This window comes from Erythrobacter sp. K21-9 (genome assembly GCF_055808355.1).
On the sequence record NZ_CM147866.1, the window covers coordinates 1,717,210 to 1,773,268 of the forward strand.

Sequence of the window (56,059 nt, forward strand, 5' to 3'; positions counted from 1 at the left end):
GACCGACATTGGGCTCGATCGTGCAGAACGGATAGTTCGCTGCCTGTGCGGCCTGCGTTTCGGTAAGTGCATTGAAAAGGGTGGACTTGCCCACATTGGGAAGGCCCACGATCCCGCAACGGAAACCCATGAGTGTTCTCTTACAGCAATGGAAAGCGCCGCCCTTAGCGCCGCTGATGCGTGAAGGCTAGAGCTTCAGCGTGAATGCACTGCATTGATGAGCGGGCCATAGCCGCTTTGCCCGAGCCAGTCGGTCTGGACCTTGGCGGTCAGCTCGTTGATCGGGATTTGCGGCTTGTTGCCGGGATGGACGGCAAGGCGCAGCGGGCGGGTGCCGGATGGCGCAGCGATCAGTTTGGCCATTGCGCGCGGCACATCCATCGGATCGGCGCTGCGGCCAGACCCATCCTCGCTGCCCATGCGAGCGACCGCGCGGGGGTATCCGGCCTTGTGGATTTCGGCAGCGCGCTCCTTTAGCTCGGCCGAGTAGGCGTTGCGGTTCACCCACACCTTGGTCGGGTAACCGCCCGGTTCGATGATCGTGACATCTATATTGTGCGGGACCAGTTCGTAGGCGAGCTGCTCGCCCATTGCTTCCAGCGCGAACTTGGTCGCCGAATAATGCCCCGAATATGGCACGATCACGCGGCCTAGCTGCGAGGAAATCTGGAAGATCTGCCCCGATCCCTTTGCGCGCATTCCCGGTAGCACCGCGCGCGCCATGCGGTGCGGGCCGAACACGTTGGTTCCGAAAATCAGCTCGGTCGCAGCCATGTCCTGCACTTCGACCGGAGACGTGATGCCGATCCCGGCATTGTTTACCAGCACATCGATGCCCCCGCCGACCTGGGCTTCTGCGTAGGAGACGGCGTCGTCGATCTCGTTCTGCTGGAGCACGTCGAGGCGCAGCACCTCGATATCGAGATCATCCCGCTGCGCCAATGCCGTCAGTTCCTCAGCCTCTGGCCGGGGCGTACCGCGCATGGTCGCAAACACCTTCGCTCCTGCTCGCGCAAAATGCTCCGCTGAAAGGCGTCCGAAACCGCTCGAGCACCCGGTGATTAGCACGCTCTTGCCGCTGAGGTCGGGGGTCGCGGTGAGCATGTCCTGCGCCGAAATCGTGGCGGTTGCAGCAAGCGCGCCGGTCGCGGCGGCTCCGGCAAGCAGGGTACGGCGGTTCATCTGGGTCATGCTTGAGGCTCCTGTTTGAGCGATCCTATCATGTGCGGCGATTAATCACAGTCTTCGAAATTCTCCGGTCCGGCGTAGCGCAGCGCACCGTCGCCGCCGATCTGTGCGCTTGTGAACACGCCTTCGCGCAGTCCGGTGAAGCGAAAATCGAGATCGCTGCCGTCTGTATTGAGCGCGTCCATTGGCATTGCCTCGCTCCATCCGCTGGCCGTACGGCAGGCAAGATACAGGTCTCCGGAAGGGGCGCGATTGTCAGCTCTTCCTGATGCTTCGAACACCATGATCTGAGCGTCGGGAGAAAGGGCGAGGTTCCATTCGCCTGTTGCGCTGTTGATTGCCGGACCGAGCATCGTGACGCGCCAGGCGCCGCCTTCGAGCCTGGCCCTGTAAATGTCGCCTTGCCCCGCACCGTCTGCTCGAACCGACGCAAAATAGAGATTGCCGCCCGTATCGAAGTGCGGGCTGGCTTCGTAATCCGGGGTGTTGACGGGGTAGGGCAGGCGCTCGGCTTTGACCCATTCAGAACCGGACCATTGCGCGCACCAGATATCGGCGTCTCGCACGAAACATCCATGTCCCGAGCGCCCGTCCCAAGAAAAGTCACGGCCTGCGTTCGTGCTCGTGCCGAATGTCGCCGGTTCCGGTGGACCGTCTTCCAAGGGATAGCGCCAGAGCGTCGAGCCCGCATTCGTTCCGAAAGGGCCGTCCATTCGGGAAAGATACCAAGCGTCCGGTCCTTTGGTCAGGCCGAAATCGGGGAGGGGACTTTGAAATCGGTCGAGATCAATCCGGTCGTGCGAGGCAATCGTCACACACGAAGCGAGCAGCAAGCAAGAAATCGCTGCGAGCCGCTTCGTCATTCCTGCAGCCTCAACGCCACTTCGCTCATGAAACGCGGGTTATCGCCCTGCGCCAGCCATTGCGCTTCCGATCCGATCGCCCCGAGCATTTGCACAAGGTCGTCCTGTTCGTCCTTGGCGTAATTGCCGAGCACATATCCGGTCACGCGGTCCTTGTGGCCCGGATGGCCGATGCCGATCCGCACCCGGCGAAAATCCGCGCCGAGATGCTGGTCGATCGAGCGCAGGCCGTTGTGACCGGCATGGCCGCCGCCTTCCTTCACCTTGACCTTGAACGGGGCAAGGTCGAGTTCGTCGTGGAACACGGTGAGCGCATCGGTGTCGAGTTTGTAGAACCGCAAAGCCTCACCGACGCTTCGCCCGCTTTCATTCATGAAAGTCGCAGGTTTCAAAAGCAGGATTTTCTCACTGCCGATGCGGCCTTCCTGCACCCAGCCGGAAAACTTCTTCTGCACTGGCCCAAAGCTGTGCATTTCAGCGATGACGTCGCACGCCATGAAGCCGATATTGTGCCGGTGCATCGCATAGCGCGGTCCGGGATTTCCAAGGCCAGTCCAGATTTGCATCGTCTTCCATTAGCAGGCTTTGCTTGCCCCTCAAGCGCCGGGCACAGCGCATCCACGCCGCTTGGCTTCGCGGCATAAGCCGCGGCGCGCGGTCGCATGCTGGCTCACCTTCGGCTCGCATCAATTCAAGGCCGCTGGCATAGTCTCGGAGCAAGGCCCGCAAGGCGTGCGGACAAAAGCAAAACGCCGGACTGGTTTCCCAGCCCGGCGCCTTGGTGATTTCGCGTACTGGAAATCGGAAGATTACTCGCCGTCGGGCGCCTTGTCTTCCTGTTCCTCGGCAGCATCCGCATCCGGACCCTGTTCGGTGGCTGCAACGCCATCTGCCGGGACTTCCTCGTCCTCGGTGCCTTCTTCTTCTTCCTTCTTGAGAGCCGAAGGAGCAACGAGCGTGGCAATGGTGTAATCGCGGTCGGTGATCGCGCTTTCCGCACCGTCGGGCAGGCTCACTTCACTGATGTGAATGGAATCGCCGACTTCCTTGCCCTCGACCGAGATTTCGATCTGGTCGGGAATCTTGTCCGAAGCGCAGATAAGGTCGAGATCGTGGCGGACCACGTTCAGAACGCCGCCCTTTTCCAGACCGGGCGAGAGTTTCTCGTCGATGAAGACAACCGGAATCTGGACTTCGATCTTCGCGTCCTTCGAAAGGCGCAGAAAATCGACGTGGGTCTGCCGATCCGAGACCGGATGCAGAGCGACATCCTTGGGAATGGTGCGAACCTTTTTCCCGCCGACTTCGACTTGGACGATCGAATTCATGAAATGACCGGTGTTAAGGAGCCGGACCAGTTCTTTCGCTTCGAGATGAATGGGAGTGGGTTCTTCCTTGCCGCCGTAGATGACAGCGGGGACCCGACCTTCGCGGCGAAGTGCACGGGAGGCTCCCTTGCCTGCCCGTTCGCGCGCTTCGGCCGGCAGTGTAAGAGCGTCGCTCATGATACAAGCCTTTCGAATGCTTTGTTAGATTTGTGTTATCGGTGGCCGCCTCCAGGGATGACCAAGACACCGAAGAGCGCGCCCCTACCGGCAGGACCGGCAATTGGCAAGGAATTACTCGCCCGGCATTATCGGTCGATCATCGCTGACCCAGCCGCCTGACGCGGTATCCGCGTTCTTCGAGCAGTTCCACAAGGCTGTCTTTGCCGACGAGATGCCCGGTGCCGACCGCGACGAGCGGGCGGGGCGCCGCATCCAGATCACGCAAGAGCATGTCGACCCACTTGCGGTTGCGCTTCACGATCAGCGCATCGTGCAGCTCGGGATCGGCCATGATCCCGGTGCGGGTGGCTTCCTCCAGGATTTCGGTATCCCCGGTAAGCCACGCGGTGCGCAGCCGATCGGGGCGTTCGCGCAGCTCATCTGCTTCGATCAGCACCCCTTCGAGCAGATCGCGCTGGTCCTTTTCGGACAGGCCATCGAAAATGCCAAGCTGTGTCATCGCGCCTTCGAATTCGCGCACTTCGCGCCCGGTGAAGTCGCGGATCACCGCGCGGTCCACTCCGTTTGCAGGATCGCCGGTCGCCACCACTCGCGCAAGCATAAGCGCCGCTGCCCAGGTCTCGGTCGATCGGAAGTCATCGCTTGAGAAACTCGAGCGCTCGATCAAGTCGGTGAGCGCCGGGCGCAGGTCGGGCTCGATCCTCGAGGGAAGGTCGGCCTGTCCTGGAGTTGTTGCGAGATGCCGAAATGTGCGAGCGATAGCGTCGCCATCTTCCAGCCCGGCGATCTCGACTATGAGATAGTCCGCTTCGCCTATGACGCCCTCGATAATGGGCGTGCGCCACTGCGTATCATCGGGAAGGGCGTGGATCGTGCCCAGCATCCACCCCTCGACCGTGCCGTCAGCGTTCGCGATTTCATAGAAGAGAGGGTTCGCATCGCCCTGCAATTCCTGCGGCGCTTCTGAGCAACCGGCTATCGCCAGCGTGAAGAGCAACGCCGCAAGGAAAGCAGGACGAGTGCGTATCATTGCACCCGGTCGACAGTGATCCAGCGGGTCGCAAGGTAATCCTGAACGCTGCGCTCGCCCGCCAGGTGACCCGCGCCGACAGCGATGAAGACCGTGCCCGGATCGTCCATGCGGGTGTCGATCCATTCCGCCCAGTTCTCATTGCGCTCGTAAAGCAGCTTCTCGGCGAGGTTCGGATGCGCGAGGAAGCCCTCGTTCATCAGTTCACCCAGCGATTCCACGTCGCCTTCTGCCCATTCGGTGATCAGCTGGTTCAGCGTCTCAATCCCTGCCATCGGGTCCTCGGCCCCTTCAAGCAGGAAGAGAATCTGCTGATCCACCGGCAATTCGTCGAAGATCGAGATCTGGAACTCGATCGTCTCCAGCGCCAGCCGTTCGGTTCCCTCGGCGATGGTGGATTCGAGCACCTTCTCGACGCCCTTATCTTCGCTGAAGCCCGATGCCTGCGTCACGATCTGGAGCATGGCGATGGAGGCTAGCCACGGCTCCATCCCGTCGAAGGCGGCGGCGGGAATGTTGATCTTCGCAAGACCCGCTTCGTAGGTTGCGCGCTGTTCGTCGGTCATCAGGCCGCGCAGCGTCTGTCCGTCGGTCAGCATACCTTTCTGAGCCACAAACTGCCCCATGCTCGCAGCGAGTTCGGGGTTCATGTCGATCTCGGTCACGAGCGAGCCGGAGCTCGAAAGCGCGTCTTTTACAGGGCCGGTGTACCATTGAACATCGTCAGGCAGCATGTGCACCGTGCCGAACAGGTAGATCGTAGTATCCTCGTCGGAAACTTCCCACAGTGCGGGGGCACCGGGCTGTGCTTCGGTAGCTTTGGCCCCTTCAATCTGGCCGGCCGCAGCGGCGTCCGCTTCCTGTGCGATTGCAGGAGCCCGCGCGAACAGGGCGAACGCGCAAACGGTTGAACAGAGCAGTGCATTGAATTTCATGGAAATGTCCTTTCGTTTGAGACGGATATAGTTCGGTGGCCCTTGTAAGTCGACGGGATTTACAGTCGCCATCTGGCGTAGAGGAAAGCGGCGAGCATCGAGACAACCGCAATGGCGAATATTCCGAAAGCGTGGGGCGGCGGCACGAAACCGCCCGCATAGAGGACAGCCCAGATGGGAAAGCCTGCGACAACCGCCATGCAGCCGCCGGCAAATCCAATCAGGTTTTGTTCGCGTTTGTAGTCGTCGATTTGTCCAAAAGCCCAGAGCGGGAGGGCCAGCAGTGCCAGCGCGAGCGCAAGCGCGAGCCCAATAGCAATGCCGGGCGGCAGTGACAATTGTTCCCAATCGCCGCTAAACAGGTTGCCCCCGCCTTGGTCGAAGAAGGATACGAAGAAACCGATAAGTCCGCCGATCAGGCCCGAGACAACGAGAAAAGTCACTTGGCGGCGCTGGCGAGCCTTCGTGCGGGCCTCGCCCGGGTTGAGTTCCTGGTTCACGATTTTTCTCCGTCGTCGAAGATCTCTTCAATGGGCATGTCGAATAAGCGAGAAATGCGGAACGCGAGCGGCAAGGACGGGTCATGCTTGCCGGTCTCGATCGCATTGACCGCCTGCCGCGATACATCGAGGCGCCCTGCGAGTTCGGCCTGGCTCCAGTCGCGTTCGGCACGCAGGACTTTGAGGCGGTTCTTCACTCGCCAACGCCTCTGAAGCGATAGGTGAAATAGCCGACCGCCCAGCTACCAAGTATGAGGGCTTGAATTTGGCTCAGGCTTGGTTCGCCCAACCATCGACCAAGCAGCAAATCGTTGGACCACGCGAAAGAAACAATGAGCGTTGTCATGACGGACACAACCGCCGCGTTGGCGAGAAGCTGAAAAGTGTACTCCTCCGAGCGCTTTCGATCGAGGCTGGCAATCTTCGTAAGTATCAGGCCAACGCCAAGCATCAGTGCAACGGCCCCGATGCCGGTCAACCATGGCTCAGGAGCGGAAGCGGGAGTTGGAGTGGGGTCGAATGAGTCGACGATAAGCCCAAACGTGCTGACGATGCCCATCAGGGCAAAACTGACGTCCGCTACAAGCATTTGCCGATCGCGGCTTGCACTCCAGAACATCACAGCACCGCCCGAATGATCGTTACGACAAGGCTGCCAACTCCATATCCGGCGAACAGGAACGTTGCGCTGGCCAGCGCTCTAACCAGCAAGCCTGATTGATTGTAGGTCATTGCAATTACTCCTTTTGGCTGTGCTGAATTGGCGGTGATTCAGGGTCTAGGTGTGGCTCGAAATCGGTTTGTGCATGACAGCTGCGGAGGCAGGGGGCAGCGCGAGAACCGCCATCAGGCTATCCCGACACGATGTCAGGTTACCCTTACTTTATGTCGCGTTTCGCTGACTATGTCAATACAACCTGACATTTGGTAATGTTGGCATGACAAAAGCTGCAGTTTTCCGGGAGTTTCAGGTGTGCAATTCCAGCTGTTGCTGCGCTGCGGCATTGACGCTGATGGGGCCATCCGCCAAAGCCTCGGGCCATGGAATCCGAGGTAAAAACCGCTACGCGCGACTCGTCCGCGATGACGCGCGATCCGACCCGTTCGTTTCAGGACATGATCCTGACCCTGCACGATTTCTGGTCCGCTGCGGGCTGTGTGATCCTGCAACCTTATGACATGCGCATGGGAGCGGGCACGTTCCACACTGCGACCACCTTGCGCGCGCTCGGTCCGGAGCCCTGGAACGCCGCATTTGTGCAGCCCTGCCGCCGCCCGACCGACGGGCGCTATGGCGAAAACCCGAACCGGCTGCAGCATTACTACCAGTACCAGGTCATCCTGAAGCCATCGCCAGCCGACATACAGGAGCGGTATCTCGACAGCTTGATAGCAATCGGGATCGATCCGCTCAAACACGATATCCGCTTCGTCGAGGACGATTGGGAATCGCCGACACTTGGCGCATGGGGGCTGGGCTGGGAGGTCTGGTGCGACGGGATGGAAGTTACTCAGTTCACCTATTTTCAGCAGATGGGCGGTTTCGACTGCAAGCCGGTTGCGGGCGAGCTGACCTACGGGCTGGAACGGCTCGCCATGTATATCCAGGGCGTCGACGACGTGTTCGATCTCGATTTCAATGGACGCGGCGTTTCGTATGGCGAGGTTTTCCTCGAAAACGAGAAGCAGATGTCGAAATGGAACTTCGAGGTCGCGGACACCGATGCGCTGTTCGACCTGTTCGCCAAGGCAGAGGCGGAGTGCCGCAACGCGCTTGCCAATGACGTGCCGATTGCGGCCTATGAGCAGGCGGTCGAGGCAAGCCATATCTTCAACTTGTTGCAGGCCCGCGGCGTGATCAGCGTGCAGGAACGGGCGAGCTATATGGGCCGGGTCCGCGATCTGGCGCGCTCATCCTGCGAGACATATGCCAAGCAGATGGCCCCGACATGGGAAGCGAAGTTTCCGGGATGGAGCCTCGTCTGATGGCCGATTTCCTGCTTGAACTGCGCTCCGAAGAAATCCCAGCGCGAATGCAAAAAGGCGCGCGCGCCGAGCTTGAAAAGCTGTTCTGCCGTGAGATGGACGCCTCTGGCGTTGCCGTGGGAGACCTTACCGTATGGTCGACCCCGCGCAGGCTTGCCCTGATCGCGAAGGACCTACCGACCGAAACCGAGGCTGTGCGCGAGGAGGCCAAGGGGCCTCCGGTAAGCGCGCCCGATGAGGCAGTGGACGGGTTCTGCCGCAAGAACGGCGTGACGCGCGGACAGCTCGAGACGCGCGAAGTGAAGGGGCGCGCGACGTATTTTGCGGTGATCGAGCGACCCGGACAGGCGGTTGCCGACCTGCTCGCCAACGCCATCACCAACATCATCCGTGACTTCTCCTGGCCCAAATCGATGCGCTGGGGCGAGGCCTCACTTTCGAGCGAGAGCCTTCGTTGGGTGCGCCCGCTTTCGGGCATCGTTGCGCTGCTCGATGGCGAGGTCGTGCCGTGCATCATGGACGGCCTTGCGACCGGGCGCGAAACACTCGGCCACCGCTTCCACTCCGACGGCGCGATTATTGTCGATAGCGCGGATGACTACGCCGCCAAGCTGCGCGCAGCATCGGTTATTGTCGATCACGAAGAGCGTGAGACGATGATCCGCGACGGCGCAAAGGCAGCCGCCGAAGCAGCGGGCCTCGTGCTGGTTGAGGATGAGGGGCTGGTGATCGAGAATGCTGGCCTGACCGAATGGCCCGTGCCGCTGCTCGGACGCTTCGATGAGGACTACCTCGACGTTCCGCCCGAAGTGATCCAGCTGACGGCGCGAGTGAACCAGAAGTATTTCGTGTGCGAGGACGCTGCGAATGACGGCCAGAACCGCCTCGCCAACGCCTTCGTGTGCACCGCCAACATCGCCGCGACCCATCCCGAAGTGGTGGTCGACGGCAACCGCAAGGTCCTCGCCGCGCGCCTGAGCGATGCGCGGTTCTTCTGGGAACTCGACCAGAAAACGCCGCTAGCCGAGAATGCCAAGAAGCTTGAGCGTATCACTTTCCACGAGAAGCTTGGCACCGTCGCCGACAAGGTGGACCGGGTGGCGAAGCTGGCGCGCTGGCTGTGCGAAGAAGGCATCGTCAGCGCCGACCCGGACCTAGCCGAACAGGCCGCAAGGCTCGCCAAGGCCGATCTCGTTACCGAGATGGTCGGGGAATTTCCCGAATTGCAGGGCCTGATGGGCGGGTACTACGCCGAGAAGGAAGGCCTGCCGCAAGAGGTTTCCGACGCGATCCGCGATCACTACAAGCCGGTGGGGCAGGGCGATGAAGTGCCGACCGCGCCGGTTAGTGTGGCGGTGTCGCTGGCGGATAAGCTGGATACGCTGGTCGGGTTCTTCGGAATTCGTCAGCCACCGACGGGGTCGAGTGATCCCTTTGCGCTTCGTCGAGCAGCACTTGGTGTTATTCGCATCGTGTCAAAAAATAATATCCGTCTGCGGCTTTTGCCTTTCCACGCGATGGCACTGCAGGATCACGTGACTCGCTGGGTTTTCGCTGAAATGTCAAGTCAGGCAACTTCAGATGCTGATGCGCTCTCGCGCGCTGGAACATCGTCCCACCTCGTTACTGATCCAGCGTACCGAGCGAAATTTCTGGCGCGGCCAGATGTGAAAGACTTCGTTGATGGGTTTGGTCGGTCCGACAAGCCGTTCCTCGACTTCTTCGCCGACCGCCTCAAGGTCCAGCAGCGCGAGGCGGGCGTCCGTCATGATCTCATCGACGCAGTGTTCGCACTCGGCGGCGAGGACGATCTCGTCCGCCTGCTCGCCCGCGTGAAGGCGCTCCAGGCCTTTGTCGAAACGGATAACGGCACCAATCTCCTCGCAGGCTACAAGCGCGCGGCCAATATCCTCAAGAAGGAAGACTGGGACGCCTCCGCCTCCAACGAGCCCGAGCACACCGGCGAGGAAGACCCGCTGGCGCTTGCGGGCAAGCCGGAATTCGATGCTGTTGTCGCCGCCACGGCGGAAACCAATCCGCTTTCCTACTCGCCCGAAGCGCTCGAAAAGGCCCTGATCGATGCGCTTGGCGAAGCGGAACCCACGGCCTCGCGAGCCATTGAGGATGAAGACTTCGAGGCCGCCATGGCCGCGCTCGCATCCTTGCGCGCGCCGATCGACGCTTTCTTTGAGGATGTAACAGTTAATGACCCCGATCAGGACAAACGCGCCGCCCGCCTTGCCCTGCTCGCGCGGTTCCGCGATGCCGTCCACAATGTCGCCGATTTCAGCCGCATCGAGGGGTGAGGCGTGTTGGACAGTTGTCATGCGTATCCAACATCGTGATTAAGCAATAAATACAGTCGCTTAAACGTGTTTTGATAGGGTGACATGTTGGACAATGTGTCAAGCAAAGTAGGAAATTAAATGTCGCAGCAAACGGTCTATCATTTCGGCGGCGACGCGGCTCACGACGATCCGCGGCAGGGCGACAAGACCGTTACCGGGGGCAAGGGCGCGAACCTTGCCGAAATGGCGAGCATCGGGCTGCCGGTCCCTCCTGGCTTCACCATCACGACCGAGCAGTGCCTCGAATATCTCGCTGGCGACAAGACCTTCGACGATGATCTGAAAGCTTCGGTCGCAAAGGCAGTCGCGCATATCGAACGCGCGGTCGGCAAGGATTTCGGCGACGCGGCGGACCCGCTGCTCGTCTCGGTCCGGTCAGGCGCGGCGATTTCGATGCCCGGCATGATGGACACGGTGCTGAACCTTGGCCTCAATGACGAGACGGTCGAAGGCCTCGCGAAGACCAGCGAGGATGAACGGTTTGCCTGGGATTCCTATCGCCGGTTCATCCAGATGTATTCCGATGTCGTCCTGGGCGTCGATCACGGCCTGTTCGAGGAAGTCCTCGAAATCAGAAAGGAAGACAACGGCTATTACGCCGATACCGAGCTGTCCGCCGATGAATGGCGCGAGCTTGTGGGCGAGTTCAAGGCCATCGTCGAGCGCGAGCTGGGCGAACCGTTTCCGCAGGATGCGCAAGCCCAGCTATGGGGTGCAATCGGCGCGGTGTTCGACAGCTGGGATACCGAGCGCGCCAAGATTTACCGCCGCCTCAACGATATCCCGCACGACATGGGCACGGCGGTCAACGTGCAGGCGATGGTGTTCGGAAACATGGGCGACACCAGCGCGACTGGCGTCGCCTTTACCCGCGATCCGGCAACCGGTGTGCGCTCCTATTACGGTGAATACCTGATCAACGCGCAGGGCGAAGACGTGGTCGCCGGCATCCGCACTCCGCAATATCTGACCAAGGCAGCACGGGACGCAGCAGGAGCGAAACCGCTCAGCATGGAAGAGGCGATGCCCGAGGCCTACGGCGAGCTGGCCCGCGTGTTCGACCTGTTAGAGCGTCATTACAAGGACATGCAGGACATCGAGTTTACCGTGGAGCGCGGCAAGCTCTGGATGCTGCAAACCCGCTCGGGCAAGCGGACCGCGAAGGCTGCGCTCAAGATGGCAGTCGAGATGGTGAACGAAGGGCTGATCGATGAGCGCGAGGCGGTGCGCCGCGTCGATCCGATGGCGCTCGATCAGTTGCTGCACCCGACGCTCGATCCCGAAGCCAGGCGCGACGTGCTCACAACCGGATTGCCCGCATCGCCGGGCGCGGCGGCGGGCAAGATCGTTCTCGATGCCGACGCGGCCGAGCAATGGTCGCAGCGCGGTGACAAGGTGATCCTTGTCCGGGTCGAAACCAGCCCGGAGGACATTCACGGTATGCATGCGGCGCAGGGCATTCTGACCGCGCGTGGCGGCATGACGTCACATGCCGCAGTTGTCGCTCGCGGCATGGGCAGGCCCTGCGTATCAGGCGCAAGCGGCGTGACGATTGACCGCAAGACGCGGACGCTGCGGATCGGCGACAAGCAACTGAAAGAAGGCGATGAAATCACGCTCGACGGCGCAAACGGACAGGTGATGCTCGGCATCGTGCCGACCGTGAAGCCCGAGCTTGCAGGCGATTTCGGCACATTGATGGTGTGGGCGGACAAGCTGCGCCGGATGAAGGTGCGCACTAACGCAGAAACGCCCGACGATTGCCGGATGGCACGGCAGTTCGGGGCAGAGGGCATCGGGCTGTGCCGAACCGAGCACATGTTCTTCGATGCGGGCCGGATCAGCGCGGTGCGCCAGATGATCCTTGCCGAGGACGAGAAAGGCCGGCGCAAGGCGCTGGAGATGCTGCTGCCTGAACAGCGTGCCGATTTCACCGGGATTTTCGAGGTGATGACCGGGCTGCCTTGCACGATCCGCCTGCTCGATCCGCCGCTGCACGAATTCCTTCCCACGCAGGACGAGGATTTCGAAGAACTGGCCGATGCGACCGGTCTGGGCGTCGATCACTTGAAGCGCCGTGCGGGCGAGCTGCATGAATTCAACCCGATGCTCGGCCACCGCGGCTGCCGCCTCGGGATTACCTTCCCGGAAATCTACGAGATGCAGGCGCGCGCCATTTTCGAAGCCGTTTGCGCCGTGCAAAAATCGAGCGGCGAGGCACCGCTGCCCGAAATCATGATCCCGCTGGTCGCGACCAAGCGCGAGCTTGAATTGCTGCGCGCGCTGGTTGACCGCGTAGCCGAAGAAGTGTTCGCCGAGCAGGGCGAGCGGGTCGACTATCTCGTCGGCACGATGATCGAATTGCCCCGCGCTGCCCTAATGGCGGGTGAGATAGCGGATGAGGGCGAGTTTTTCAGCTTCGGCACGAATGACCTTACGCAAACGACGCTTGGCGTGTCACGGGATGACAGCGCGCGGTTCCTCGCACCCTATGTCGACAAGGGCATTTTTCCGCGCGATCCGTTCGTCAGCCTCGATATCGAAGGTGTCGGCCAACTGGTCGAGCTTGCTGCAGAGCGGGGCAGGGCAACCCGGCCGGATATCAAGCTGGGCATTTGCGGGGAGCATGGCGGTGATCCGGCGAGCATCGCGTTCTGCGAGAAGGTCGGGCTCGATTACGTCAGCGCCTCGCCTTACCGGGTGCCGATCGCGCGGCTTGCGGCGGCGCAGGCTGCTTTGAAGGCATAAGGCGCGGGTCTAGCGCCACCCCGTCAGCGTGAGGATTTCGAAAGTCTCGGTGACCTTGCCGTCGTCCTCTCGCAAAGCATCGAACGCTGCGCGCGCCCTGTCCCATCCGGAGCGGGTGATCGGCGGGGCGGGGCTGGCAAGCGAGCTGGTCAGGCCGTGATCGCGGAGGTCCGAGATCAGGCGGTCTATCGAGGAGAAGCGGACACGGATCGGATAGCTGTCGACCACTTGCCGGGAAAACCCGGCGCGTTCGAGCAAGGCGGTCCCGGCACGGTTGTCGATTTGTGGATGGACACGCGCAGCGGGCCGCTCACCATCGGCGGCGAGCGCAAGCTGGCGGAGGACGGGAACGCTCCCGGCTCCGGGAAAGGCGGCCATGAACAGCCCGCCCTCGGTCAGTGAATTGCGGGCATGGATCAGCGCTCCGGGAAGGTCATTGACCATGCCGAGGCCAAGCAGGTGAACGATGAGGTCATGCGCCTCGAACGGGGCGGGCCGCTCCTCGTCGAACTCACCGAGCGAAGCGGCGGACAGCGAATCTGCCCGATCCTGGAGCGAGGCCGAGAGCGAACCGGTCACATCGCCGATTACGAGAGGAAGTTTCGCGGCGGACCGCATGAAATCGAGCCGGTCGGAGATGTCCTCCGCCATCGCGTCGGCAAGGTAGGTCGCGGCATCGGAACGCCGCTGGCGAGAGCGGGCGCGGCGCCATTTGGAATTGGCCTTTGCGCGGTCGAAAATCGTTGGAGGGGCGCTGTTCATTGCTCACGCGCACTGCCGCGCTTGCCTACACAGTGCAAGCCGTGCGAGGTCGAAGTCATGAAGGTCGCAGCACAAATCGCAGACGGGCTTAGCCCTGTGGTGGACCTCGTCTATCCACCGCGCTGTCCGCTTTGCGGCGATGCGATTGCCATTCAGGGCGGATTGTGCGCTGAATGCTGGAGCGACCTCGAAGTCCCCGGTGAGCCTGCCTGCGCGGCATGCAACCGTACCGCTTGGAAACGAATCAGGCAGCCGCACGGAACAATGCTTTGTCTGCAAAGCAGATCCGCCGCGCCATTCGGGAGTGCATGCGGCGACGCTCTATAATGACGCGTCGAGAAAGCTCATTCTCGCTTTCAAGCATGGCGGCAAGGTCTCGCTTGCCGGCTTGCTCGCGCGGCTGATGGCTGCGCGTTTGCCCGCAACGGATGGCGATGCCCCGCTACTGGTGCCGGTTCCGCTGCATCGCTGGCGGCTGTGGCATCGCGGTTTCAATCAGGCAGCCCTGCTCGCAAGCGAGCTTGAACGAATGGGCAAGGGCGAGTTGCTTGTCGACGCTCTCACTAGACGCAAGCGCACGCCAAGTCTTGGTGGTCTGGGCCGCGACTCGCGAGAGAAGGCGCTCGCCGGTGCTATATCGATCTCGCACATCTCGCGCGCGCCGGATTTCCGGGCGCGAGGTGATCCTTGTCGATGACGTTCTTACGAGCGGCGCAACCAGCGACGCATGCATAAATGCGCTGCTCGATGCGGGAGCCAGATCGGTTGCGGTTGCGTGCTTTGCCCGTGTGGTGGATGGCTCGGGAATGGGCGGGATTTCGGAAAAAAGGGCCCTGAAAACATAACGCCCGAGGCCATGAAGACCTCGGGCGCCACGTGACGAAAAAGTGCGGAACCGCTCTAAAGAGCTCAGATGGCCACCCCCTAACTTGGCCATCAGGATCCAATCCCTCATCGTTCAATCGGACCAATCCAACACCCCGCTGTTGGGCCTTGATCCGACCACCCCCTGAACCTGGCGCATGATGCACCGTGTGTTCGGTGGAGAGCCTTTAACAGCTCGTGGGAGCTTTGTTCCATTCGAGAGCCGGAATCGAAAGATGAAACCTTTGTGACATCCAATTTTGCACCCCATCTGTTGTCATAGTGCAACAAATCGTCGCAGCTGATGACCTGTTGGACGTCAATGCGTATCGATAAGAGACGAAAAGAGGAGTCGTGGACCGTGAACGCATCGTCAATTTCGAAAGAGGAACGCGAATCCGGAGCGCGGTTTTCTCCAAGATTCGATCCCAACGGGCTGCTGACAGCCGTCGTCGTCGATGCGGCTTCGAATGAAGTGCTGGTCGTGGCTTTCATGAATGACGAGGCGTTGGCTCGGACGCGTGAGAGCGGAAAGGTCCACTTCTGGTCGCGGTCCCGCGACGAATTGTGGCTTAAGGGCGAAACCTCGGGTAATTTCCTGCTGGTGGAAGAGATGCGGATCGATTGCGACCAGGATGCCCTCGTGATCCTGGCGGCTCCGCGAGGGCCGACTTGCCATACTGGTGCATCATCCTGTTTCTACAGGAAGCTCGATCCGAAAGCGGACGATGAGACCGCGCTTTCCCCGATCTCCCGTTAAGGTCAGGGCTTGACGTTCACGTAAAGGGAAGGTAGACGGTCACTCATGGCTACCGCACCCGCAAACGAAAACGCACGCACCTCCGCCGGTTCGGAACAGCGCCGCAACGGCGCGCATCTCGACCGGCCCGACAAGCATGAGCGTGAGCAATTCTCGATCTCCGACCTGACGTCGGAATTCGGCTGCACCGCTCGCGCGCTTCGGTTCTACGAAGACGAAGGACTGATCAGTCCGGCGCGCGTCGGCCTGACCCGCGTCTATTCGAAGCGTGACCGCGCGCGGCTCGCATGGATCATGCGGGCGAAGAATGTCGGCTTCAGCCTGACCGAGATCCGCGAGATGATCGACCTCTACGATCTCGACGATGGCCGCGTTGAACAGCGCCGCGTCACGGTCGAGAAATGCAAGGCTCATATCGCCAAGTTGAAAGCGCAGCGCGCCGATATCGATTCTTCGATCAAGGAATTGACCGAATTCGTAACCGACATTCAGAACCTCGATCTCGGCTGAAGCCGGGCTCGAAATCTCAAAACAACAAACGACCATCAAGGGGATCACTCGATGCCAACCTATACCGCTCCGACCCGCGACACGCGTTTCATCGTCAATGAAATGCTCGACCTTGCCAGCTATGGAAACCTGCCGGGTTTCGAAAATGCGACGCCTGACATGATCGACACGGTCGTCAACGAAGCGGGCAAATTCTGTGCGGAGGTTCTAGCCCCGCTCAATCAGGTTGGCGACGTGCAGGGCTGCACGCATCACGCGGATGGTTCGGTGACCACGCCCGATGGCTTCAAGGAAGCCTACGATGCCTATGTCGAAAGCGGTTGGGGTACGTTGGCCAAGCCGGAAGAGTTTGGCGGGCAGGGCCTGCCACACGTTCTGGGCTTTGTAGTCGAAGAGTTCACCGGCACCGCCAACCAGGCGTTTGCGATGTATCCGGGCCTGACCAATGGCGCGACCGCAGCGATTGAGGCTGCCGGTTCGCAGGAGCAGAAAGACACCTACCTTCCCAAGATGATCTCCGGTGAATGGTCGGGAACGATGAACCTGACCGAGCCGCATTGCGGCACAGATCTCGGCATGATCCGCACCAAGGCGGAACCGCAGGCCGATGGTTCATACAAGATCACGGGCACGAAGATTTTCATCTCCGCCGGTGAGCACGACCTTACCAGCAACATCATCCACCTCGTGCTGGCCAAGACACCGGGAGCGCCCGACAGCTCGAAGGGTATCTCGCTCTTCATCGTGCCGAAATTCCTGCTCGACGAAAACGGTGAGCCGGGTGAGCGCAACGGCGTATCGTGCGGCTCCATCGAGAAGAAGATGGGCATCCACGGCAACTCGACCTGTGTCCTCAACTATGATGAGGCCACCGGCTTCATGGTGGGCGAAGAGAACCGCGGGCTCGCCGCGATGTTCGTCATGATGAACGCGGCTCGCCTCGGTGTCGGTCTTCAGGGGCTGGCCCAGGCCGAAGTCGCTTACCAGAACGCCGTGACCTACGCGCTCGATCGCCGTCAGGGCCGCGCGCTGACCGGTCCGGCCGATCCGGAAGCGAAGGCCGATCCGATCTTCGTCCACCCGGACGTTCGCCGGATGCTGATGGACGCCAAGGTGTTCAACGAAGGTATGCGTGCGCTGTGCCTGTGGGGTGCTCTGCAGGTCGACCTGACGCACAAGGCGCAGACCGAAGAAGAGCGCGAAACTGCAGACGAGCTGATCGGGCTGATGACCCCGGTCATCAAGGGCTACGGCACCGACAAGGGCTATGACATCGCGAACAACATGCAACAGGTCTATGGCGGGCACGGCTACGTCAAGGAATGGGGCATGGAGCAGTTCGTGCGCGATAGCCGGATCGCCATGATCTACGAAGGTACCAACGGTGTGCAGGCAATGGACCTTTGCGGTCGCAAGCTTGCTTCCAAAGGTGGCAAGGCGATCCAGGCATTCTTTGCCATGCTCGATGATGAAATTGCTTCGGCCAAGAAAACGAGCCGAACTGAAGGACATCGCCGAGAAGCTTGAAAAGGCACTTGGTGAGCAGAAGGCTGCGACCATGTGGTTCATGCAGAACGCGATGCAGAACCCGAACCACCTCGGCGCAGGCGCACACCACTACATGCACATCATGGGCATCGTGACGCTCGGCTTTTTCTGGCTGAAGATGGCCAGGGTTGCGCTGGACAAGCTGGCGGGTGAGCCCGAGGACAAGGCTTTCTACGAAGCCAAGCTGACCTCGGCCGCATATTACGCCGAACGCTTCCTGCCAGACGCAGGCGCATTGCGCCGCAAGCTCGAAGCGGGCAGCGAGAACATGATGAAGCTGACGGAAGACGCATTCGCGACCGCAGCCTGATCCGACACGATATCGTCACTGTGAGAAGCCCGGTGGGTGGGGACCTGCCGGGCTTCTTCATGCGCTGCTGTCAGATTTCACCCCGTTCCGCTTTGGCATAAACATCTTCCCAGTCGGCGAGGTTGCTCTTGGCCTCTTGTACGAATTGGCTGCGGCGGACATATTCCATCAGGCCTGCGGCAATCCACGATCCGGGTGCGCTAAGAGGCCTTTCGACCTGACAGAGAAGAATGATCCGAGTCTCGTCGGTTTCGTTCCTGACCTCATGCTCATAAGTGTCGTCGAATATCAGCCAGCGGCCTTCGCGCCATGTGAGGCGCTGGTCTGCCACGCGCATCCAGCATTTGTCGCGCTCCCTGGGGACCACGAGACCGAGGTGCGCCGTGATAAATGCCTTGGTGACGCCGCGATGCGGGATGATATCGGCGCCTGGCGCAAGGATGGAAAAGAAGGCGGAATTCAGACCGGGAATTTGACTGACGAGTTCAGTTGTCCGCGGAGCGCGGGCGATGTTTTCCTCTTGCCGGTGTCCATAGCCCACGAGGAAGAAGCTGCGCCATAGATTGGTTTCGACGATCCGGCGGTGGTCCGGCGAGATCTCGCGTAGCGGTGGGATGGCGTCGCGGTGCCTGTAGATCGCCAAAGCTTCCGCGCGGATATCACTCGAATGTTGCTCGAGGTTTCTTGTCCATTCAAAATCAGCCGGATTAAGGACCGGATCGTTCGAGATCCGCGAGCTCTTGGCAATCAGGCTATTTACGTTGTGACGCCGCTTCTTCAGAAATCGGTAATGCAGCGGGCGGCCCGGATTGTTCGAGAGCAATCCAAAGCCATTCGACCATCCCATCGTAACCTCCGCCCAGACAATCAGCGACCCTGAACGACGTTCTCGAACCTTTTGGCACACCGGCCAACAGACCGGGTGCAATCGGATAAAGTCGCCTAGGCGACCAATCTATTTCTGCGAACCTACCATAATATCGGTTCGAGAGCGCATCTACTCCACAGGCAGGAAATCCGGGACCGACAGATACCGCTCGCCCGTGTCGTAATTAAAGCCCATCACGCGCGTCCCGGCGGCGAGGTCAGGTAGTTTTTTGGCGATCGCAGCGAGGGTTGCGCCTGAAGAAATTCCGATCAGCATTCCCTCTTCGCGCGCGGCGCGGCGGGCCATTTCCTTTGCATCGTCCGGGTCGACTGTGATCGCTCCGTCGATGGCGTCGGTGTGGAGGTTATCCGGGATGAAGCCAGCGCCGATGCCCTGAATCGGATGCGGGCCCGGCTGACCGCCATTGATGACCGGCGAACCCTCTGGCTCGACACCGTAGGCCTTGAAGCCGCTCCAGTGCTTCTTGAGCTCCTCGGCGCAGCCTGTCAGGTGGCCGCCGGTTCCGACGCCGGTGATCATCACGTCGATAGGGTTGTCGGCAAAGTCTGCCAGGATTTCTTGCGCTGTCGTGCGCATGTGCACAGCGACATTGGCGGGATTTTCAAACTGGCTCGGCATCCAGGCGCCGTCCGTCTTCTCGACGATTTCGCTTGCCCGCTGGATTGCGCCTTTCATGCCTTTTTCCTTCGGCGTGAGGTCGAATGTCGCACCGTATGAAAGCATCAACCGGCGGCGTTCAATCGACATGCTTTCGGGCATGACCAGCACCAGCTTGTAGCCTTTCACTGCGGCGACCATCGCCAACCCGATGCCGGTGTTGCCGCTGGTCGGTTCGACGATCGTGCCGCCTGCCTTGAGTTTTCCTGACCCTTCGGCGTCCTCGACCATGGCTAGCGCGATCCGGTCCTTGATCGATCCGCCGGGATTGGCACGCTCGGACTTCAGCCAGACTTCGTGATCGGGAAACATTCGCGAGAGGCGGATGTGAGGGGTGTTGCCGATCGTTTCGAGAATGCTGTGAGCTTTCATGTCAGGCCTCCTGGGGATTGGTTTTTTCTGGTTTCTGATCGTCTTCTAACAAATTGTCCGGCGGATCGAAGGTCTTTGTGGTCCGCAGCACCGGGAATACCCGGCTCCATAGCCCCACGGTCACAATCGCACCGATCCCTCCTGCAACAACAGCGGCAACCGGGCCGATCAGGAAGGCGAGCGCGCCAGAGAAGAAATCGCCGCCCTCGTTCGAGGCACTGATGGTGAGCAGGCTTACCGACGAAACGCGTCCGCGCTTGTCGTCCGGCGTGTGAAGCTGGATCAGTGACTGACGGATATACACGCTGAACATGTCCGCTGCGCCTACGATAAGCAGCATTGCGAGGCTGAGCGGCATGGATTTCGAGAGCCCGAACACAATGGTCGCCACGCCGAATATCGCGACCGCCCAAAGCATCTTCGGCCCGACATTGCTTTTGATCGGGCGAAAGGAGAACCACAAGGCGGTGAGCGCGGCTCCGATTGCGGGGGCCATCGCGAGCTGGCTGAGGCCAGTCTCACCAACCTCGAGGATATCGCGGGCATAAACCGGAAACAGCGCGGTTGCCCCGGCGAGAAACACCGCAAACAAATCGAGCGTGATTGCGCCGAGCACCATCTTGTTGCGCACGACATACCGCATCCCGTCGACGATCGCGCCGATGGGACGCTGGTCCTTGCGTACCGCAGGCTGCGGCACCTTTCCGATCAGGGTGAGAGCGACCATCGAAACGGCGAAAAGAACGGTCGCGACGGCATAGGGAAGGGCGGGCTCTATCGAATAGAGATAGCCGCCCAGCGCGGGTCCTCCGATCATTCCCACTTGCCAGGAAATCGAGGACAGTGCGATGGCGGTGGGCAGGATCGGCTTGGGCACGAGGTTGGGCGCAAGCGCGGACAGGGCAGGGCCTGCAAATCCGCGTGCCACGCCCAGCAGAACGGCAATGCCGGACAGGATCGGAATGGAGATAGAACCGGTCCATGTCGCCCAGCAGAGAACGGCTGCGCAGACGAGTTGCAGGAACACGGTCAGACGGCCTAGCGAGCGCCGGTCGAAACGGTCAGCCGCAAGTCCGGAAAACGGGGTGAGCACGAACAGCGGAAGGAATTGCAGCAGACCGATCAGGGCAAGCTGTCCAGACGCCTCGGCAATGGTCATGCCTGCGTCGCGCGCAATGTTGTAGGTCTGCCAACCGATGATGAGCAGCATGGCATATTGTGCCAGCGTCATCGCCAACCGGCTCAGCCAATAATAGCGGAAGTTATGGATCCGGAACGGATGTGTCGAAGGATCAGTGCTGGGTTCGGTCACACACGCGCCATGACAGGTGGCGCGATGCCTGCCAAGCCAGCTAAACTATCTCCGCACAAGACCCCGCTTTACCGGGCGAAGTGGGTCAGCGATTGCGCCGCAGACGCGGGTTGGGCTGCAAGGTGTCAATGATGGCCACGAAATCGTCGAGACGAATGATCCGCTCGAACTGGAAACCGGCGCGGTTGTCGCGGGTCCAGATGACATAGGCTTCGATCCGGTCGACGATAGGCAGGCGGATGATCACGCGGTCGCCGCGCTCCAGCTTTTCCGCATCATCGACCATGAAGCCGTGAGCCGAAATATTACTGACGTGCAGGTTCAGATCGCCGTGGGCGAAATGCTCCACGATCACCGGGAAATCGACCGGGTGACGCGCCGCGCGGCGCATATCGGTGACGCTTAAATTTGCTCCCGCTGACACGATTGCACGACCTCCATTATTATCGACTTTCACCCTAGTGCACCGCAAAGGCTGATAATTGGTAAATTGCCGCATAATGGCAGGCTACGGTTGCCGCTAAAGCGTGACGATCCCGTGCTTTTTCTTGCCCAGGCTGAGCTTGAGAGCATCGCCTTCAGCAGGCGCGATCAGGTATCCAGGATCGCTGATCGTCTCACCGTCCAGCTTTACAGCGCCTTCGGCCAGCTTGCGCTTGGCCTCACCATTGGACGCTGTGAAGCCCAGCTCGGTCAGCACTGCGCCAACGCGCATTCCATCAACGCCCACCGCCAATGTCGGCAAATCTTCGCCCGCACCGCCGCCTGCGAAGGTTTCGTGCGCCGTCGCTTCGGCAGCTCTGGCGGCATCTTCGCCGCGAACCAGCTTCGTAACTTCATTGGCGAGGACGACCTTGGCGTCGTTGATCCCTGCGCCTTCAAGCGCTTCGAGGCGGGCAATCTCGCCTAGCGGCAGGTCGGTAAACAGGCGCAGGAACCGGCCCACATCGCGATCATCGCAATTGCGCCAATACTGCCAGAAATCGTATGCGGGCAGCTGGTTTTCGTTGAGCCACACCGCACCTGCCGCGGTCTTGCCCATTTTCGCGCCGTCAGCGGTGGTGAGCAGCGGCGTGGTCAGGCCGAACAGCTCGTGACCTTCCATCCGCCGGCCCAGTTCCATCCCGTTGACGATATTGCCCCATTGGTCGCTGCCGCCCATTTGCAGGCGGCAATCATAGCGGCGCGCAAGCTCAAGAAAATCATAGGCTTGCAGGATCATGTAATTGAATTCGAGGAATGTCAGCGGCTGCTCACGGTCGAGGCGCAGACGAACCGAGTCGAAGGTCAGCATCCGGTTTATCGTGAAGTGCGGCCCGACATCGCGCAGCAGCTCGACATAACCAAGCTCCGAAAGCCATTCGTCATTGTTGACCATCACCGCATCGGTCGGCCCGTCGCCGAATTTCAGCAGCTTTTCGAAAACGCTGCGGATCGATGCGATGTTGTCGTCGATCACCTCGGATGTCAGCAGCTTGCGGCTTTCGTCCTTGCCCGACGGATCGCCGACCTTCGTCGTCCCGCCGCCCATCACGACAATCGGCTTGTGCCCGGATTGTTGAAGCCGGCGCAGCATCATGATCTGGACGAGGCTGCCGACATGCAGGCTCGGCGCGGTCGCATCGAACCCGATATATCCCGGCACGACCTGTTTCGCCGCGAGCTGGTCAAGCGCGCCGGGATCAGTCACCTGGTGAATATAACCCCGCTCATCGAGCAGGCGCAGCAGATCGGATTCGTAATTCTCGCTCATGGGAGAAGGCGCTTAACAGCGGGGAAGGGGCGGGGGAAGTGCTTGCCCGCGCGCAGCCGCTCCGCAATAGGGAGGCGATGAACGCTCTCATGCTCCACCAGACCTGCGATCTTGGCCCGATACGGGCAGTGACCGCTTCGATCACTCCGACCGAAGCGGGATGCGAGGCTGAATTCCGGCTCGAAGGGCGCGCAGATGCCATTGTCCTTCCACGGCCTGCCGAACCGGAGCGGATGGACGATCTGTGGAAGACCACGTGCTTCGAGATTTTCTGGCAACCGATCGGCGGCGCCTCCTACCGCGAATTCAATCTTTCGCCTTCAGGCAAGTGGGCCGCGTACGATTTCGACAGTTTCCGCGAAGGAATGCGCGATGCGCCGGTGGCTGCAATCAGCCTCGCGTGTTCGCACGATGAGCGCGGACTGGTTCTGAAGGCAAGCATTGCCGCCGAATTGCCCGATCCCGCGCAGGTCGCGCTCAATGCCATCGTCGAGCACGAGGGCGGCGATCTGCAATTCTGGGCACTCGCCTTTCCGCCGGGCAAGCCGGAATTTCACTCCGAGGCCTGCCGCCAGATGATTGTTGAACGCGCTTAGGTAGGGCCTTTGCTAGGCGGTGGCTTTGCCAAAGGGCGAATTGAGCTGCACGATCTTCCAGTTGAGCACCATCGCGAAGCTGACCCACGCTAGATACGGCGCGTTCAGCCAGCCAGCCAGCTGCGAATATTGCGGCAGGATCACGCAGAGCGACAGCACCGAAAGCCACAGAAACACGTTTTCGAACAACGCCCAGTCGGGCCGCTTGATCTTGAAGAACAGCGGCGACCACGCGAGATGCAGAACGAAGTTCGCGGCGAACAGAGCAAGCACGATATTTCGGTCGGCAATCGTCGGTGCATTGACCCAGCCAAGGTAAAAGCTCCAACCGGACAAACCGAGGATCAGCGTCCACGCCGGGCCAAACGCCCAATCGGGCGGCTGCCAGCTTGGTTTGTTGAGACCCCGATACCATTCGCCGATTTCGGTCAGCGCGCCGCCAGCGCCGCCAAGGATGACTGCCCAAAGGCCTGCGATAATTGCGGGGGTCCATTCCATGATGCGCAGCCATAGTCGCATACCGATGCAAACACCATTGCGTTTGATTGGCGGGTGTTCCAACCACCGCGCATGAAGTTTGGAATCGACCGCCTGCTCGCCGACCCGCAATTGCTCTCGGAACTGGAGGGTAAGCGCGTCGCTCTCGTCGCGCATCCTGCCAGCGTGACCGAGGACCTGACCCACAGTCTCGATGCGCTGATCGCAGCCGGGGTCAACGTCACCAGCGCGTTTGGCCCGCAGCATGGGCTGAAGGGGGACAAACAAGACAATATGGTCGAGACGGTACGACGAAACCGATCCACATTACGGCATCCCCATTTTCTCGCTTTATGGGCAAGTGCGCCGTCCGACCGGACAGATGATGTCGAGCGCCGAAGTGTTCCTGTTCGACCTCCAGGACCTCGGATGCCGGATCTATACCTTTGTCACGACACTGCTCTATCTGCTTGAAGAGGCAGCGAAACACGGCAAGCAGATCTGGGTGCTCGACCGGCCCAATCCAGCGGGCCGGCCTGTCGAAGGGACAATGCTGGTGCCGGGTAATGAGAGCTTCGTCGGCGCGGCCCCCATGCCGATGCGCCACGGCCTGACGCTGGGAGAGATGGGGCACTGGTTCATCGATCATTTCGATCTCGACGTCGATTACCGCGTGGTCGCGATGGAGGGGTGGGAACCCGAAAGTCCCGGATATGGCTGGCCGGAGGACCGGGTCTGGATCAATCCCTCTCCCAATGCTGCAAGCGTGAACATGGCGCGCGCCTATGCCGGTACCGTAATGATCGAGGGCGCGACGGTGAGCGAGGGCAGGGGGACGACCCGCCCGCTCGAAGTGCTGTTCGGCGCTCCCGATATCGATGCAAAGGCTGTGCTGGCCGAAATGCGCTCAATTGCGCCCGAATGGCTCAATGGCTGCGCGCTGCGCGATTGCTGGTTCGAACCGACCTTTCACAAGCACACAGGAACCCTGTGTAACGCCCTGATGATTCACGCAGAAGGTCCGCATTACGATCACGATGCCTTCAAGCCGTGGCGTTTGCAGGCTCTCGCATTCAAGGCGATCCGTAGCCTATATCCGGGCTACCCAATCTGGCGCGGCACCGACTTCAAATACGAATATACCGACGATGTCCTCGCCATCGACGTTATCAATGGCGGGCCGTCCTTGCGTGAGTGGGTCGACAATCCGGACGCTGGGCCGGACGATCTCGATGCGCTCGCATCGAACGACGAAGCTGCATGGATCGCGCAGGTCCGCGGGCATCTGCTCTATTGATCGGGCTTGCGCGCAGGCTGGACGAGTTCGACCAGCACGAAGCTGATCAGCATCAGAAGATACCAGCTGCCATATTTGGCGATGCTCACCATCTCCCAGCCCGCCTCCTGTCCCGGATAGTTCCAGGCATTGGCGAAGGTCGCGATATTCTCTGCGAACCAGATGAACAATGCGACAAGGCCGAAGCCGACGAGCAGCGGCATCCAGCGATGCGCGCGCCAATTGCGGAAATGCACTTTCGTTCGCCAGAAGAGCAGGGCGGTGACGGCAAACAGGCCCCAGCGGATGTCCACCGTCCAGTGATGCGCGAAGAAGTTCACGTAGACAGCGACCGCTAGCAGCCATGTCGCCCAGCGCGCCGGGTAGTGGCTGAAGCGGAAATCGAATATGCGCCAGACCCGCGCGATGTAGCTGCCTACGGCGGCATACATGAAGCCCGAGAACAGCGGCACGGCCCCGATATGCAGCACGCTGGCCTCGGGATAGGTCCATGATCCCACGGCGGTCTTGAACAGCTCCATGACAGTGCCGACGACGTGGAAGATCAGGATCACGCGCGCCTCTGCCCAAGTTTCCAATTTTAGCAGGATCATGCCGACCTGAATGCCGATCGCGGCCAGCGTTAGAAAATCGTAACGGTGAAGCGGCGCGTCTTCCGGGTAGAACAAGTGGGTGGCCAGCAGAAGGATGAGCAGCAGCCCGCCGAAGAGGCAGGCCCAGGCTTGCTTGAAACCGAACAGAAAGAATTCGTACAGCCACAGCCGCCAACCGGTGCCGGGGTCGAACGCTTCAAGGCGCTCGCGGTAACGCTGAAAGCGTGAATGGCCGGAATTCGGACGGTGCAAAAGTACGGCGCGGTGCTTGAGGCCCTATTCGGCCTGATCGCCGGTTGTCGCCGGTATTATGGCAATCGGACCTTCCGGGCGCGCGGGGAGCGGGCGAATGTCGCTTGAATTACCCATCATTACCATGACTGAGCAGCCGTCCTGCCTGCGGTCCACGGCATAGATTGCAAGCGGCTTGTCAGGATACGCCGGTTGGCGCTGCATCAATGGCGGGAGACCGACTGCCTCGCGGGCATGGGTGATCCGGTCGCGGCAGGTTTCTTCCCGCAGGTCTTGCAGTCGGTCACTCTGATTGCCGTTCAGAACACCATGCGTTGCAGCCGCCTCGATGTCCTTCCATTTTTCGGCGGGCTCAGAATAGGCGGAATGGTCCAGCGGAAGCTCTCGCATGCCCGGATCGTCGGCAGCGATGAGCGTGAGTGCTGCAAGGGGAAGGATCACAATTCGCATTCACTGTCTCCTTGTCTCCGTTCATAGCACCCGGCTCTGAACCCAGCCTGTCTTCTCAGTGCCCCTGCTTCCGGCTGAGCTCGCGCGTTGCCTCTTCAAGGCCTTCAAGTGTCAGCGGATACATGCGGTCGCCGACCAGTTCCTTCATCATCTTGGTCGACTGCGAATAGCCCCACTGTTTTTCCGGAACCGGGTTCAGCCAGACGGTCGCTGGATACGTGTTGGTCACACGCTGCATCCAAACCGCGCCGGCTTCTTCGTTCATGTGTTCGACGCTGCCGCCCGGATGGGTAATTTCGTACGGGCTCATCGCCGCATCGCCGACGAAGATCACCTTGTAATCGTGCCCATACTTGTGGAGCACGTCCCACACTTTCGTGCGTTCCTGCCAGCGACGCTTGTTATCCTTCCAAACGCCTTCGTAAAGACAGTTGTGGAAATAGAAGAACTCAAGGTTCTTGAACTCCGCGTTGGCCGCGCTGAACAGCTCCTCGCACAGCTTGATGAACGGATCCATCGAACCGCCTACGTCGAGAAATAGAAGCAATTTCACAGCATTGTGCCGCTCTGGTCGCATATGGATGTCGAGCCAGCCCTGCTTGGCCGTGCCCTCGATCGTGGCGTCGAGGTCAAGCTCGTCCGCAGCGCCTTCGCGGGCGAAACGACGCAGGCGGCGCAGCGCCATTTTGATATTGCGCGCGCCAAGCTCTTTCGTATTGTCGAGGTTCTTGAACTCGCGCTTTTCCCAGACCTTGACCGCGCGCTTGTGCTTGCTTTCGCCGCCAATCCGTACACCCTCGGGATTGTAACCTGAATTGCCGAAGGGCGACGTCCCGCCGGTGCCGATCCACTTGTTGCCGCCTTCGTGGCGCTTTTCCTGTTCGGCCAGACGCTCTTTCAGGGTCTCCATGATCTCGTCCCAGCTGCCGAGTTTCTCGATCTCGGCCATTTCCTCTTCGGAGAGGAACTTCTCGGCGACGTTCTTGAGCCAGTCTTCGGGAATATCTACCGGGTTCTGCCCGTAATCGGTCATCACGCCCTTGAAGACCTTTTGGAACACCTGGTCGAAACGGTCGAGCAGTCCTTCGTCCTTAACGAATGTCGCACGGCTCAGGTAATAGAACGCCTCTGGCGTCTGTTCGATCACGTCCTTGTCTAGCGCCTCCAGCAGCGTGAGGTGCTCCTTGAAGCTTGCGCCGATTCCAGCTTCGCGCAATTCGTCCATGAAGTTGAAAAACATGAATGTGGACCTAGCTCGCAATCACGCGAGATGCCAGCCCAAGAAAGCGGCGGTGGCTTAAGAACATGTTCACCGTGCTGCCATAGCTTTCCCCCAATCGAAAGAGCGGGTTGCTGACACATGCAGGAAATCTCCATCGCTACCGACGGAGCGAAGGCTCTTGAGGAAATTCCCGATAGCTGCGGGAAGGTTGCGCTCGCGTGCTCCGCTGCCGCTGGAATCGTTGAAAGCGTCAGCCATTCGTCCAAGGAACTGAGGGACAAGCACGCCGATCTCGCGCAGACAGTTCAGGAGCTTGAAAAAGACCAGAAAAAGGTTTCAGACGCCAGCGACGAGGCGCGGCTTTTGTCGGAGCGCGCAATCACGCAATTGAGCGAGGGCACGGCTCTCATCGAATCCTCATTGGGCCAAATCAATTCGCTGCTCGAATTGGTCGATGCTCTGGGCCAGCACGTCACCGGCTTTTCAGCAGCGATGGAGCAAGTGCGCCGGAGCGCGAATGACATCAGCGATATTGCGGAAACGACCAACATTCTCGCGCTGAATGCCACAATCGAGGCGATGCGCGCGGGCGATGCGGGCAGGACCTTCGCAGTAGTGGCGGGCGAGGTCAAAGGGCTTGCCAACGACACGAGAAACGCGACGAAGGAGATCGCCGAAACGGTCGAAGCGCTCGATGAAGAAGCCAGCATGGTCATCGAGCCGGATCGAGGAAGGTTCGCATGCAAGCGGCGAAGCCAAAGAGTCCGTGGCCAAGATCGAAAGCACGATCGGGAATGTCGGTAAGCTGGTGGAGCAAGTCGACCAGCAGAACGACCAGATTGCACGATCGACATTCATGATCAGCGATCACGTCGATTCCGTGCGCGGCGCGCTGGAGGGCTTCAACGAAGCGAGCCGGCAAAACGAGACCAAGCTGGACGACGTGCAAGGACGCATGATGGATCTGGAACTCACGGCGAGCATCATGTTCGACCGTCTCGTTCACTCTGGCCTTTCGCCCGACGATCAACGGATGGCTCAGACAGCAATGACCCACCGAGATGAGGCGGTAGACGCGGTAAAGGCTGCGCTCGAAGGAGGAGCGCTGACCACAGACCACTTCTTCGACACAGATTACGAAGAAATACCGGGTAGCAATCCCGTTCGCTATCGAAACAAGCTGACCGATTGGGCGGACCTTAACTGGCGCCCGGCCCTTGACCGGATCATGGCTTCCGATCCGCTGATCACGGGTGTTGCGTTTACCGACGTCAATGGCTTTTTGCCGACGCACCTTACCATACGCTCGCAGACGCCCACCGGCGAGTTCGAGCATGACGCTGCATATTGCCGGAATGGCCAGATCATCCTTGGCACCGCTGCTCGCCCGGCAAAGCAATCCGATGCGGATTACACGATGTCAGTCTACCGCCGGACCGACGACGGTTCGGACGAGGTGGTCATGCGCAAGGTCTACGTTCCGCTTACGGTGGATGGGAGGCGCTGGGGCGATTTCGAATTGGCATATGTGTCGGACTAACCTTCGTTTTCCGCCCAACCGATTGAAAAACCTTCCGACCTTTACACTTTGCAAAGCATCATTTTTTACTAATGCCCGCAGAACAAGAACATAAGGGTTCGCGCCAGATGAAAACCAACAAAATCGAGCAGGCGACAGCTAGCGCCCTCGATCAAATTCCTGAAAGTTGCGGTGCTGTCACTGTAGGTTGCACCGATGTCGCAGGCATCGTCGAAGCGGTCATAAAATCGTCGGAAACGCTTCGCTCCGAACACGAAGCGCTGCGCGGTACGGTTGAAGCACTTGAATTGGATCAGGAGAAGGTCGCCCAAGCCAGCGAGGAAGCCCGTTTGTTGTCCGAACGCGCGATCGAGCGCCTGGGTGAAGGGACGGCGCTTATCCAGTCCTCGCTCGGCCAGATCAACGAGCTGCTCGACCTGGTCGATACGCTCGGTCAGCATGTGACCAGTTTCTCCGCCGCAATGGAGCAGGTGCGCCGTAGCGCGCAGGACATCGACGACATTGCCGAGACCACCAACATTCTCGCGCTGAACGCCACAATCGAGGCGATGCGGGCAGGCGATGCGGGCCGGACATTCGCGGTTGTTGCAAGCGAAGTGAAGAGTCTTGCGAATGACACGCGCAAGGCGACCGAGGAAATCTCGCAAACCGTCGAAGCGCTTGGCGGCGAAGCGAGCGAAGTCATCGAACGGATCGAGGCCGGCTCGAAGGCGAGCAGCGAGGCCAAAGCCTCCGTCGCGCAGATCGAAAAAACCATCTCGAGCGTCGGTGAACTGGTCGGGGAAGTCGACAAGCAGAACGATGTCATCGCGCGCTCGACCGGTACGATCAGCAACCATGTTGGTGCAGTCCAGGACGTGCTTGTCAAATTCGACCAGGCGGCGCGGACCAATGAGGACCAGCTCCAGGGCGCTCATGGCCGTATGGAGGATCTGGAACTGACCGCGAGCGAGATGTTCGACCGCATCGTCCAGGCAGGCCTGTCACCGCAGGACAGCGTCATGGTCGAAAAGGCGCAGGCTATTGCAGCGAGCATCGTTCAGCACACCGAGAACGCAATAGAGAACGGCACGCTGACCGAAGCGGCCGTGTTCGATACCGATTATCAGGAAATCGCCGGGACAAACCCGCAATTATATCGCACGCAGCTGTTCGAGTGGGCCGACGACAACTGGCAGCAATTCCTGGACGAAACCGAAGCAAGCGACCCAATGATCATCGCGGTCGCCTGCACCGATATCAACGGCTATCTACCCACCCACCTGAGCGCGAAATCCCGCGCGCCAACGGGCGATGTCGCTCACGATACCGAATATTGCCGCAATGGCCGCATCCTGCTTGAGCCGATCGATCACAAGGCCAAGAACAGCGGGGCGCCGTACATGATGGCAGTCTATCGGCAGGAAGGTGATGGCACGACTTACCGTGTCGTGCGTAACGTCTACATCCCTGTTACCATCAATGGCCGCCGCTGGGGCGATTTCGAACTGGCGTATAGCTTAGACTGATCAGGTAGGATTGCGGCGGGCCATGAAAGCGAGCCGTTCGAACAGCATCACGTCCTGCTCGTTCTTGAGCAGTGCGCCGTGCATCGGCGGGATCGCGCTATTCGGGTTGGCATCCTGAAGCACTTCGAGCGGCATGTCCTCGTTCAGCAGCAGCTTTAGCCAATCGAGCAATTCGCTGGTCGACGGCTTCTTCTTCAGGCCGGGCACATCGCGCAGCTCGTAGAAGATATCCATCGCCTTTTTCACGAGCGTCTTCTGGATCCCCGGATAGTGCACATCGATGATCGACTGCATCGTGTCCCGGTCCGGAAACTTGATGTAGTGGAAGAAGCAGCGGCGCAGGAATGCGTCAGGAAGCTCTTTTTCATTGTTCGACGTAATGACGACGATAGGGCGTTCCTTCGCTTCGATCCGCTCCTGCGTTTCGTAAACGTCGAAGCTCATCCGGTCGAGTTCCTGCAGCAGGTCGTTCGGAAACTCGATATCGGCCTTGTCGATCTCGTCGATCAGCAGGACGGGAAGCTCTTTCGAAGTAAACGCCTCCCAAAGCTTACCCTTCTTGATGTAGTTGCGAATGTCGTGGACACGCTCTTCTCCAAGCTGGCCGTCGCGAAGTCGCGCAACCGCGTCATATTCATAAAGACCCTGCTGGGCCTTCGTCGTTGATTTGACGTTCCATTCGATCAGAGGAGCATTGATGGCCTTTGAAATCTCGTGCGCAAGCACGGTCTTGCCGGTCCCCGGCTCACCTTTGACCAAAAGGGGACGGCGTAGGGTGACGGCGGCGTTCACCGCTACCTTGAGATCGTCGGTCGCGATGTAATCGCTTGTACCCTCGAAACGCTGCTGGTCGGTCATGGTGTCCCTTCGATTGGTCCGTATTCGAAACTGAATTGCTGCGCCGCGATAAGGGGCTGCGCAGCGGCGCGCAAGAGGCGCGCGCGATCAGCTAGCGGTTTCGAGAGGGCGGCCTAGCGCGGAAGCGCAAGGATTCGCTGGGCCATCGGGAACAACATCGACATTTCAACTTTCGCATCCGGATTGTTCCAGCCCACGCTCGCAATCCAGTACGCGCCGTCCTTGTCGCGCAGCAGCCATGTGAGGTTGAGCACCCCAGGTTCCGACCCGCCCTTGAAACCGATGTAATCCCATGCCTCTGCCTGCGACCCGGTGAGCTGCGGAGAGACAGCCATCACTTTGCGCGCTGACGGGTCGTCCAGTGAAGCAAGCCTGCCGAGCAATCCCGACAGATCATTCGGCGAGGCAAACCACTCGACATCGATCGCACCGGGAGTTTCCGTTCCGAATGTAGCCTGCACCTTCTCCTTGGAGACATCGTCCTCGGTGAGATCTGCCAGAAACGCACGCTGCTCCGCATCATCGGCTGAGCGATAGGTTTCGATCATCTCATCCGAGACGCCGCGGATCGCGAACAGCTCGCGGGTCTTTAGCAGGGGGATCGTCCTCGATGGATCGCTATTGCCGCTTGCTATCAGTTCCGCTTCGACCTTCTCGCGGCCCAGCTCGGCAATCAATTGGTCGGTCGCGGTGTTGTCGCTGATCGAAATCATCATGGTTGCGAGCGTTTGAAGCGTAATCGGTGCGCCGCTGGGCCAGTCCTGCAATCTGCCGCTGGGAAAGGATTTTTCAGTCAGCGAAACAACCTGATCCCATGAGCGCGTTCCCTCACTTACGGATTGGGCAAGAGCTGAAAGGACATAGAGCTTGAACGTCGATCCCAGCGCCAGCGCATCATCGGCATTGTGAGCGAAGACCGGAGAACCCGTGCCACCGGGTCCAAGACGTGCGAACAATGCATTGGTCGCTCCGGGTAAAGCTTCGAGTTCTGCGCGGATTGCTTCCGGGCTGTCATTGACCGGTTCGAAGCTCTGGAACAGCAGTTCCGCAATCCGGTTGCCGTCGGCCTGATCGATGGCGATACCTCCGGAGGCAATCGCTCGTTCCATCCTGATCTTGAGCTCGCTGCGCGCGCCATCTCGCGGAGTTACGCTTTCCACGCTCAGCGCCGCGCCGAACTGTCCGGTGAGCTGCTGAGAGATATTCTTGAGCTGCTCGGTCGGTACCGCCGCAAGAAAGGTGTCGGTGAACACTTCACCCGGTTGTTCGTCAAGCTGGCCATTGAGAAGCTGCACGATCTGACCCGCGCGCATTTCAATTGCGGTTTGCTCCAGCGGTGCATCGGTTTGCGAGGGAGCATCATCCTGCGCCATTGCGGGCGTAAGCGGGGCGAGTGCCAGAACGGCGAGGACGGCAAACAGCCGAGCGGGTTTCCTCATCAAATTTCCTCCATCCATTGTTTGAAACTAACGTTGATCGAGATTTCAGGCCAGCGCGTTCAGTGCATCAAGCTTACGCTTAAGGATGCGCGCTGCCCACCAATTCGCTGCGCCGACGAGAGCGAATACCGCGATTGTGAATGCGAGCGGTCCGGCAATTCCCTCGAGAGCACGCTCCCACCCGGCGTTTTCCGCCACTTTTACGGTAACCACGGCGTAGAACATTGCGATCCCGGGTATCAGCGGGGCGAGGTACCATTTCGGGATGGATCGCAGCGCTTTGTATTGCTGCGCATATTGCCGGCGCAGGTGATCGAGACATGCTTCTTCCGGTCGGCGAACGAGATTGCTGGCGCGCTGGTAAAGGTTCCACATGACCAAGCCGGTGCCGACCACGATCGCGGCCAAGGCGGCGGCGATAAGGGTTTCGCCCTTGACCATTGCGGCGACAGTCGATGCGCCGAAGAGCACAGCCACAAATGCACAGGCGAGATATTCGATGATGTTGCGGCGTCTGATGCGGCGTTCGAACGTTTCGGCGCGCGATGCGCAGTCGGTTGGCGGTGTGAAAGCGGCACCGCGTGCAGCGTCGCACCATTGGGGGAAGGGGACGGTGCTCATGCGGGAGCTCCTTGCATTGTCGGTTGTTCGAAATGTTCGGCCAGAAGCGTCTTGATGCGATGTATGCGGACACTGACTGCGCCGGGTGAGAGGCCGGTGATCTCGGAGATATCCGCACCGCTTTCTCCCTCAAGCCAAAGGACGATTGTTTGCGCATCGAGGGGTGGAAGCTGGCGGATCAGTTCGGCGACCTGGGATAGGACGTGCGCTTCTGCAGCCTCGCGCTCTGTATTGCCTGCTGCGGGTAGCGCGTCGATCGCTTCGAGAGGTACTTTTTTGGGGCCGCGTACCGATCTGGCGATGTGGTCGGCCGCTACGTTGTGCGCGACCCGGTACACCCATGTTTTGAGCGCACATTTACCATCGAACCTCGCAAGGCTGGTCCATATTGCGCAGTGCATTTCCTGTTCGAGATCGCGCGCTTTTTCCGCGTCGCGCTCTATGGCCCGGGCCAGACGGGCAATGGCTGGGGCAAATTGCTCGCCAGCTTCCCGGTAGAGTTGCTCTTCTCGCTTGGTCATGCCCTCTTTAGTCCGGGTCCAGGGAAACTTCTTACAGCGGTCTGAAAAAATTTCTCGATAGCGTGTAGCCGAGACGGACCCTTTCGCGAATAAAGGGGCCAGGAGGACGCCTATGCCCATGCAATCGCTGACTATCCCGACCCAAAGCGGCCAGACCCTGTCCGGATCGCTGGAAATGCCGACCGGGCTTGTTCGCGGGGCGGCGGTGTTTGCGCATTGCTTCACCTGCACGAAGCAGAGCCGCGCGGCGGTGAGCGTGTCGCGCGCGCTGGCTCAAGAGGGCATTGCGTGCCTTCGGTTCGATTTCACTGGATTGGGCGGCAGCGAAGGCGATTTTGGCAAGGCCGGTTTCGCCACCGACATCGAGGACCTGATCTCCGCTGCCGAGCACCTGTTCGAACGGTTCGAGCGCAAATTGCTCTTGGTCGGCCACAGCCTTGGCGGCGCGGCCGTTCTGGCTGCGGCATCGCAACTGGGCGGCGAGAAGGTTGCAGCCATCGCCACGGTCGGCGCACCTTCGGATGTGCCGCATGTTCTGCACAATATCTCAGGCGACCTCGACGCCATCGAGCGCGACGGCGAGGGTGAGGTGACCATCGGCGGGCGGCCCTTCAAGCTGAGCGGGGAGTTTCTCGACAAGACCCGCTCGGTCGATCTTCTGGCGCTCGTCAAGGACTTGCGGCTGCCCTATCTCGCGCTCCATTCGCCAAGCGACGCGATTGTCGGGGTCGAGCATGCTAGCGCACTGTTCCAGGCGGCTTATCACCCCAAGAGCTTCGTCAGCCTTGCCGGCGCGGATCACCTGCTCACTGACCCTGCCGATGCAGAGTTTGCAGCGAGCATGATCGCGAGTTGGGCGCACCGATATCTCCCGCTGCGTAAAGACTGGCCAATGCCCGAAGAAGGCGTCGTCGTGCAGACCGGGCACGGCAAATTCGGCACGGAGGTGCATACTGCCACGCATCGCTTCGTTGCCGACGAGCCGAAAAGCTATGGCGGCGACGATACCGGACCCACGCCTTACGACCTGCTGCTTGCGGCACTTGGCACCTGCACCGCGATGACGATGAAGATGTATTCCGACCGAAAGGAATGGCCGTTCGAAGGCGCGCGCATCCACCTCACGCATGAACGCAACCATGCCGAGGATTGCGGGCATGTCCTGTCAGCGGAAGAAGAGGGAATGCCCGCTCAAGCACTTAACCGCGCGATTGAGGTATTGGGCGACAACCTGACCGAAGAGCAGCGCGCAAAGATCATCGAAATCGCCGACAAATGCCCCGTCCACAAGACGCTGGAAGGCCACCTGCATATTCATACCGAGAGTTAGAGCCGGTCGAGCGAGCCTGCACAAACCAGCAGAAAGGTCACGGTGAGGATCGCTATGGTGGCGACTTTCCACCCGAGGCCCGCATCCTTCATCCCGCGATCCCAAGTCCACGCTCCGATCATTCCCGATGCAAGCGCTGATAGGGCGATGGTGATCGCACCGTGCTGGTTCAGCAAGAGGATGAAGATTGCAAATACGGCCACCATCTGGACAACAAGGGCTCCGGTGAACCAGACGATGGGGATGGGGCGATAGGCGGTGTCAGGCACCTCCCAATCGGGCAGCGAACTGTCGGGCCGCGAGATACGCCGGTCGCCGGCCATGATGTCTTCCTCACGCGGGTCGGGATAATGCGGCTTTTCGTGATCAGGCATCGATCATGTCGCGGTCCATCTCGCCCGCGCGGTTCTGGATGAAATTGAAACGGTGTTCCGGATTGCGGCCCATCAGCTGGTCGACGAGCTCCTTCACCGCAGCGCGGTCTTCGAATTCAGGCGGCAGGGTGATGCGAATAAGTGAACGCGTATCCGGGTTCATTGTGGTTTCGCGCAGCTGCTGCGGGTTCATTTCACCGAGGCCTTTGAAGCGTCCTACGTCGACCTTCTTGCCCTTGAACACCGTTTCTTCGAGCTCGGCCCGGTGCTCGTCGTCGCGGGCGTAGCGACTCTCCTTGCCGGCAGTCAGTCGGTATAGCGGCGGCTGCGCAAGGAACAGGTGTCCCTTGCGCACGATGTCTGGCATTTCCTGAAAGAAGAAGGTCATCAGCAGCGTCGCAATGTGCGCGCCATCGACGTCCGCATCGGTCATGATGATCACGCGGTCGTAGCGCAGGTTTTCCGCATCGCAGTCCTTGCGAGTCCCACATCCCAGCGCGAGGCCGAGGTCTGCGATTTCGGAGTTGGCGCGGATCTTGTCGGCAGTCGCGCTGGCGACGTTCAGGATCTTGCCCCGGATTGGAAGGATCGCCTGTGTCTTGCGATTACGCGCCTGTTTGGCGCTTCCGCCTGCGGAATCGCCTTCGACAATGAAGAGTTCGGTCTCAGCATCGGTCTCGCCCGAACAATCGGTCAGCTTGCCAGGCAGGCGCAATTTCTTGGCATTGGTGGCGGTCTTGCGCTTGATTTCGCGCTCCTGCTTGCGCTTGAGCCGCTCGTCCATGCGCTCCATCACTTCGCCGAGCAGCGCCTTGCCGCGCTCCATATTATCGGTGACGAAATGGTCAAAGTGATCGCGCACCGCATTCTCGACCAGGCGAGAAGCTTCGGGCGATGTCAGCCGGTCCTTCGTTTGTGACTGGAATTGCGGATCGCGGATAAAGACCGAGAGCATCACTTCGCCGCCGGTCATGACATCGTCGGCGGTAATGTCCTTGGCCTTCTTCGTGCCGGTCAATTCACCAAAGGCGCGCAGTCCCTTGGTCAGCGCGGCGCGGAGCCCCTGCTCGTGCGTGCCGCCATCGGGGGTGGGCACAGTGTTACAATACCAACTGGTCGAGCCATCGGAATATAGCGGCCATGCCACCGCCCATTCAACCTTGCCGAGCGACTGGCCATCGCCGTTTGCAGGGAAGTCCTGATTGCCGGTAAAAGGCTGCGCGGTCACGCATTCGCGCGCGCCGATCTGCTCTGCAAGATGGTCGGCGAGGCCGCCGGGAAACTTGAACGTGGCTTCTGCGGGCACGTCTTCGCTGGCGAGGCTCTCGGCGCATTTCCAGCGGATTTCAACGCCTGCGAACAGGTAAGCTTTCGACCGAGCAAGCTTGAACAGCCGGTGTGGTTTGAACTGTCTGTCGCCAAAGATCTCGGTATCGGGAGTGAAGCTGACCTGCGTGCCGCGCCGATTGGGCGCCGCGCCGATTTCCTCGATCTTGCCAAGCGTCTGACCCTTGGCAAATTCCTGCGCGTAAAGTTGCTTGTCGCGCGCCACCTCGACTCGGGTGTGCGAGGACAAGGCGTTAACAACGCTCACCCCGACCCCGTGCAAGCCGCCACTGGTAGCATAGGCCTTGCCAGAGAATTTGCCGCCCGAATGAAGGGTGGAGAGGATCACCTCAAGCGTCGACTTGCCGGGAAACTTCGGATGTTCGTCAACCGGGATGCCGCGGCCGTTGTCCGAGATGGTCAGGCGGTTGCCTTCCTCAAGGCGCACCTCGATCCGATTTGCATGGCCTGCAACGGCCTCGTCCATCGAATTATCGAGAACCTCGGCGGCGAGGTGGTGTAATGCGCGGTCGTCTGTCCCGCCGATATACATGCCCGGGCGGCGGCGCACCGGCTCCAGCCCCTCGAGCACTTCGATGGATGAGGAGTCGTAATCGCCGCTCGAAGTCGGCGTGTTTTCAAACAGGTCATCGGACATGGACCTGATATGGCGCGCCGGGCGCTCGCTAACAAGCGCGCCGGGTGATGTTTTGCGCCGCTTTAATTACCGAAGCTGCTTGGCGCCGCATCCACGGCCACAACATTGTTACCACGAACCTCGCGCACTTCGAGAGTGCGTTCCGCAACCCCGTCTCGTCCAAACCGGAATGCACCGTCGACCCCAAGGAACCCGCCGCGATCATACAGCTCGCTTTTCGGGAAATTCCGGCCAACGCGCCAATCGCGAGCCACGCGCAAGGTCAGCAGCACGGCATCGTAGCCAAGCGTGGCAATCCGGTAAGGCTTGGTCCCGAAACGCGCTTCATAACTTTCGGCAAAGCGCCTGTAACGGCCATCGGAGACTGCCGAGAACAGCGCCCCGTTGATCCCGCTCGAGCGGGTGAGGATGGATTCGCCGCTCCACAGCTCCGTGCCGAGCAGTCTCGTGCCGCTTGCACCGTCGCTTTTCAGCTCATCTGCTGCAAGCACGGCAAGGCGCGCGCCGTCGCCAATCAACACCGTGTCATATCCGCCTGCCTGCCGCAGGCGCTGCGCCGCGCTGACGATCGAGGTGTTACCGCGCGCATACCGCGCCGATCCGACGAGATTGCCGCCGTAATCGCCAAGCGCATTGTTCAATGCTTCGAAAGAGCGCTGGCCGTAATCACCCTCGGGCACCAGCGCTGCAAAATTATTCGATCCCCGGTCGCGGGCAAACTGGACGGTGCGGCGGATCGATTGTTCGGGAACGTGGCCCATAACGAACACATCGGAACTTGCCACGGTCACATCGTTAGAAAAGGCAATTGAAGGGACGTTCGCCGGGCCAGCGGCGGAGCGCACGTCGGGCACATTTTGAGCCAATAGCGGGCCGAGGATCAGCTTGTTGCCATCCGCAATCGCCTGCCGCGCCATGGCGGCTGCGCCGCGCGAGGTATCGTAGGTCGTTATGCGGATGTTGTTTGCATTCGTATCGAGCAGCGCCATGGTCGTCGCATTGGCGAGCGACTGGCCGACGGCCGCCGTATTGCCCGACATCGGTACGAGCAGCGCGACACGGTGACGCGTCGCATCTGTGGGCAAGGCGGTCGCGCTGGGTTCCGGCGATGGGCCGACATCGGGGCCGGTCGTTGCCGTATCAGTCTTGGGAATGAGCGCACACCCGCTGAGCAGGGCCGCGCTGCCTGCCACGACAAGAGCGCGTTTTGAAAATACACGTCCGATAGCGCTCGAAAGTGTTGCGTGCGTAAGCTTCATTCTTGCCGACCCCTGATCGCTGCTTCATGGATGGCCTCTCATGAAGACGCCACAACCTGAATCAGCCCTTAGTGAACCTCTGGAAGCCGGGCTTTATATTGTAGCCACGCCGATTGGCAATCTTGGCGATATAACGGTGCGTGCGGTCGACGTATTGCGCCGGTCTGAAGTGATCGCCTGCGAGGATACGCGGGTGACGGGTAAGCTCCTGAAACATTGCGGCGTTTCCACCCGGATGCAGCGATATGACGACCATGCCTCTGACCGGCAGCGGGAGGCGCTGATCGACATGGCGCGCGCGCAGCCGGTCGCATTGGTGAGCGATGCGGGCACGCCCTTGGTCTCCGATCCGGGCTACAGACTGGTTCGCGATGCCCGCGAGGCGGGAGTAGCAGTCACGAGCATTCCCGGAGCATGCGCTGCCATTACCGGATTGACGCTCGCAGGCCTGCCCAATGACCGCTTCCTTTTCGCAGGATTCCTGCCGGTAAAGGAGAAAGCGCGCGGCGACGTGCTCGCCGAATTGAGCGCGGTGGCTGCGACGCTGATCTTCTACGAAACAGGACCGCGTCTGGAGCGCAGTCTGCGCGCTATCGCCGACATCTGGCCGCTGCGAGAGGTCGCGGTCGCCCGCGAGCTCACCAAGCTTCACGAGGAATGCCGCAACGGATCGGCTGCAGACCTGGCCGAGCATTACGCGGCGCATCCGCCAAAAGGAGAAATCGTCCTGCTGATCGGTCCGCCGGTCGAAGGCGCCGCCGACCAGGATCCCGACGCCCTGCTGGCCGAGGCGCTCTCCGATCACAGTCCCAGCAAGGCGGCGGGTCTGGTGGCCAAGGCAACGGGGCTTGATCGAAAAGCGCTATATGCGCGCGCGGTGGAGCTGAAGGCGCAGTGACGGCGAAACGCGAAATCGCCGAACGGAGGGGGCGCGAGGGAGAGGCGCAGGCGGCACATTGGCTCGCCCAGCAGGGTTGGCGCATCCTCGCGGAACGGGTGAAGACGCCGCTGGGAGAAATCGATCTGATTGCACGCAAGGACGGCCTCACCGCCTTTATCGAAGTAAAATGGCGCAAGCGCGCGAGCGACCTCGCGGATGCGATTGATGAGCGGCGCCTGACACGGGTGGCAGCGGCTGCGGAAATTGCGGCCTATGATTACGCCGATCCGGGCGACGACCTGCGCATCGACGTGATCCTGCTTGCACCCGGTACCCGTCCGCGCCACATCACTAACGCGTTCCAACCCTGAGAGGATTTTCCGCATGAGCCTGCGCGTCGCGGTCCAGATGGACCCCATTGAAGACATCAACATCGCCGGGGATCTCGTCCTTTGCGCTGATGCTGGCGGCGCAGGAACGCGGATATTCGGTGTACGAGTATCACGTCGAAAGCCTGACGCTTGATGCAGACGACCGTCTGTTTGCCGAGTGCTATCCGTTGAAGCTCCAGCGCGTCGAGGGAGATCACGTCGAAAAGGGCGAGGTGCAGCGGCTCGATCTCGGCAAGGATATCGACGTGGTGCTGATGCGGCAGGATCCGCCGTTCCACATGGGCTATATCACTGCGACGCACATGCTCGAGCGTATTCAGGACCAGACTTTGGTGGTCAACGACCCCGCCAATGTCCGCAATGCGCCCGAAAAGGTCATGGTGCTCGATTACCGCCGCTTCATGCCGCCAACCTTGGTCACGCGCTCACCAGATGAAGTGAAGCGTTTCATGGCCGAGCATGGCGCGGTGGTGGTCAAACCGATCCACGGCAATGGCGGCAAGGCGATCTTCCGCATTCCTGAAAGCGGCGACAATCTCACGGCATTGTTTGAGGTGTTCAACCAGACCTGGCCCGAGCCGCACATGGTGCAACCCTTCCTCCCCGAAGTGGCCGAGGGCGACAAACGCATCGTCCTGATCGACGGTGAGGTGGCCGGCGCGATCAATCGCATACCGGGCAAGGGCGAATTCCGCTCGAACCTCGCCATGGGCGGCAGCGCCGAGGCGACCGAGCTGACGACCCGAGAGCGAGAAATCTGCGAGGCGATGGGCCCGGAACTGAAGCGACTCGGCCTGACCTTCGTCGGCATCGATGTGATCGGAGGCAAGTGGCTGACCGAAATCAACGTGACCTCACCAACAGGGATAGTGGCGATCGACAAGTTCAACGGGACCGATACCGCGGGGATGATCTGGGACGCGATCGAACGGCGGTTGGGGTGAAGTCTCGCGTTGCCTTCGATTACTCGGTGGACCCGCTTAAGTTCTGTGTCACTCAAGCTTTTAGGCACAAGGTGGCGGTCGTGTGTCTTCTGTGCTTAGCTTTATGTAGTTGCACCGCGATTCCAACGACCAGAGCCCAAGCGCTAATCTTCCAAGAACCCGCAAGCTTTGAAGGACAAACGGTCCACGTTTGCGGTCGATTGAGTGGGACTTCGAACCTATACTCTTCAAGGCACGGAGATCAGGGGCTTTCGATCCGGTCATCAGATGAAATGGCGTCGCTTATCCTCCAGCAGTGGCAAAATCAGAAGTCTACGTGCCTGACAGGGACGATCGAGTATCTTGGTTGTGAAACCGATGAACAAATTATCTGTGTAGACTCGGCCTTCGACTATGCGATCAACGTGGCAGAGGTCCATTAATTGCCCCATGAGCAACCTCACCCTTTCTTCGCCCGAGGATGCGCGCCGCGATATGTCTCCAGCAGGCTCGCCGCATCGACCTTGGTATAGATCTGCGTCGAACCCAGCGAAGCGTGCCCCAGCAGTTCCTGCAAACTCCGCAAATCCGCTCCTGCTCCCAGCAAGTGCGTCGCGAAGGAATGCCTGAGAGCATGTGGCGTCGCAGTGTCGGGCAGACCCAGCGCGCGCCGCGCTCGCGCCATCGCCTTCTGCACCATGCCTTGTGAAAGCGGGCCACCCTTGGCTCCGCGGAACAGGGGCTCCTTGGCCGAGAGCGGGTAGGGGCATGCATTGGTGTAGGCGGCCACCGCATCGCGCGTGATGGGCAGGACCGGGACGAGCCGCTGCTTTCCGCCCTTGCCGGTGACCTGCAAGGTCTCGCCGAGCGGGGCATCGCGACCCTCAAGCGACAGGGCTTCGGCGATCCGCAGGCCTGAGCCGTACATCAGCAGCAGCACCGCGCGGTCGCGCGCGCCGATCCAGTCTTCGCTTGCAGTCCCGTCGATCAGGTCGGCGATGTTGACCGCTTCGTCGGGCGTGACGGGGCGGGGCAGACCTTTCTTGAGCCTCGGTCCGCGCACGCGCGGAGGCGCAGGATCGGGATCGCCGCTCTCGCTGCGCGCAAAGGCGATGAAGGATTTGAGCGCGGAAAGCTCACGCGCGGCGCTGGAATTGGCGAGTCCCTCGGCGCGGCGGGATGCGAGATGCGCGCGCAGATCATGGGCCTCTAGCGCGGCGACCTCTGCGAAGCTCGACAGGCCGCGTAAATCGACCACTCTCTGCGCCGCCGAACAATAGGCGCGCACGGTATGGGGGGATCGGCGCAGGCTGTCTGTGAGGTGCGACCGCCATGCTGCAAGAAGCTCTGCGCGGCTCATGCCTCGACCAGCGCATCGGCGACGATCTCGGCCAGCAACCCATCCAGCAGGGGCCTACCTTCAGCGCCTACGCCAAGACGCGCGCCGTCCTGCCAGAGCAAGCCGAGTTCGGTGTATTGAGCGATCTTTTCCGGCACGATCAGGTCGCTGCGCGGGATGCCAAAACGAGCCTCCAGCGCTGCGACATCCACACCTTCTCGCAGCCTCAGCCCCATCAGCAGCGCCTCTGCGGCCTGTTCGGGGGCGCCAAGAATGCGCTGTTCGGCAATACCGTGGCCGCGCTCGGCGACGGCGCTGAGAAAATTCTCGGGCTTCTTGTGCCGGGTTGTCGCAAATCCTCCGCGCCGCCCGTGTGCGCCCGGTCCGATCCCGGCATAATCCTGATATCGCCAGTAGGTAAGGTTGTGGCGGCTTTCCTCACCGGGGCGGGCATGATTGCTGGTTTCGTAAGCGGGCAGTCCAGCCGCCTCAGTCAGTTCCTGAGTCAACGCGAAGAGTTCGGCAGCTTCGTCGTCATCAAGCGGCGTGAAGATCCCGCAGCGCACATCGGTGGCGAAGCGCGTGCCCGGTTCGATCGTCAGCTGGTAAAGCGATAGATGCGATGTCCCAAAACCCAGTGCCCGCTCAAGCTGCGTGCGCCAATGCACTGCGGTCTGTCCGGGGAGGGCATAAATCAGGTCGAAACTGACGCGCTTGAAATGCTCCTGAGCTGTCCCCAGCGCTGCCACAGCCTCTTCTGCACCGTGGAGGCGGCCAAGCCATTGGAGCGCCTCGTCATCAAGTGATTGCACACCAAGCGACACGCGGTTGATGCCTGCCGCCGCGAGGTCCGCAAAATTGGCAGCCTCTACCGAGGAGGGGTTGGCCTCTAGCGTGATCTCGATAGCGGGGTCGAAACCCCACAGGTCCTGCGCCGCGCCAAGCAGAGTATCGACCACAGCAGGCGGCATCAGCGAAGGCGTGCCGCCGCCGAAAAAGATCGAGGTGAGCGTTTCTCCACCTGCCGCATCGGCCTCGGCGTGCATGTCGGTGAGCAAGGCTGCTTGCCACGCAGCCGTATCCACACGCTCGCGCACATGCGAGTTGAAGTCGCAATAAGGGCATTTCTTCGCGCAGAAGGGCCAGTGGATGTAGAGCGCTCGAGCCACGGACCCGATCCTATGCGATGTGGACAGCAAAAAGCCAATCGGTCAATTTGGCGCAATCGCGGAACGTGCCGGGTACCGGCGGTTCTGCAATCGCGCCGAGTGGTTTTGACTAAGCCCGCTTAAGCATGTTGGTTCAGCTGACCTTAGACATAAAGGGTCGACTGCAAATCCATGATAACTGGCCGTGAATTGTTGCGCTCATCAAGCGTGCTCGCCGTTTCGTTCGCCATGGCTCTGGTCGGCTGCGGCGGCGAGGGCTCCCCCGTGCCTGGCGGCGCCGTGGCTGCGGCGTCCCCTGCGCCAACCCCGACACCCACACCCAGTCCGTCTCCTACTCCTGCGCCGTCGCCAACGCCGTCTCCGTCACCGACGACGAGCACTGCATCGAGCAGGCAGGACCAGATGCTTGCAGTGATGCTGCGCGATCACAACGCGGCGAGGCGCGAGGTCGGAACGCCCGATCTGGTGCTCGATGATGACCTGAGCAGGCAAGCGCTGCAATATGCACAGGAACTGGCTGCGACTGGTCAATTCCAGCACAGCCCGAAAAGCTCGCGGCAGGGGCAGGGCGAAAACCTGTGGGCGGGCACTGCCAATGCGTTCGGTTTCGAGGAGATGGCAGCGGGCTGGATCAATGAGAAACAGTACTACACCCACGCCAGCTTCCCCTATGTGAGCAGCACGGGGCGGTGGCAGGATGTGGGACATTACACCCAGATCATCTGGCGAGACACCGACAAGCTCGGTTGCGGGATTGCGACCGGAGGCGGGCGCGATTACCTGGTTTGCCGCTATTCTCCGCAAGGAAACATAGTCGGCCAGTATGCCTATTGATCAGCCGCTGAACTGGTCCGCAACCAGTTTGGCGAAGGCATCGGCGCGGTGGCTGATGGCATGCTTCTCGGATGGGTCGATCTCGGCAAAGGTCTGCTCGCTGTCTTTCGGTACGAATACGGGATCGTATCCAAAGCCCATTTCTCCGCGCGGAGGCCATGTCAGCGAGCCCGGGCACTTTCCTTCGTAGACCACGTGTTCACCGTCAGGCCATGCGACTGCAAGGACGCAGTGAAAAGCAGCCGAACGGTCTGTATCGGAGCCGCGTTCCTGCAGCATCCCTTCGACCTTGCCCATCGCCATGTACCAGTCGCGGCCCGGATCGCCCTCGAACCATTGCCGCTCGGCCCAGTCGGCGGTGTATACGCCAGGCCTGCCGCCGAGTGCCTCGACGCTGAGGCCGCTATCATCTGCGAGCGCGGCGAGGCCCGATGCCTCGGCGGCGGCGCGCGCCTTGATCAGCGCATTGTCCACGAATGTCTTGCCGGTTTCGAGCGGCTCCGGCAGGCCGAGCGACCCTGCCGAGATGCATTTCATCCCGTAGGGTTCGAGTAGCGCCGATATTTCCTTCAGCTTGCCTGAATTGTGGGTCGCAATGACGAGCGACCCGCCGCCCAGTCTCCGTGTCATTTTACCGCTTCCAGCTGTTTGGCGAAGATTCCGTCGCAGCCGATCTTGGCGAGGCGCAGGAGGCGCAGAAGGCCCTCTTCGTCGTATGTGGCGCCCTCGGCGGTGGCCTGAACCTCTGCGATCTGACCGCCTTCGATCAGGACGAAATTGGCGTCGGCCTCAGCGGAGGAATCCTCGGGATAGTCGAGGTCGAGCACGGGAGTTCCGTCGAAAATTCCGCACGAAATCGCCGCGACCTGGCCGGTGATCGGATCGTCCTTGATCGCGCCGCTCTCCATCAGGCCGCTGACCGCGAGGCGAAGTGCGATCCACGCGCCGGAAATCGAGGCAGTGCGCGTGCCGCCATCGGCCTGGATCACGTCGCAATCGAGCGTGATCTGGCGCTCGCCAAGCTTCTTGAGATCGACCACTGCACGGAGGCTGCGCCCGATCAGGCGCTGGATTTCCTGCGTCCGACCGCTCTGTTTGCCTCGCGCCGCCTCACGGCTGCTGCGAGTGTGCGTTGAGCGCGGAAGCATCGAGTATTCGCCGGTGACCCAGCCTTCTCCCTTGCCGCGCAGCCATGGCGGGATGCGTTCTTCGACGCTGGCGGTGCACAGCACGCGGGTGTCGCCAAAGCTGATGAGGCACGATCCTTCGGCATGTTTGGTGAAGCCGGTTTCGATGGTAATGGCGCGCATTTCGTCTGGCGCGCGTCCTGATGGGCGCATGGGAAAGCTCCTGAATGGGTTCGATTCGTCTCTTGCCGCGCGGTGTGGCGGGGAAGTTGGCGCGCGGCAAGGCTTGGCGAATGCGCGCTGTGCGCTAAACGTAGGAATATGGCCTCACCACCGATCACCGAGATGACCGAACGAGCGCGCGAAATCTTTCGCCGTGTGGTGGAGGGATATATCGATAGCGGCCAGCCGGTCGGGTCGAAGACATTGGCGGCGGATGGTACGCTCAGCCTGTCGCCGGCATCGATCCGTTCGGTGCTGGCTGAACTCGAAAGCCTTGGTCTGCTCGCTGCGCCGCATACCAGTGCGGGGCGAATGCCGACCGATGCGGGGCTGCGCATTTTCGTCGACGGGATGATGCGCGTCGCAGAGCCGACCCACGAAGAACGCGCACAGATCGAAGCGCGCCTGTCGGAGAGCGGACCGGTGGAGCAGGCTTTGCAAAAGACCAGCGCGCTGCTTTCCGACCTGTCCGGTGCGGCGGGCATGGTGATGGTGCCGACACGCGAGCAGAAACTCGCGCAGTTCAACCTCGTCGATCTTGGGCAGGGCCGGGCGCTCGCCGTGCTGGTGGGCGAAGATGGCGGGGTCGAGAACCGCGTAATGGACCTCGGCGGCGCGCTCAGCACCAGCGCGCTTGATGCTGCGAGCAATTACATCACCGCGCGGCTTTCCGGACGCACTCTCGCAGAGGCGGCGCAGGCCATGACGGCCGAGATCAAAACAGGCAAGACCCAGCTTGATGACGCCAGCCGCGACCTCGTGGAGCGAGGGCTGGCCGTGTGGAGCGAGGATGCCGATGCGCGCCCCGTCTTGATCGTGCGCGGTGCGGCGAACCTCCTTGACGAAAATGCACTCGACGATATCGACCGGGTGCGCTCGCTGCTCGACGACCTGGAGGACAAACAATCGGTCGCCAGCCTGCTGGAGAGCGCGCGGGAGGCCGATGCGACGCGCATTTTCATAGGCAGTGAGAACCGCCTGTTCGGCCTTTCCGGCTCCTCAGTCATCGCATCTCCCTACCGCGATCGAGAGGGCCGCGTCGTGGGAGTCCTTGGCGTGATCGGGCCAACGCGGTTGAATTACGCGCGGGTCGTCCCCATGGTTGACCTGACTGCAAGATCGCTTGGCCGCTCACTGGACAAGCTCATCGTTTGAATGGAAAATCAAAGCACATGATGGACAATGACAAGCCGCAGGATGATGCGGCGAATGAAGACGTAAAAGCCGAGCTGAAGGGCGTGCCCGAAGAGTTCCTTACCGATGATGAGGAGCTCGAGGCACCGGAGGGCGATACCGACCTCTCCGAAGCGCTCGAAGCGCTGCGCCGCGATCTCGACGAGGCCAAGCAGGAAGTGCTCTACGCGAAGGCCGACACGCAGAACGTGCGCCGCCGCGCGGAAAAGGACATTCAAGACGCACGTAACTACGCCGCCACAGGCTTTGCCCGCGATATTTTGAGCGTGGCGGATAACCTTTCACGCGCGATCGATGCGATCCCCGGTTCCTTGCGCGAGGACGAGAAAATGAAGGGTCTTGTCGTCGGCCTCGAAGCAACCCAACGCGAGCTTGAAAAGGTCTTCAAGCAGCACGGCATCGAGCGCATTGCAGCGGTGGGCCTGCCGCTCGATCCTAATCAGCATCAGGCGATGATGGAAATTCCGGACGCTGATAAAGAGCCGGGCACTATCGTGCAGGAAATGCAGTCGGGCTGGATGATCAAGGACCGTCTGCTGCGCCCTGCGATGGTGGGCGTGGCCAAGAAGCCGGAGTGACTTCACCCGAAGTCTGGTAGCGGGCTCGCCTCGATATCGTCGATCAGCTGGCGGTTCATGGCTGACTTGTTCGAGTTGAAGGCGCCTGGGTTGAGCCCTTTCAAGTGCGCAAGTTCCGCTTCCAGCGTCGCTTGCACCTGATCGGGCGACACTACCACATCGAAATAACCGACCTCGCGGGCCGCCTTGGGAGCGAACATTTCGGACGTCGCGACGGCTTTGCGGCCATGCGGGCTAAGGCGCGCTGCGCCTAGGATCATGGGATAGATCGGCAGGGCCATGCCGATCGCGCTTTCGTTCATTCCGGTGACGAAATCGCCATCGGTCCCGATTGCCTTGTCTGCTGCCAGCATCAGGAACGCGCCCATCGGATAGGCGTGGCCTTCGCATACCGTTACGACCGGGGCAGGGTGGCGCAGGATGGCGAGAATGGCGTCCTTGCCCGCTTGTAACTGGGCGGTCGCCACGTCTGGCCCTGCCGCGAACCCCTTGAGGTCGAACCCGGCGGAGAAGATGCCCTGCCGCCCGCGGATCGCGACCGGCGCCTGATCGACCGCACATTCGGCCAGCGATGTAACCAGTGCGTCGAGCTTTTCCTTGTTCAGCGCATTCACCTTGCCATCATCCAGCGTGATGATGTGTGCGCCATTTTGCATTTCGTGATTGATCATGTCCGGCTCCCGTCAAGTGTGTTTGAGGGGGCCTTATCGAGCCGAAGCGGCTGCTCCAATGGCAATTTTATGCATACCGTTACGGCGCGCTACGGCAGGCCGGCTATAAAGTTGCGCCATCGAAGCGCACTAGGACGTCATAGGCTGACTTGTCCGCGATCCCGGCTACCTTGGCCCCGTGCCTCAGCCAGAATGCGTGCTTCACAATCTCGGCCTGCTGCTCGATCCCGTAGGCGCTGAATGGCTGGCCGGGCTTCAGGCTGTAGTCGTAACGGCAAAAAGGGTGGCGATTGAGGATGAGGTACCAGCCACCGCGGGTCTGCGTCTGCCAAACATGGGTGAGTTCGTGAATCAGCAGGCCCTGCCGCGCAAGGTTTACCGTCGAGAAGTCGTCGCAATAGGCGGTGCCGTCCGGGTGGAAATGCACATGACCGCGAGGTGCCATCGTAACGCGCTTGGGCTGGAACGGAAAGAACTTGCGGCGCCTGAGTTTGACCGCGCCGTAATCAATCGCATCGCCATAGACGGTCCGGGCGAGGGTGACCTCGCCCGGCGTCAGGTGACGTTCGCCGCCCACCGGACAGGCGGGCAGCGTATCGTTGTCAGTATCCGGTAGCGCCCCGTGATTCAGCTTTCTTCCCCGGCTTCCTCTTCCGCAGGCAGGCCGCGTTCGTCGCCCGCCGGCAGTACCTCGGCTTCGAATGTGTGCGTGCCGCCGCCCGATACGGTCAATGTAACCTCGGCCATGTCGCCGGGTTCCAGATCGGCGGATGGCTCGAACGCCATCACATGCAGGCCGCCGGGCTCGAAGCTGATTTCCGATCCATTGGTGATAGCGATTGGCAGCGCCTCCATCATCTGCACCTTGAAATCGTACTCGCCGTAATCGTGCAAGGTGGCGCTGTCTGCCTGTGCTACGTCGGCCCTGCGGATGGTGAGGCCCCGGTCGCCCTCGTAAACAAGGTCGAAATAGACCGCCGCGGGATTACCCTCAACCGCGCCCAGAATCATGCGAGCATTGTTCACGCTCATGCCCGGAACTTGGCCTTCGACCTCGACCGGTGCTTCAGGCTCGCCTCCGCATGCCCCCAGCATTATTGTGCTGCATAGCGCAGCAGCAACAGCGATTGTCTTCATCGAGCGCCCCGTTTTATTTGCTGTGTTCACGTATGTGTCCCCTCCTTGGATGGGATGAAAACTAGTGCGAGCGTTCCCTTGTGCCAAGCAAAACCGCACCTATATCCGCCTCATATTCGAGCCGCCGAAGCGTTTCGCCCGAAGGATCCTCCACAGGGGAAGCGCGCGAAGGCGGTGTCCAACGACCATGATAGGATGGGGAAATAATGGGTAAAGTAATCGGTATCGACCTCGGCACCACCAACTCCTGCGTTGCAGTGATGGATGGCGGAAAACCAAAGGTTATCGAAAATTCCGAAGGCGCACGCACGACGCCTTCGATCGTCGCGTTCACCAAGGATGGCGAGCGACTGATCGGCCAGCCGGCCAAGCGCCAGGCGGTCACCAATCCTGACAACACGCTGTTTGCGATCAAGCGCCTTATCGGCCGTCCGTTCAACGATCCCCTGACCAAGAAGGACATGGATCTCGTCCCTTACGACATCGTCAAGGGCAAGAACGGCGATGCATGGGTCGAAGCAGGCGGCGAAGAATATTCGCCCAGCCAGATTTCAGCCTTCATTCTGCAAAAGATGAAGGAAACCGCCGAGAGCTACCTTGGCGAGACGGTCGAGCAGGCGGTCATCACCGTGCCGGCCTACTTCAATGACGCGCAGCGCCAGGCAACCAAGGATGCCGGCCAGATCGCAGGCCTTGAAGTGCTTCGCATCATCAACGAGCCAACCGCTGCCGCACTCGCGTATGGAATGGACAAGGAAGACGGCAAGACCATCGCCGTTTACGACCTTGGCGGCGGTACGTTCGACGTCTCGATCCTCGAGATCGGTGACGGCGTGTTCGAGGTGAAGTCGACCAATGGCGACACTTTCCTCGGCGGTGAAGACTTCGACAACGCGATTGTCGATTACCTCGCCGAGCAGTTCCAGAAAAAAGAGAATATGGACCTGAAGACCGACAAGCTCGCTCTTCAGCGCCTCAAGGAAGCAGCCGAAAAGGCGAAGATTGAGCTTTCGAGCTCGGCCACGACCGAAGTAAACCTGCCCTTCATCACCGCTCGCATGGAAGGTGGATCATCCACCCCGCTGCACCTTGTCGAAACTCTCAGCCGCGCTGACCTCGAAAAGCTGGTTGGCAAGCTGATCGACCGCACGCTTGAACCATGCAAGAAGGCCTTGGCCGATGCCGGGGTGAGCAAGGACGAGATCGACGAGGTGATCCTGGTTGGCGGCATGACTCGCATGCCGCGCGTGCGCGAAGTGGTCGAGAAGTTCTTCGAAGCCAAGCCGCATACCGGCGTGAACCCCGATGAAGTCGTAGCAATGGGCGCGGCCATTCAGGCGGGTGTGCTTCAGGGCGACGTTAAAGACGTGCTGCTGCTCGATGTGACCCCGCTTTCGCTGGGTATCGAAACGCTGGGCGGTGTCTTTACCCGCATGATCGATCGCAACACGACGATCCCGACCAAGAAGACCCAGACTTACTCGACCGCCGAAGACAATCAGAACGCGGTGACGATCAAGGTTTTCCAGGGCGAGCGCGAGATGGCGGTCGACAATAAGCTGCTTGGCAATTTCGACCTCGTCGGCATTCCACCGGCTCCGCGCGGCGTCCCGCAGATCGAGGTTACGTTCGACATCGACGCCAACGGCATCGTGTCGGTCGCTGCCAAGGACAAGGGCACCGGCAAGGAACAGACAATCAAGATTCAGGCCTCGGGCGGATTGTCGGATAGCGACATCGACCAGATGGTTCAGGATGCCGAGAAGTTCGCGGACGAAGACAAGAAGCGCCGCGAGGCGGCCGAGGCTCGCAATCAGGCCGACAGTCTTGTCCATGCGACCGAGAAGCAGCTTGAAGAGCACGGCGACAAGGTCGACGCCGGGATCAAGAGCGAAGTCGAGGAAGCGCTTGCCGCGACCAAGACCGCACTCGAGGGCCAAGACGGAGCTGAGATCAACGCCAAGGCCGAAGCTCTCACGCAGGCAGCGATGAAGATGGGCCAGCAGATCTACGAACAGGAGCAGGCCAATGCCGCCCCTGAAGGTGGTGAAGCGGGCGCTGAGACCGCAGCCGAAGAAGCGGCAGACGAAGATGTCGTCGACGCCGAATTCTCCGAGGTCGACGAAGACAAAAAGGGCTGATGTCCTCATGAAAACGGCAATCACCACCGGCGCACCATGTGCCGGTGGTGATTAGCTTTGGGACGACAACCGATGGCAGCTACCCAACTCGATTATTATCAGACCCTCGACGTGTCGCGCGATGCAGATGGGTCGGTGCTGAAAAGCGCCTATCGCAAGCTCGCGATGAAGTATCACCCGGACCGCAATCCGGGCGATGCGGAGGCGGAAGCCAAGTTCAAGGCCTGCAACGAGGCTTATGAATGTCTGAAAGACCCGCAGAAGCGCGCAGCCTATGACAGGTTCGGACATGAAGCCTTCACGCAAGGCATGAATGGCGGCGGCAGTGGAGGCGGGTTTGGCGGAGGCCGGGGCGGCCAAGGCGATTTCGCCGACATCGGCGATATTTTCGAAACCATTTTCGGCAGCGCTTTTGGTGGAGCCGCTTCTGCCCGGCAACAACAGCGCCGCGGCGCGGACCTGCGCTATGACATGCAGGTCACCCTCGAAGAGGCATTTCACGGCAAATCGACCGAGATCGAAATCGAAGTCTCACAGAGCTGTGAGACCTGCGACGGCTCGGGCGCGTCACCGGGAACGGGTGAACGTCAGTGCAATCTGTGCCACGGCCAGGGTGCGGTGCGCGCAAAGCAGGGCCTGTTCGTCGTCGAGCGGCCATGCCCGACTTGCGGCGGGCGCGGCGCTGTTATCGAAGACCCTTGCGGCGATTGCCGAGGGGAAGGGCGGGTTGACCGCGCGCAATCACTCGAAGTCGAGATTCCGGCCGGCGTCGATACAGGAACACGCATCCGCCTCTCCGGCAAGGGCGAGGCCGGGCAGCGCGGAGCCCCTCCGGGTGACCTCTACATCTTCATCCACGTCAAGGATCACTCGGTTTTCGAACGCGAGGGCACGACTCTCGCCGCGCGCATTCCGGTGAGCTTCACGACTGCGGCCCTTGGCGGCAGCGTGACAATCCCTGATCTCGACGGATCGACCAACGAAGTCGATATTCCGGTCGGCATTCAATCGGGTAAGCAATTGCGCGTGCGGGGCGCGGGCATGCCGGTCCTGCAAGGACGCGGACGCGGCGATCTCGTGGTGGAAATCAAGGTCGAAACCCCGACCAAGCTGAGCCGCAAGCAGAAGGAGATACTCGAGCAGTTCCGGGAAACCGAAACTGGCGATGAGTGTCCGGAAAGCAAGGGCTTTTTCAGCAAGATCAAGGACGCGTTCGGCACCTAGGCGAGCCCGCGCCCGCTCGACATGCGTTTGATGGCAGGTTAGGCCTCTTTTTCCGAAGAGGAGACCCTGCCATGAACCGTATTGCTGCCCTATCGCTCGCTTCCGCTGCAATGCTGGTCGCATCGCCGACCATCGCCCAGCGCAATTTCGACAATGTCGAGGTCACCTCGGAAGAAATCGCTCCGGGTGTCGCGGTTCTGTTCGGCGCGGGCGGCAATATCGGGATCAGCCACGGCGAAGACGCTACGGTGATGATCGACGACCAGTTTGCCCCGCTCTCCGAAAAGATCGAAGCGGCGGTCGCGGCGTTGGGAGCAACGCCGGTGAAATATGTCGTCAACACGCACTGGCATTTCGATCATACAGGCGGGAACGAGCATTTCGGAAAGACCGGCGCGACCATCTTTGCCCATGACAATGTCCGCGTCCGCATGGCTGAAGGGGGCACCGCAGCAGGCAACACTACGCCGCCCGCTGCAAAGGAAGCGCTGCCGGTCGTCACTTACGGCCAGGGGATGCGTTTCCACCTGAACGGCGACACGATCAACCTGATGTTTCTCGGCGGCGGCCACACTGACGGTGATAGCGTCGTGATCTGGGAAGAGAAAAACATAGTCCACATGGGTGATCTCTATTTCAAGATCCCCGGATACCCCTTCATTGACCTCAATTCAGGCGGCAATGTCTACAACGCCATGCAATCGCTCGACCTCGTCATCTCGATGACAGATAGCGAAACCAAGGTCATTCCGGGGCACGGTCCGATGTCGAACAAGGCCGAACTGGTCGCCTACCGCGCTATGATCGGCGAAGCGGTCTCCCGGGTCGAGGCGCTGCACGAAGGCGGGATGACGCTTGAGCAGGCTGTTGCGGCTCAACCGCTTGCGGATATCGACCGCGGCGAGGGCGGCTTCATCAGCGCAGATGCCTTTGTCACGGCTATCTGGAACAGCATCGAGGCCTGATTAGTAGCCATCTCCGAGCTTCTCGATCACTTCTGCACGGATCGTCTCGATCAATCCGCTCTGGCATCTTTTTGCGCTGTCTTCCTCGTCCAGAATGGCAAGGAACGCGGCGCGCTTGACGCTGCGTATCGCGAGCTCGGGCAGGCCGCCTTCGACGGTGGAGGCGATGAAGTCGATCATCCGTTCTGCGCCGTGCAGGCGGCCCCACAGGTAATCGTTCTCGCGGTAGGCGCGGCTGAAGAACGCGCCGAAATTGTAGAACTCGATACCCCGCAGCGTCTCTTGCGTCCCGCCTTCACGTATGGAGCGCGCGTCGTCGGGCGAGATCCGGTCGATCTTTACCGGATTGTATTCCGCCAGCTGGTCGCTCTGCACCAATGGCAGCGTGGCAACGTCGTAGAACGGGAAGCCGAGATAGGTCAGCAGCATCCGCCGTTTGAGGTTCTTCGGCATCGCCTCAAGCGCCTCTGCAAGCATGGTCTCGGCCTGGATGTCGGTCTCGGGCAGGAGGCGCCGCGATGCGAGATAATCAAGCACTGCGCCAGGATCCTCGAGCACATGCCGCGCCAGCTCCTTGAACTCGTCGCACACCATCGCGCTGTCATCGGCGCGCATATACAGGCCGAGAATGTCGTAGATTTTTGCGCGGGCCAGATCGAGCGCATCGTCCGAAATCGCCGGATCGATCTCCCAGTCGCGTGACAGCCGCCGGGCGAGCAATTGCAGCCGACGGATGCGGAACCCGATGTCGTGCGCGCGGAAGAAGATGATCGTCTCCGGCGTGGCACCGCCAGCTTCGTCGGTCAGCGTCTCGATCCCGCGCGCCGCCAGCTCGCGCCTCAGCACTTCGGCGATGAGGCTGCTGTCCGCAAGCGTCAGCTCCGGCGCCGAGGCATGGGTAAGTTCGGCAAGTCGGTCGATGATACCGGTGAACTTGGTCTGCGCGTAAGAGCCAAAGGCGTAACCTGCGCGCTCGGCAGCGGCCTGCTGTGCTTTCGCGCGCCAGTTGCCCAGCCGCTTTGGCGTCGGACTATCCAGGAAAAATGTGCGGTCGAACAGTTTTTCGACCGCTCGGTCGATTTCGGGTCTCAGCCCCCGAACTATCCGGCTCAGCCGCTCGGCATCGCGCGATTGCTGCTCGATACGTTCGAGGTCGTCGCGGATCGGCTGTTCGCGCGGGATCGTGGACAGCGATCCGAAAATCGCTCCGAAGAACCCGATAGGCCTGTCGAGCTGGTCGCCAACGGAACTGGTGCGGTCCGGGCGCGGCTCGATATAGACGAACCGCCGGTCGACTTCGCGCTGCGAGGTTCGCCCGCCGAGCGCCTCGAGTGCAGCGGCGAACGGCGCATTGACCAGCACCGCACCATCGATCAGCGCGACATTCTCGACCGTGCCATCACGGACATGCACCGGCATGATGCGGTTGAGGAATGTGCCGCGCGATGCCCAGTAATGCCCTTCGAGGTCGGCCAGCCGGTCAATCTCCGCGAGTGTCAGCGGGGGAAAGCTCCCGGAAAGCTCGCCGTCGCCCGAGCTGCAAGGACGAGCTCGAGCGGATCGGCAAGCTGCTCCTCGCCGCTGCTCGACACCTTTGACCGAAATGCGATCGGCATCCGGTGCTCGGTCTCCTCGACGATAGGGGGCGAATTGAGGCGCAGCATTTCGGCATGACCGCGGAAATCGGTGGCCGTGACAAACAGGTCGACAGGGTGACCGTCGGGCAGCAGCGGCGGGCCGTCCTCGGTCGCCTCCATACTCTCGAACGCTTCGAACAGCATCGCAGAAAAGCGGTCGCCCGAAAACGGCGGGTTGAACCAGCGCCCGCGCACCAGCCGCGACACCTTGTGGCGCACTTCGGCGCGTGTTTCCGGCGAGACGCTTTCGCTGACGGCGTTGCCGGGACGCTTCAGGAACCAGTCGGCGATAGGCTGCGCCCAGAACTTGGCAAAGCGCCACATCGGCTCGGCGTCGGGATCGGTCAGCTCGCTGACATCGGCATTCTCGAGCCAGAGATCGGTCAGCGGCTCGAGCGATCGGCCCGAATGCAGCGCCTGCGCGAGGAATATCGCGTTGATGCCTCCCGCGCTGGCGCCGGT

At 60.8% G+C, this 56,059-nt stretch carries 55 protein-coding genes and 4 pseudogenes (2 of these 59 running past the window's edge); 24 read left to right on the top strand and 35 right to left on the bottom strand.

Annotated elements, in window-relative coordinates; genetic code table 11:
* The 10 genes from ychF to AC0L39_RS08740 all read right to left on the bottom strand — a co-directional run.
* Window positions 1-130, bottom strand: the 5' end (the start) of a protein-coding gene (gene ychF, locus AC0L39_RS08695) for a redox-regulated ATPase YchF (protein ID WP_473257163.1). The gene continues 971 nt to the left of window position 1, outside the view; only the first 130 of its 1,101 coding nucleotides appear in the window; it begins with the start codon at window positions 128-130; the stop codon falls past the left edge of the window.
* A 65-nt stretch (window positions 131-195) separates the two neighbouring features.
* On the bottom strand, window positions 196-1,191 hold the full coding sequence (locus tag AC0L39_RS08700; RefSeq protein ID WP_473257165.1) for an SDR family oxidoreductase: 996 nt from the start codon (window positions 1,189-1,191) through the stop codon (window positions 196-198).
* A gap of 41 nt (window positions 1,192-1,232) precedes the next feature.
* Window positions 1,233-2,051, bottom strand: coding sequence for a TolB family protein (locus AC0L39_RS08705; protein WP_473257167.1), 819 nt, complete (start codon window positions 2,049-2,051; stop codon window positions 1,233-1,235).
* The gene (pth, locus tag AC0L39_RS08710) at window positions 2,048-2,617 is read right to left on the bottom strand and encodes an aminoacyl-tRNA hydrolase (RefSeq protein ID WP_473257169.1); all 570 of its coding nucleotides are present in this window, start codon (window positions 2,615-2,617) and stop codon (window positions 2,048-2,050) included. Before pth ends, AC0L39_RS08705 begins: the two co-directional genes overlap by 4 nt.
* A gap of 243 nt (window positions 2,618-2,860) precedes the next feature.
* On the bottom strand, window positions 2,861-3,556 hold the full coding sequence (locus tag AC0L39_RS08715) for a 50S ribosomal protein L25/general stress protein Ctc (RefSeq protein WP_473257171.1): 696 nt from the start codon (window positions 3,554-3,556) through the stop codon (window positions 2,861-2,863).
* Between the two features lie 139 nt (window positions 3,557-3,695).
* Window positions 3,696-4,589: a TraB/GumN family protein gene (locus AC0L39_RS08720; protein ID WP_473257172.1), complete on the bottom strand. Its 894-nt coding sequence runs from the start codon at window positions 4,587-4,589 to the stop codon at window positions 3,696-3,698.
* On the bottom strand, window positions 4,586-5,524 hold the full coding sequence (locus AC0L39_RS08725; protein ID WP_473257174.1) for a TraB/GumN family protein: 939 nt from the start codon (window positions 5,522-5,524) through the stop codon (window positions 4,586-4,588). Before AC0L39_RS08725 ends, AC0L39_RS08720 begins: the two co-directional genes overlap by 4 nt.
* Window positions 5,525-5,583: 59 nt before the next feature.
* A complete protein-coding gene (locus AC0L39_RS08730) occupies window positions 5,584-6,024 on the bottom strand; it encodes a hypothetical protein (RefSeq protein ID WP_473257175.1) in 441 nt (146 codons plus the stop codon).
* Entirely contained in the window at window positions 6,021-6,221 is a 201-nt protein-coding gene (locus tag AC0L39_RS08735) for a helix-turn-helix transcriptional regulator (RefSeq protein WP_473257177.1), read from the bottom strand. Before AC0L39_RS08735 ends, AC0L39_RS08730 begins: the two co-directional genes overlap by 4 nt.
* The gene (locus AC0L39_RS08740) at window positions 6,218-6,643 is read right to left on the bottom strand and encodes a hypothetical protein (RefSeq protein ID WP_473257178.1); all 426 of its coding nucleotides are present in this window, start codon (window positions 6,641-6,643) and stop codon (window positions 6,218-6,220) included. Before AC0L39_RS08740 ends, AC0L39_RS08735 begins: the two co-directional genes overlap by 4 nt.
* A gap of 464 nt (window positions 6,644-7,107) precedes the next feature.
* Here AC0L39_RS08740 and AC0L39_RS08745 point away from each other — a divergent pair, with 464 nt between their 5' ends.
* The 3 genes from AC0L39_RS08745 (at window position 7,108) to ppdK (ending at window position 13,106) form a co-directional block, all read left to right on the top strand.
* Window positions 7,108-8,010, top strand: a complete 903-nt coding sequence (locus AC0L39_RS08745) for a glycine--tRNA ligase subunit alpha (RefSeq protein ID WP_473257180.1) — start codon at window positions 7,108-7,110, stop codon at window positions 8,008-8,010.
* Window positions 8,010-10,316, top strand: coding sequence for a glycine--tRNA ligase subunit beta (glyS, locus tag AC0L39_RS08750; RefSeq protein WP_473257182.1), 2,307 nt, complete (start codon window positions 8,010-8,012; stop codon window positions 10,314-10,316). Before AC0L39_RS08745 ends, glyS begins: the two co-directional genes overlap by 1 nt.
* Window positions 10,317-10,436: 120 nt before the next feature.
* On the top strand, window positions 10,437-13,106 hold the full coding sequence (ppdK, locus tag AC0L39_RS08755) for a pyruvate, phosphate dikinase (protein WP_473257184.1): 2,670 nt from the start codon (window positions 10,437-10,439) through the stop codon (window positions 13,104-13,106).
* A 9-nt stretch (window positions 13,107-13,115) separates the two neighbouring features.
* On the opposite strand, the gene AC0L39_RS08760 is transcribed toward ppdK, so the two are convergent.
* Window positions 13,116-13,868 carry a class I SAM-dependent methyltransferase gene (locus AC0L39_RS08760; protein ID WP_473257186.1) on the bottom strand — a complete coding sequence of 251 codons (753 nt, stop codon included), beginning with the start codon at window positions 13,866-13,868 and terminating at the stop codon, window positions 13,116-13,118.
* Between the two features lie 57 nt (window positions 13,869-13,925).
* Here AC0L39_RS08760 and AC0L39_RS08765 point away from each other — a divergent pair, with 57 nt between their 5' ends.
* From AC0L39_RS08765 to AC0L39_RS08790, 6 genes and pseudogenes are all read left to right on the top strand, one after another.
* The gene (locus AC0L39_RS08765) at window positions 13,926-14,195 is read left to right on the top strand and encodes a double zinc ribbon domain-containing protein (protein WP_473257188.1); all 270 of its coding nucleotides are present in this window, start codon (window positions 13,926-13,928) and stop codon (window positions 14,193-14,195) included.
* Window positions 14,173-14,565 (top strand): ComF family protein, encoded by a 393-nt coding sequence (locus tag AC0L39_RS08770; protein WP_473257190.1) that lies wholly within the window; start codon window positions 14,173-14,175, stop codon window positions 14,563-14,565. The genes AC0L39_RS08765 and AC0L39_RS08770 overlap by 23 nt, the downstream gene beginning before the upstream one ends.
* Window positions 14,549-14,713, top strand: coding sequence for a ComF family protein (locus AC0L39_RS08775; protein ID WP_473257191.1), 165 nt, complete (start codon window positions 14,549-14,551; stop codon window positions 14,711-14,713). Before AC0L39_RS08770 ends, AC0L39_RS08775 begins: the two co-directional genes overlap by 17 nt.
* Before the next feature lie 341 nt (window positions 14,714-15,054).
* Window positions 15,055-15,492 carry a phosphoribosyl-AMP cyclohydrolase gene (gene hisI / locus AC0L39_RS08780; RefSeq protein WP_473257193.1) on the top strand — a complete coding sequence of 146 codons (438 nt, stop codon included), beginning with the start codon at window positions 15,055-15,057 and terminating at the stop codon, window positions 15,490-15,492.
* A gap of 45 nt (window positions 15,493-15,537) precedes the next feature.
* Window positions 15,538-16,002 (top strand): MerR family transcriptional regulator, encoded by a 465-nt coding sequence (locus tag AC0L39_RS08785; RefSeq protein WP_473257195.1) that lies wholly within the window; start codon window positions 15,538-15,540, stop codon window positions 16,000-16,002.
* A gap of 51 nt (window positions 16,003-16,053) precedes the next feature.
* Window positions 16,054-17,860, top strand: a pseudogene (locus AC0L39_RS08790) (acyl-CoA dehydrogenase C-terminal domain-containing protein).
* Between the two features lie 70 nt (window positions 17,861-17,930).
* Here AC0L39_RS08790 and AC0L39_RS08795 read toward each other — a convergent pair.
* The 5 genes from AC0L39_RS08795 to tyrS all read right to left on the bottom strand — a co-directional run bounded on the left by AC0L39_RS08795 (window position 17,931) and on the right by tyrS (window position 22,843).
* Window positions 17,931-18,707 carry an aspartyl/asparaginyl beta-hydroxylase domain-containing protein gene (locus tag AC0L39_RS08795; protein WP_473257196.1) on the bottom strand — a complete coding sequence of 259 codons (777 nt, stop codon included), beginning with the start codon at window positions 18,705-18,707 and terminating at the stop codon, window positions 17,931-17,933.
* A 150-nt stretch (window positions 18,708-18,857) separates the two neighbouring features.
* A complete protein-coding gene (gene cysK / locus AC0L39_RS08800) occupies window positions 18,858-19,778 on the bottom strand; it encodes a cysteine synthase A (RefSeq protein ID WP_473257198.1) in 921 nt (306 codons plus the stop codon).
* Window position 19,779: 1 nt separating this feature from the next.
* Window positions 19,780-21,009 (bottom strand): MFS transporter, encoded by a 1,230-nt coding sequence (locus AC0L39_RS08805; RefSeq protein WP_473262331.1) that lies wholly within the window; start codon window positions 21,007-21,009, stop codon window positions 19,780-19,782.
* Window positions 21,010-21,175: 166 nt separating this feature from the next.
* The gene (locus tag AC0L39_RS08810) at window positions 21,176-21,514 is read right to left on the bottom strand and encodes a PilZ domain-containing protein (RefSeq protein ID WP_473257200.1); all 339 of its coding nucleotides are present in this window, start codon (window positions 21,512-21,514) and stop codon (window positions 21,176-21,178) included.
* Window positions 21,515-21,610: 96 nt separating this feature from the next.
* Window positions 21,611-22,843 carry a tyrosine--tRNA ligase gene (gene tyrS / locus AC0L39_RS08815; RefSeq protein WP_473257201.1) on the bottom strand — a complete coding sequence of 411 codons (1,233 nt, stop codon included), beginning with the start codon at window positions 22,841-22,843 and terminating at the stop codon, window positions 21,611-21,613.
* A 77-nt stretch (window positions 22,844-22,920) separates the two neighbouring features.
* On the opposite strand from tyrS, the gene AC0L39_RS08820 reads away from it, so the two are divergent.
* Window positions 22,921-23,439, top strand: coding sequence for a DOMON domain-containing protein (locus tag AC0L39_RS08820; protein ID WP_473257203.1), 519 nt, complete (start codon window positions 22,921-22,923; stop codon window positions 23,437-23,439).
* Between the two features lie 12 nt (window positions 23,440-23,451).
* On the opposite strand, the gene AC0L39_RS08825 is transcribed toward AC0L39_RS08820, so the two are convergent.
* Window positions 23,452-24,093, bottom strand: a complete 642-nt coding sequence (locus AC0L39_RS08825; protein WP_473257205.1) for a TspO/MBR family protein — start codon at window positions 24,091-24,093, stop codon at window positions 23,452-23,454.
* Between AC0L39_RS08825 and AC0L39_RS08830 the strand changes: the two are divergent.
* Window positions 24,010-25,213: pseudogene (locus tag AC0L39_RS08830) on the top strand (exo-beta-N-acetylmuramidase NamZ family protein). The gene AC0L39_RS08825 and the pseudogene AC0L39_RS08830 sit on opposite strands and share 84 nt — an antisense overlap.
* Here AC0L39_RS08830 and AC0L39_RS08835 read toward each other — a convergent pair.
* The 3 genes from AC0L39_RS08835 to AC0L39_RS08845 are packed head-to-tail and all read right to left on the bottom strand — an operon-like array spanning window position 25,207 to window position 27,748.
* Window positions 25,207-26,058: a DUF817 domain-containing protein gene (locus tag AC0L39_RS08835; protein WP_473257207.1), complete on the bottom strand. Its 852-nt coding sequence runs from the start codon at window positions 26,056-26,058 to the stop codon at window positions 25,207-25,209. The pseudogene AC0L39_RS08830 and the gene AC0L39_RS08835 sit on opposite strands and share 7 nt — an antisense overlap.
* 24 nt (window positions 26,059-26,082) lie before the next feature.
* Window positions 26,083-26,508, bottom strand: a complete 426-nt coding sequence (locus tag AC0L39_RS08840) for a hypothetical protein (RefSeq protein ID WP_473257209.1) — start codon at window positions 26,506-26,508, stop codon at window positions 26,083-26,085.
* A 55-nt stretch (window positions 26,509-26,563) separates the two neighbouring features.
* Window positions 26,564-27,748: a vWA domain-containing protein gene (locus AC0L39_RS08845; RefSeq protein ID WP_473257210.1), complete on the bottom strand. Its 1,185-nt coding sequence runs from the start codon at window positions 27,746-27,748 to the stop codon at window positions 26,564-26,566.
* Window positions 27,749-27,868: 120 nt separating this feature from the next.
* Here AC0L39_RS08845 and AC0L39_RS08850 point away from each other — a divergent pair, with 120 nt between their 5' ends.
* The 3 genes from AC0L39_RS08850 (at window position 27,869) to AC0L39_RS08860 (ending at window position 30,778) form a co-directional block, all read left to right on the top strand.
* Window positions 27,869-28,534 (top strand): methyl-accepting chemotaxis protein, encoded by a 666-nt coding sequence (locus AC0L39_RS08850; protein ID WP_473257211.1) that lies wholly within the window; start codon window positions 27,869-27,871, stop codon window positions 28,532-28,534.
* Window positions 28,497-29,270 (top strand): hypothetical protein, encoded by a 774-nt coding sequence (locus tag AC0L39_RS08855; RefSeq protein WP_473257212.1) that lies wholly within the window; start codon window positions 28,497-28,499, stop codon window positions 29,268-29,270. The genes AC0L39_RS08850 and AC0L39_RS08855 overlap by 38 nt, the downstream gene beginning before the upstream one ends.
* A gap of 107 nt (window positions 29,271-29,377) precedes the next feature.
* Window positions 29,378-30,778 (top strand): methyl-accepting chemotaxis protein, encoded by a 1,401-nt coding sequence (locus tag AC0L39_RS08860; protein WP_473257214.1) that lies wholly within the window; start codon window positions 29,378-29,380, stop codon window positions 30,776-30,778.
* Here the strand turns inward: AC0L39_RS08860 and AC0L39_RS08865 are convergent, their stop codons facing one another.
* The 4 genes from AC0L39_RS08865 to AC0L39_RS08880 all read right to left on the bottom strand — a co-directional run bounded on the left by AC0L39_RS08865 (window position 30,779) and on the right by AC0L39_RS08880 (window position 34,337).
* Complete coding sequence (locus tag AC0L39_RS08865) at window positions 30,779-31,636, bottom strand: AAA family ATPase (RefSeq protein ID WP_473257215.1); 858 nt, start codon at window positions 31,634-31,636, stop codon at window positions 30,779-30,781.
* Between the two features lie 113 nt (window positions 31,637-31,749).
* Complete coding sequence (locus AC0L39_RS08870) at window positions 31,750-33,075, bottom strand: serine hydrolase (RefSeq protein ID WP_473257216.1); 1,326 nt, start codon at window positions 33,073-33,075, stop codon at window positions 31,750-31,752.
* Window positions 33,076-33,120: 45 nt separating this feature from the next.
* Entirely contained in the window at window positions 33,121-33,696 is a 576-nt protein-coding gene (locus AC0L39_RS08875; protein ID WP_473257217.1) for a hypothetical protein, read from the bottom strand.
* Window positions 33,693-34,337 carry an RNA polymerase sigma factor gene (locus AC0L39_RS08880; protein ID WP_473257219.1) on the bottom strand — a complete coding sequence of 215 codons (645 nt, stop codon included), beginning with the start codon at window positions 34,335-34,337 and terminating at the stop codon, window positions 33,693-33,695. The genes AC0L39_RS08875 and AC0L39_RS08880 overlap by 4 nt, the downstream gene beginning before the upstream one ends.
* Here AC0L39_RS08880 and AC0L39_RS08885 point away from each other — a divergent pair.
* Complete coding sequence (locus tag AC0L39_RS08885; protein WP_473257221.1) at window positions 34,336-35,547, top strand: bifunctional alpha/beta hydrolase/OsmC family protein; 1,212 nt, start codon at window positions 34,336-34,338, stop codon at window positions 35,545-35,547. The two genes, AC0L39_RS08880 and AC0L39_RS08885, sit on opposite strands and share 2 nt — an antisense overlap.
* Here AC0L39_RS08885 and AC0L39_RS08890 read toward each other — a convergent pair.
* The 3 genes from AC0L39_RS08890 to AC0L39_RS08900 form a co-directional block, all read right to left on the bottom strand.
* Window positions 35,544-35,921 carry a hypothetical protein gene (locus tag AC0L39_RS08890; protein ID WP_473257222.1) on the bottom strand — a complete coding sequence of 126 codons (378 nt, stop codon included), beginning with the start codon at window positions 35,919-35,921 and terminating at the stop codon, window positions 35,544-35,546. The two genes, AC0L39_RS08885 and AC0L39_RS08890, sit on opposite strands and share 4 nt — an antisense overlap.
* Window positions 35,914-37,905 (bottom strand): DNA topoisomerase IV subunit B, encoded by a 1,992-nt coding sequence (gene parE, locus AC0L39_RS08895; protein WP_473257224.1) that lies wholly within the window; start codon window positions 37,903-37,905, stop codon window positions 35,914-35,916. Before parE ends, AC0L39_RS08890 begins: the two co-directional genes overlap by 8 nt.
* Window positions 37,906-37,967: 62 nt before the next feature.
* A complete protein-coding gene (locus AC0L39_RS08900; RefSeq protein WP_473257225.1) occupies window positions 37,968-39,164 on the bottom strand; it encodes a penicillin-binding protein activator in 1,197 nt (398 codons plus the stop codon).
* A 40-nt stretch (window positions 39,165-39,204) separates the two neighbouring features.
* On the opposite strand from AC0L39_RS08900, the gene rsmI reads away from it, so the two are divergent.
* The 3 genes and pseudogenes from rsmI to gshB all read left to right on the top strand — a co-directional run bounded on the left by rsmI (window position 39,205) and on the right by gshB (window position 41,380).
* Window positions 39,205-40,062, top strand: coding sequence for a 16S rRNA (cytidine(1402)-2'-O)-methyltransferase (rsmI, locus tag AC0L39_RS08905; protein ID WP_473257226.1), 858 nt, complete (start codon window positions 39,205-39,207; stop codon window positions 40,060-40,062).
* On the top strand, window positions 40,059-40,415 hold the full coding sequence (locus tag AC0L39_RS08910) for a YraN family protein (RefSeq protein WP_473257228.1): 357 nt from the start codon (window positions 40,059-40,061) through the stop codon (window positions 40,413-40,415). Before rsmI ends, AC0L39_RS08910 begins: the two co-directional genes overlap by 4 nt.
* A gap of 13 nt (window positions 40,416-40,428) precedes the next feature.
* Window positions 40,429-41,380 (top strand): annotated as a pseudogene (gene gshB, locus AC0L39_RS08915) (glutathione synthase).
* A gap of 439 nt (window positions 41,381-41,819) precedes the next feature.
* Here the strand turns inward: gshB and AC0L39_RS08920 are convergent.
* Both AC0L39_RS08920 and hemW read right to left on the bottom strand, forming a co-directional pair.
* The gene (locus AC0L39_RS08920; protein WP_473257230.1) at window positions 41,820-42,719 is read right to left on the bottom strand and encodes a tyrosine recombinase XerC; all 900 of its coding nucleotides are present in this window, start codon (window positions 42,717-42,719) and stop codon (window positions 41,820-41,822) included.
* A complete protein-coding gene (hemW, locus tag AC0L39_RS08925) occupies window positions 42,716-43,867 on the bottom strand; it encodes a radical SAM family heme chaperone HemW (RefSeq protein WP_473257232.1) in 1,152 nt (383 codons plus the stop codon). Before hemW ends, AC0L39_RS08920 begins: the two co-directional genes overlap by 4 nt.
* A 171-nt stretch (window positions 43,868-44,038) precedes the next feature.
* On the opposite strand from hemW, the gene AC0L39_RS08930 reads away from it, so the two are divergent.
* Complete coding sequence (locus AC0L39_RS08930; RefSeq protein WP_473257235.1) at window positions 44,039-44,701, top strand: CAP domain-containing protein; 663 nt, start codon at window positions 44,039-44,041, stop codon at window positions 44,699-44,701.
* Here AC0L39_RS08930 and rdgB read toward each other — a convergent pair whose 3' ends face one another.
* Together rdgB and rph are read right to left on the bottom strand one after the other, a co-directional pair.
* Window positions 44,702-45,331 (bottom strand): RdgB/HAM1 family non-canonical purine NTP pyrophosphatase, encoded by a 630-nt coding sequence (rdgB, locus tag AC0L39_RS08935; protein WP_473257237.1) that lies wholly within the window; start codon window positions 45,329-45,331, stop codon window positions 44,702-44,704.
* Window positions 45,328-46,041 (bottom strand): ribonuclease PH, encoded by a 714-nt coding sequence (gene rph / locus AC0L39_RS08940; RefSeq protein WP_473257239.1) that lies wholly within the window; start codon window positions 46,039-46,041, stop codon window positions 45,328-45,330. Before rph ends, rdgB begins: the two co-directional genes overlap by 4 nt.
* Window positions 46,042-46,149: 108 nt before the next feature.
* Between rph and hrcA the strand changes: the two genes are divergently transcribed.
* Both hrcA and grpE read left to right on the top strand, forming a co-directional pair.
* Complete coding sequence (gene hrcA, locus AC0L39_RS08945) at window positions 46,150-47,205, top strand: heat-inducible transcriptional repressor HrcA (protein ID WP_473257240.1); 1,056 nt, start codon at window positions 46,150-46,152, stop codon at window positions 47,203-47,205.
* A 17-nt stretch (window positions 47,206-47,222) separates the two neighbouring features.
* Window positions 47,223-47,822 carry a nucleotide exchange factor GrpE gene (gene grpE / locus AC0L39_RS08950; RefSeq protein WP_473257242.1) on the top strand — a complete coding sequence of 200 codons (600 nt, stop codon included), beginning with the start codon at window positions 47,223-47,225 and terminating at the stop codon, window positions 47,820-47,822.
* A gap of 2 nt (window positions 47,823-47,824) precedes the next feature.
* On the opposite strand, the gene AC0L39_RS08955 is transcribed toward grpE, so the two are convergent.
* The 3 genes from AC0L39_RS08955 to AC0L39_RS08965 form a co-directional block, all read right to left on the bottom strand.
* Entirely contained in the window at window positions 47,825-48,493 is a 669-nt protein-coding gene (locus AC0L39_RS08955; protein WP_473257244.1) for a crotonase/enoyl-CoA hydratase family protein, read from the bottom strand.
* 103 nt (window positions 48,494-48,596) lie between these two features.
* Window positions 48,597-49,070, bottom strand: coding sequence for a vgr related protein (locus AC0L39_RS08960; RefSeq protein ID WP_473257246.1), 474 nt, complete (start codon window positions 49,068-49,070; stop codon window positions 48,597-48,599).
* A 50-nt stretch (window positions 49,071-49,120) separates the two neighbouring features.
* Window positions 49,121-49,660: a copper chaperone PCu(A)C gene (locus AC0L39_RS08965; RefSeq protein WP_473257248.1), complete on the bottom strand. Its 540-nt coding sequence runs from the start codon at window positions 49,658-49,660 to the stop codon at window positions 49,121-49,123.
* A 176-nt stretch (window positions 49,661-49,836) separates the two neighbouring features.
* Here AC0L39_RS08965 and dnaK point away from each other — a divergent pair, with 176 nt between their 5' ends.
* The 3 genes from dnaK (at window position 49,837) to AC0L39_RS08980 (ending at window position 53,960) form a co-directional block, all read left to right on the top strand.
* Window positions 49,837-51,771, top strand: coding sequence for a molecular chaperone DnaK (gene dnaK / locus AC0L39_RS08970; protein WP_473257250.1), 1,935 nt, complete (start codon window positions 49,837-49,839; stop codon window positions 51,769-51,771).
* Between the two features lie 72 nt (window positions 51,772-51,843).
* The gene (gene dnaJ, locus AC0L39_RS08975) at window positions 51,844-52,995 is read left to right on the top strand and encodes a molecular chaperone DnaJ (protein ID WP_473257252.1); all 1,152 of its coding nucleotides are present in this window, start codon (window positions 51,844-51,846) and stop codon (window positions 52,993-52,995) included.
* Window positions 52,996-53,066: 71 nt separating this feature from the next.
* Window positions 53,067-53,960, top strand: a complete 894-nt coding sequence (locus AC0L39_RS08980; protein ID WP_473257254.1) for an MBL fold metallo-hydrolase — start codon at window positions 53,067-53,069, stop codon at window positions 53,958-53,960.
* Here AC0L39_RS08980 and AC0L39_RS08985 read toward each other — a convergent pair.
* Window positions 53,961-56,059, bottom strand: a pseudogene (locus AC0L39_RS08985) (patatin-like protein); it runs 228 nt beyond the window's last position. It lies immediately after the preceding gene.

Coding starts and splice junctions, on each gene's coding strand:
- AC0L39_RS08920 (WP_473257230.1), bottom strand. CDS start 42,719: ATGAGCCGCGCAGAGCTTCTTGCAGCATGGCGGTCGCACCTCACAGAC.
- AC0L39_RS08980 (WP_473257254.1), top strand. CDS start 53,067: ATGAACCGTATTGCTGCCCTATCGCTCGCTTCCGCTGCAATGCTGGTC.
- grpE (WP_473257242.1), top strand. CDS start 47,223: ATGATGGACAATGACAAGCCGCAGGATGATGCGGCGAATGAAGACGTA.
- AC0L39_RS08885 (WP_473257221.1), top strand. CDS start 34,336: ATGCAATCGCTGACTATCCCGACCCAAAGCGGCCAGACCCTGTCCGGA.
- AC0L39_RS08795 (WP_473257196.1), bottom strand. CDS start 18,707: ATGGGATGGTCGAATGGCTTTGGATTGCTCTCGAACAATCCGGGCCGC.
- glyS (WP_473257182.1), top strand. CDS start 8,010: ATGGCCGATTTCCTGCTTGAACTGCGCTCCGAAGAAATCCCAGCGCGA.
- tyrS (WP_473257201.1), bottom strand. CDS start 22,843: ATGAGCGAGAATTACGAATCCGATCTGCTGCGCCTGCTCGATGAGCGG.
- AC0L39_RS08860 (WP_473257214.1), top strand. CDS start 29,378: ATGAAAACCAACAAAATCGAGCAGGCGACAGCTAGCGCCCTCGATCAA.
- AC0L39_RS08765 (WP_473257188.1), top strand. CDS start 13,926: ATGAAGGTCGCAGCACAAATCGCAGACGGGCTTAGCCCTGTGGTGGAC.
- AC0L39_RS08705 (WP_473257167.1), bottom strand. CDS start 2,051: ATGACGAAGCGGCTCGCAGCGATTTCTTGCTTGCTGCTCGCTTCGTGT.
- AC0L39_RS08700 (WP_473257165.1), bottom strand. CDS start 1,191: ATGACCCAGATGAACCGCCGTACCCTGCTTGCCGGAGCCGCCGCGACC.
- parE (WP_473257224.1), bottom strand. CDS start 37,905: ATGTCCGATGACCTGTTTGAAAACACGCCGACTTCGAGCGGCGATTAC.
- dnaK (WP_473257250.1), top strand. CDS start 49,837: ATGGGTAAAGTAATCGGTATCGACCTCGGCACCACCAACTCCTGCGTT.
- rdgB (WP_473257237.1), bottom strand. CDS start 45,331: ATGACACGGAGACTGGGCGGCGGGTCGCTCGTCATTGCGACCCACAAT.
- cysK (WP_473257198.1), bottom strand. CDS start 19,778: ATGAAAGCTCACAGCATTCTCGAAACGATCGGCAACACCCCTCACATC.
- rsmI (WP_473257226.1), top strand. CDS start 39,205: ATGAAGACGCCACAACCTGAATCAGCCCTTAGTGAACCTCTGGAAGCC.
- rph (WP_473257239.1), bottom strand. CDS start 46,041: ATGCGCCCATCAGGACGCGCGCCAGACGAAATGCGCGCCATTACCATC.
- AC0L39_RS08820 (WP_473257203.1), top strand. CDS start 22,921: ATGAACGCTCTCATGCTCCACCAGACCTGCGATCTTGGCCCGATACGG.
- AC0L39_RS08930 (WP_473257235.1), top strand. CDS start 44,039: ATGATAACTGGCCGTGAATTGTTGCGCTCATCAAGCGTGCTCGCCGTT.
- AC0L39_RS08785 (WP_473257195.1), top strand. CDS start 15,538: ATGGCTACCGCACCCGCAAACGAAAACGCACGCACCTCCGCCGGTTCG.
- AC0L39_RS08805 (WP_473262331.1), bottom strand. CDS start 21,009: ATGACGCTGGCACAATATGCCATGCTGCTCATCATCGGTTGGCAGACC.
- AC0L39_RS08900 (WP_473257225.1), bottom strand. CDS start 39,164: ATGAAGCTTACGCACGCAACACTTTCGAGCGCTATCGGACGTGTATTT.
- AC0L39_RS08715 (WP_473257171.1), bottom strand. CDS start 3,556: ATGAGCGACGCTCTTACACTGCCGGCCGAAGCGCGCGAACGGGCAGGC.
- AC0L39_RS08845 (WP_473257210.1), bottom strand. CDS start 27,748: ATGTTTTTCAACTTCATGGACGAATTGCGCGAAGCTGGAATCGGCGCA.
- dnaJ (WP_473257252.1), top strand. CDS start 51,844: ATGGCAGCTACCCAACTCGATTATTATCAGACCCTCGACGTGTCGCGC.
- pth (WP_473257169.1), bottom strand. CDS start 2,617: ATGCAAATCTGGACTGGCCTTGGAAATCCCGGACCGCGCTATGCGATG.
- AC0L39_RS08875 (WP_473257217.1), bottom strand. CDS start 33,696: ATGAGCACCGTCCCCTTCCCCCAATGGTGCGACGCTGCACGCGGTGCC.
- AC0L39_RS08825 (WP_473257205.1), bottom strand. CDS start 24,093: ATGCGCGACGAGAGCGACGCGCTTACCCTCCAGTTCCGAGAGCAATTG.
- AC0L39_RS08840 (WP_473257209.1), bottom strand. CDS start 26,508: ATGCGAATTGTGATCCTTCCCCTTGCAGCACTCACGCTCATCGCTGCC.
- AC0L39_RS08720 (WP_473257172.1), bottom strand. CDS start 4,589: ATGATACGCACTCGTCCTGCTTTCCTTGCGGCGTTGCTCTTCACGCTG.
- hrcA (WP_473257240.1), top strand. CDS start 46,150: ATGGCCTCACCACCGATCACCGAGATGACCGAACGAGCGCGCGAAATC.
- AC0L39_RS08725 (WP_473257174.1), bottom strand. CDS start 5,524: ATGAAATTCAATGCACTGCTCTGTTCAACCGTTTGCGCGTTCGCCCTG.
- AC0L39_RS08850 (WP_473257211.1), top strand. CDS start 27,869: ATGCAGGAAATCTCCATCGCTACCGACGGAGCGAAGGCTCTTGAGGAA.
- hisI (WP_473257193.1), top strand. CDS start 15,055: ATGCGTATCGATAAGAGACGAAAAGAGGAGTCGTGGACCGTGAACGCA.
- AC0L39_RS08745 (WP_473257180.1), top strand. CDS start 7,108: ATGACGCGCGATCCGACCCGTTCGTTTCAGGACATGATCCTGACCCTG.
- AC0L39_RS08955 (WP_473257244.1), bottom strand. CDS start 48,493: ATGATCAATCACGAAATGCAAAATGGCGCACACATCATCACGCTGGAT.
- AC0L39_RS08740 (WP_473257178.1), bottom strand. CDS start 6,643: ATGTTCTGGAGTGCAAGCCGCGATCGGCAAATGCTTGTAGCGGACGTC.
- AC0L39_RS08865 (WP_473257215.1), bottom strand. CDS start 31,636: ATGACCGACCAGCAGCGTTTCGAGGGTACAAGCGATTACATCGCGACC.
- AC0L39_RS08870 (WP_473257216.1), bottom strand. CDS start 33,075: ATGAGGAAACCCGCTCGGCTGTTTGCCGTCCTCGCCGTTCTGGCACTC.
- AC0L39_RS08890 (WP_473257222.1), bottom strand. CDS start 35,921: ATGCCTGATCACGAAAAGCCGCATTATCCCGACCCGCGTGAGGAAGAC.
- AC0L39_RS08760 (WP_473257186.1), bottom strand. CDS start 13,868: ATGAACAGCGCCCCTCCAACGATTTTCGACCGCGCAAAGGCCAATTCC.
- AC0L39_RS08880 (WP_473257219.1), bottom strand. CDS start 34,337: ATGGGCATAGGCGTCCTCCTGGCCCCTTTATTCGCGAAAGGGTCCGTC.
- ppdK (WP_473257184.1), top strand. CDS start 10,437: ATGTCGCAGCAAACGGTCTATCATTTCGGCGGCGACGCGGCTCACGAC.